Origin of the sequence: Hanstruepera flava, from assembly GCF_023634025.1 — a bacterium.
GTDB classification, from domain to species: Bacteria; Bacteroidota; Bacteroidia; order Flavobacteriales; family Flavobacteriaceae; genus Hanstruepera; species Hanstruepera flava.
In genome coordinates, this window is the sequence record NZ_JALJCW010000003.1 from 57,672 (window position 1) to 115,342 (window position 57,671).

At 33.7% G+C, this 57,671-nt stretch carries 54 protein-coding genes and 2 tRNA genes (2 of these 56 cut by a window edge); 24 read left to right on the plus strand and 32 right to left on the minus strand.

Annotated features, from left to right (window positions below; translation table 11 throughout):
* The 4 genes from MTX13_RS10360 to MTX13_RS10375 all read left to right on the plus strand — a co-directional run.
* Positions 1-308: the 3' portion of a MerR family transcriptional regulator gene (locus MTX13_RS10360; protein ID WP_223033670.1), read on the plus strand. The gene continues 22 nt to the left of window position 1, outside the view; the window shows 308 of its 330 coding nt (coding positions 23-330); its start codon lies off the left edge, out of view; it ends in the stop codon at positions 306-308.
* Positions 309-380: 72 nt separating this feature from the next.
* Positions 381-980 (plus strand): LemA family protein, encoded by a 600-nt coding sequence (locus MTX13_RS10365; protein ID WP_250434660.1) that lies wholly within the window; start codon positions 381-383, stop codon positions 978-980.
* 5 nt (positions 981-985) lie between these two features.
* A complete protein-coding gene (locus tag MTX13_RS10370) occupies positions 986-1,423 on the plus strand; it encodes a TPM domain-containing protein (RefSeq protein ID WP_250434668.1) in 438 nt (145 codons plus the stop codon).
* The gene (locus MTX13_RS10375) at positions 1,423-2,253 is read left to right on the plus strand and encodes a TPM domain-containing protein (RefSeq protein ID WP_250434669.1); all 831 of its coding nucleotides are present in this window, start codon (positions 1,423-1,425) and stop codon (positions 2,251-2,253) included. The genes MTX13_RS10370 and MTX13_RS10375 overlap by 1 nt, the downstream gene beginning before the upstream one ends.
* 4 nt (positions 2,254-2,257) lie before the next feature.
* Here the strand turns inward: MTX13_RS10375 and MTX13_RS10380 are convergent, their stop codons facing one another.
* Together MTX13_RS10380 and der are read right to left on the minus strand one after the other, a co-directional pair.
* Entirely contained in the window at positions 2,258-5,068 is a 2,811-nt protein-coding gene (locus MTX13_RS10380) for a TonB-dependent receptor (RefSeq protein WP_250434671.1), read from the minus strand.
* A 94-nt stretch (positions 5,069-5,162) separates the two neighbouring features.
* A complete protein-coding gene (der, locus tag MTX13_RS10385; RefSeq protein WP_250434672.1) occupies positions 5,163-6,467 on the minus strand; it encodes a ribosome biogenesis GTPase Der in 1,305 nt (434 codons plus the stop codon).
* A gap of 174 nt (positions 6,468-6,641) precedes the next feature.
* Between der and MTX13_RS10390 the strand changes: the two genes are divergently transcribed.
* Positions 6,642-7,073, plus strand: coding sequence for a GTP-binding protein (locus tag MTX13_RS10390; RefSeq protein ID WP_317238878.1), 432 nt, complete (start codon positions 6,642-6,644; stop codon positions 7,071-7,073).
* Here MTX13_RS10390 and era read toward each other — a convergent pair.
* On the minus strand, positions 7,067-7,945 hold the full coding sequence (era, locus tag MTX13_RS10395; protein WP_250434676.1) for a GTPase Era: 879 nt from the start codon (positions 7,943-7,945) through the stop codon (positions 7,067-7,069). The genes MTX13_RS10390 and era overlap by 7 nt on opposite strands.
* A gap of 212 nt (positions 7,946-8,157) precedes the next feature.
* Between era and MTX13_RS10400 the strand changes: the two genes are divergently transcribed.
* Together MTX13_RS10400 and MTX13_RS10405 are read left to right on the plus strand one after the other, a co-directional pair.
* Positions 8,158-8,805 (plus strand): hypothetical protein, encoded by a 648-nt coding sequence (locus tag MTX13_RS10400; protein WP_250434678.1) that lies wholly within the window; start codon positions 8,158-8,160, stop codon positions 8,803-8,805.
* Complete coding sequence (locus MTX13_RS10405; protein ID WP_250434680.1) at positions 8,802-9,917, plus strand: BamA/TamA family outer membrane protein; 1,116 nt, start codon at positions 8,802-8,804, stop codon at positions 9,915-9,917. The genes MTX13_RS10400 and MTX13_RS10405 overlap by 4 nt, the downstream gene beginning before the upstream one ends.
* Before the next feature lie 321 nt (positions 9,918-10,238).
* Here the strand turns inward: MTX13_RS10405 and MTX13_RS10410 are convergent, their stop codons facing one another.
* Genes MTX13_RS10410 through MTX13_RS10425 form a run of 4 tightly spaced genes read right to left on the minus strand, consistent with a single transcriptional unit; the run spans position 10,239 to position 16,630 of the window.
* A complete protein-coding gene (locus tag MTX13_RS10410; protein ID WP_250434682.1) occupies positions 10,239-11,141 on the minus strand; it encodes a hypothetical protein in 903 nt (300 codons plus the stop codon).
* A 13-nt stretch (positions 11,142-11,154) separates the two neighbouring features.
* Entirely contained in the window at positions 11,155-12,003 is an 849-nt protein-coding gene (locus tag MTX13_RS10415; protein WP_250434684.1) for a hypothetical protein, read from the minus strand.
* 26 nt (positions 12,004-12,029) lie between these two features.
* Positions 12,030-13,523 (minus strand): SusD/RagB family nutrient-binding outer membrane lipoprotein, encoded by a 1,494-nt coding sequence (locus tag MTX13_RS10420; RefSeq protein WP_250434685.1) that lies wholly within the window; start codon positions 13,521-13,523, stop codon positions 12,030-12,032.
* Between the two features lie 11 nt (positions 13,524-13,534).
* On the minus strand, positions 13,535-16,630 hold the full coding sequence (locus tag MTX13_RS10425; protein WP_250434695.1) for a SusC/RagA family TonB-linked outer membrane protein: 3,096 nt from the start codon (positions 16,628-16,630) through the stop codon (positions 13,535-13,537).
* Positions 16,631-16,995: 365 nt separating this feature from the next.
* On the opposite strand from MTX13_RS10425, the gene MTX13_RS10430 reads away from it, so the two are divergent.
* Both MTX13_RS10430 and MTX13_RS10435 read left to right on the plus strand, forming a co-directional pair.
* A complete protein-coding gene (locus tag MTX13_RS10430; protein WP_250434697.1) occupies positions 16,996-17,772 on the plus strand; it encodes a LytR/AlgR family response regulator transcription factor in 777 nt (258 codons plus the stop codon).
* On the plus strand, positions 17,769-18,854 hold the full coding sequence (locus MTX13_RS10435; RefSeq protein ID WP_250434698.1) for a sensor histidine kinase: 1,086 nt from the start codon (positions 17,769-17,771) through the stop codon (positions 18,852-18,854). The genes MTX13_RS10430 and MTX13_RS10435 overlap by 4 nt, the downstream gene beginning before the upstream one ends.
* 66 nt (positions 18,855-18,920) lie before the next feature.
* Here MTX13_RS10435 and MTX13_RS10440 read toward each other — a convergent pair.
* Positions 18,921-18,980, minus strand: a tRNA-Ser gene (locus MTX13_RS10440).
* 132 nt (positions 18,981-19,112) lie between these two features.
* Between MTX13_RS10440 and MTX13_RS10445 the strand changes: the two genes are divergently transcribed.
* Together MTX13_RS10445 and MTX13_RS10450 are read left to right on the plus strand one after the other, a co-directional pair.
* Positions 19,113-19,691 carry a hypothetical protein gene (locus MTX13_RS10445; RefSeq protein ID WP_250434700.1) on the plus strand — a complete coding sequence of 193 codons (579 nt, stop codon included), beginning with the start codon at positions 19,113-19,115 and terminating at the stop codon, positions 19,689-19,691.
* Positions 19,692-19,725: 34 nt separating this feature from the next.
* Positions 19,726-20,097, plus strand: a complete 372-nt coding sequence (locus tag MTX13_RS10450; RefSeq protein WP_250434702.1) for a hypothetical protein — start codon at positions 19,726-19,728, stop codon at positions 20,095-20,097.
* A gap of 253 nt (positions 20,098-20,350) precedes the next feature.
* Here the strand turns inward: MTX13_RS10450 and MTX13_RS10455 are convergent, their stop codons facing one another.
* From MTX13_RS10455 to MTX13_RS10470, 4 genes are all read right to left on the minus strand, one after another.
* Positions 20,351-20,953 (minus strand): short chain dehydrogenase, encoded by a 603-nt coding sequence (locus MTX13_RS10455; protein ID WP_250434704.1) that lies wholly within the window; start codon positions 20,951-20,953, stop codon positions 20,351-20,353.
* Positions 20,954-20,963: 10 nt separating this feature from the next.
* Positions 20,964-21,395: a GNAT family N-acetyltransferase gene (locus MTX13_RS10460; protein ID WP_250434706.1), complete on the minus strand. Its 432-nt coding sequence runs from the start codon at positions 21,393-21,395 to the stop codon at positions 20,964-20,966.
* A gap of 119 nt (positions 21,396-21,514) precedes the next feature.
* Positions 21,515-22,567 (minus strand): WD40 repeat domain-containing protein, encoded by a 1,053-nt coding sequence (locus MTX13_RS10465; protein WP_250434708.1) that lies wholly within the window; start codon positions 22,565-22,567, stop codon positions 21,515-21,517.
* Between the two features lies 1 nt (position 22,568).
* Complete coding sequence (locus MTX13_RS10470; protein ID WP_250434711.1) at positions 22,569-23,825, minus strand: S41 family peptidase; 1,257 nt, start codon at positions 23,823-23,825, stop codon at positions 22,569-22,571.
* A 212-nt stretch (positions 23,826-24,037) separates the two neighbouring features.
* Between MTX13_RS10470 and MTX13_RS10475 the strand changes: the two genes are divergently transcribed.
* Positions 24,038-25,162, plus strand: coding sequence for a sensor histidine kinase (locus tag MTX13_RS10475; protein WP_250434712.1), 1,125 nt, complete (start codon positions 24,038-24,040; stop codon positions 25,160-25,162).
* On the plus strand, positions 25,159-25,857 hold the full coding sequence (locus MTX13_RS10480; RefSeq protein WP_250434715.1) for a LytR/AlgR family response regulator transcription factor: 699 nt from the start codon (positions 25,159-25,161) through the stop codon (positions 25,855-25,857). The genes MTX13_RS10475 and MTX13_RS10480 overlap by 4 nt, the downstream gene beginning before the upstream one ends.
* 502 nt (positions 25,858-26,359) lie before the next feature.
* Here MTX13_RS10480 and MTX13_RS10485 read toward each other — a convergent pair.
* The gene (locus MTX13_RS10485) at positions 26,360-26,749 is read right to left on the minus strand and encodes a hypothetical protein (protein ID WP_250434716.1); all 390 of its coding nucleotides are present in this window, start codon (positions 26,747-26,749) and stop codon (positions 26,360-26,362) included.
* Positions 26,750-26,837: 88 nt separating this feature from the next.
* On the opposite strand from MTX13_RS10485, the gene xerA reads away from it, so the two are divergent.
* Complete coding sequence (gene xerA, locus MTX13_RS10490; protein WP_250434717.1) at positions 26,838-27,965, plus strand: site-specific tyrosine recombinase/integron integrase; 1,128 nt, start codon at positions 26,838-26,840, stop codon at positions 27,963-27,965.
* Positions 27,966-28,004: 39 nt separating this feature from the next.
* Here the strand turns inward: xerA and MTX13_RS10495 are convergent, their stop codons facing one another.
* Positions 28,005-28,388 carry a hypothetical protein gene (locus MTX13_RS10495; RefSeq protein ID WP_250434718.1) on the minus strand — a complete coding sequence of 128 codons (384 nt, stop codon included), beginning with the start codon at positions 28,386-28,388 and terminating at the stop codon, positions 28,005-28,007.
* 91 nt (positions 28,389-28,479) lie between these two features.
* Between MTX13_RS10495 and MTX13_RS10500 the strand changes: the two genes are divergently transcribed.
* A complete protein-coding gene (locus tag MTX13_RS10500) occupies positions 28,480-28,914 on the plus strand; it encodes a hypothetical protein (RefSeq protein WP_250434719.1) in 435 nt (144 codons plus the stop codon).
* A gap of 218 nt (positions 28,915-29,132) precedes the next feature.
* Here the strand turns inward: MTX13_RS10500 and MTX13_RS10505 are convergent, their stop codons facing one another.
* From MTX13_RS10505 to dinB, 3 genes are read right to left on the minus strand one after another with little or no spacing between them, the layout of a single operon-like run.
* The gene (locus tag MTX13_RS10505; RefSeq protein WP_250434720.1) at positions 29,133-29,870 is read right to left on the minus strand and encodes an SOS response-associated peptidase; all 738 of its coding nucleotides are present in this window, start codon (positions 29,868-29,870) and stop codon (positions 29,133-29,135) included.
* Between the two features lie 34 nt (positions 29,871-29,904).
* A complete protein-coding gene (locus tag MTX13_RS10510; protein WP_250434721.1) occupies positions 29,905-32,862 on the minus strand; it encodes a DNA polymerase III subunit alpha in 2,958 nt (985 codons plus the stop codon).
* Positions 32,862-34,076 carry a DNA polymerase IV gene (dinB, locus tag MTX13_RS10515; RefSeq protein ID WP_250434727.1) on the minus strand — a complete coding sequence of 405 codons (1,215 nt, stop codon included), beginning with the start codon at positions 34,074-34,076 and terminating at the stop codon, positions 32,862-32,864. Before dinB ends, MTX13_RS10510 begins: the two co-directional genes overlap by 1 nt.
* A 52-nt stretch (positions 34,077-34,128) precedes the next feature.
* Between dinB and MTX13_RS10520 the strand changes: the two genes are divergently transcribed.
* Positions 34,129-34,899, plus strand: coding sequence for an XRE family transcriptional regulator (locus MTX13_RS10520; RefSeq protein WP_250434729.1), 771 nt, complete (start codon positions 34,129-34,131; stop codon positions 34,897-34,899).
* 31 nt (positions 34,900-34,930) lie between these two features.
* Here the strand turns inward: MTX13_RS10520 and MTX13_RS10525 are convergent, their stop codons facing one another.
* The 7 genes from MTX13_RS10525 to MTX13_RS10555 form a co-directional block, all read right to left on the minus strand.
* Positions 34,931-35,401 (minus strand): hypothetical protein, encoded by a 471-nt coding sequence (locus MTX13_RS10525; protein ID WP_250434738.1) that lies wholly within the window; start codon positions 35,399-35,401, stop codon positions 34,931-34,933.
* Between the two features lie 36 nt (positions 35,402-35,437).
* Positions 35,438-36,118, minus strand: a complete 681-nt coding sequence (locus tag MTX13_RS10530) for a hypothetical protein (protein WP_250434739.1) — start codon at positions 36,116-36,118, stop codon at positions 35,438-35,440.
* Positions 36,115-37,470 carry a tyrosine-type recombinase/integrase gene (locus tag MTX13_RS10535; protein WP_250434740.1) on the minus strand — a complete coding sequence of 452 codons (1,356 nt, stop codon included), beginning with the start codon at positions 37,468-37,470 and terminating at the stop codon, positions 36,115-36,117. The genes MTX13_RS10530 and MTX13_RS10535 overlap by 4 nt, the downstream gene beginning before the upstream one ends.
* 53 nt (positions 37,471-37,523) lie before the next feature.
* Positions 37,524-37,596, minus strand: a tRNA-Met gene (locus MTX13_RS10540).
* Between the two features lie 56 nt (positions 37,597-37,652).
* The gene (locus MTX13_RS10545) at positions 37,653-37,787 is read right to left on the minus strand and encodes a CPXCG motif-containing cysteine-rich protein (protein WP_394801247.1); all 135 of its coding nucleotides are present in this window, start codon (positions 37,785-37,787) and stop codon (positions 37,653-37,655) included.
* Between the two features lie 119 nt (positions 37,788-37,906).
* Positions 37,907-38,728, minus strand: a complete 822-nt coding sequence (locus MTX13_RS10550; protein ID WP_250434742.1) for a Two component regulator three Y domain protein — start codon at positions 38,726-38,728, stop codon at positions 37,907-37,909.
* A gap of 113 nt (positions 38,729-38,841) precedes the next feature.
* Complete coding sequence (locus MTX13_RS10555) at positions 38,842-40,749, minus strand: ABC-F family ATP-binding cassette domain-containing protein (RefSeq protein ID WP_250434745.1); 1,908 nt, start codon at positions 40,747-40,749, stop codon at positions 38,842-38,844.
* A gap of 80 nt (positions 40,750-40,829) precedes the next feature.
* Here MTX13_RS10555 and MTX13_RS10560 point away from each other — a divergent pair, with 80 nt between their 5' ends.
* Positions 40,830-41,213, plus strand: a complete 384-nt coding sequence (locus MTX13_RS10560; protein ID WP_250434746.1) for a DUF983 domain-containing protein — start codon at positions 40,830-40,832, stop codon at positions 41,211-41,213.
* On the opposite strand, the gene MTX13_RS10565 is transcribed toward MTX13_RS10560, so the two are convergent.
* From MTX13_RS10565 to MTX13_RS10600, 8 genes are all read right to left on the minus strand, one after another.
* Positions 41,203-42,246 carry an NAD(P)/FAD-dependent oxidoreductase gene (locus MTX13_RS10565; RefSeq protein ID WP_250434748.1) on the minus strand — a complete coding sequence of 348 codons (1,044 nt, stop codon included), beginning with the start codon at positions 42,244-42,246 and terminating at the stop codon, positions 41,203-41,205. The genes MTX13_RS10560 and MTX13_RS10565 overlap by 11 nt on opposite strands.
* An 89-nt stretch (positions 42,247-42,335) precedes the next feature.
* Positions 42,336-43,235: a type IX secretion system ring subunit PorN/GldN gene (gene porN / locus MTX13_RS10570; RefSeq protein ID WP_250434750.1), complete on the minus strand. Its 900-nt coding sequence runs from the start codon at positions 43,233-43,235 to the stop codon at positions 42,336-42,338.
* Between the two features lie 49 nt (positions 43,236-43,284).
* Complete coding sequence (gene porM, locus MTX13_RS10575; protein ID WP_250434752.1) at positions 43,285-44,835, minus strand: type IX secretion system motor protein PorM/GldM; 1,551 nt, start codon at positions 44,833-44,835, stop codon at positions 43,285-43,287.
* Between the two features lie 52 nt (positions 44,836-44,887).
* On the minus strand, positions 44,888-45,535 hold the full coding sequence (porL, locus tag MTX13_RS10580) for a type IX secretion system motor protein PorL/GldL (protein ID WP_250434754.1): 648 nt from the start codon (positions 45,533-45,535) through the stop codon (positions 44,888-44,890).
* Positions 45,536-45,598: 63 nt separating this feature from the next.
* The gene (gene porK / locus MTX13_RS10585) at positions 45,599-46,969 is read right to left on the minus strand and encodes a T9SS ring complex lipoprotein PorK/GldK (RefSeq protein ID WP_250435713.1); all 1,371 of its coding nucleotides are present in this window, start codon (positions 46,967-46,969) and stop codon (positions 45,599-45,601) included.
* A gap of 164 nt (positions 46,970-47,133) precedes the next feature.
* Positions 47,134-48,300, minus strand: coding sequence for a formimidoylglutamase (locus MTX13_RS10590; protein WP_250434755.1), 1,167 nt, complete (start codon positions 48,298-48,300; stop codon positions 47,134-47,136).
* Between the two features lie 9 nt (positions 48,301-48,309).
* The gene (gene topA, locus MTX13_RS10595) at positions 48,310-50,796 is read right to left on the minus strand and encodes a type I DNA topoisomerase (protein WP_250434757.1); all 2,487 of its coding nucleotides are present in this window, start codon (positions 50,794-50,796) and stop codon (positions 48,310-48,312) included.
* A 158-nt stretch (positions 50,797-50,954) separates the two neighbouring features.
* Positions 50,955-51,728: a hypothetical protein gene (locus tag MTX13_RS10600; RefSeq protein WP_250434759.1), complete on the minus strand. Its 774-nt coding sequence runs from the start codon at positions 51,726-51,728 to the stop codon at positions 50,955-50,957.
* 195 nt (positions 51,729-51,923) lie between these two features.
* On the opposite strand from MTX13_RS10600, the gene miaB reads away from it, so the two are divergent.
* From miaB to groL, 7 genes are all read left to right on the plus strand, one after another.
* Positions 51,924-53,369: a tRNA (N6-isopentenyl adenosine(37)-C2)-methylthiotransferase MiaB gene (gene miaB, locus MTX13_RS10605; RefSeq protein ID WP_250434761.1), complete on the plus strand. Its 1,446-nt coding sequence runs from the start codon at positions 51,924-51,926 to the stop codon at positions 53,367-53,369.
* A 3-nt stretch (positions 53,370-53,372) separates the two neighbouring features.
* Positions 53,373-54,641 carry a sigma-54 interaction domain-containing protein gene (locus MTX13_RS10610; protein WP_250434763.1) on the plus strand — a complete coding sequence of 423 codons (1,269 nt, stop codon included), beginning with the start codon at positions 53,373-53,375 and terminating at the stop codon, positions 54,639-54,641.
* A 7-nt stretch (positions 54,642-54,648) separates the two neighbouring features.
* A complete protein-coding gene (locus tag MTX13_RS10615; RefSeq protein WP_250434765.1) occupies positions 54,649-55,158 on the plus strand; it encodes an LptE family protein in 510 nt (169 codons plus the stop codon).
* A gap of 4 nt (positions 55,159-55,162) precedes the next feature.
* A complete protein-coding gene (locus MTX13_RS10620) occupies positions 55,163-56,119 on the plus strand; it encodes a hypothetical protein (RefSeq protein ID WP_250434767.1) in 957 nt (318 codons plus the stop codon).
* Positions 56,119-56,472 carry a preprotein translocase subunit SecG gene (secG, locus tag MTX13_RS10625; protein ID WP_250434771.1) on the plus strand — a complete coding sequence of 118 codons (354 nt, stop codon included), beginning with the start codon at positions 56,119-56,121 and terminating at the stop codon, positions 56,470-56,472. The genes MTX13_RS10620 and secG overlap by 1 nt, the downstream gene beginning before the upstream one ends.
* Before the next feature lie 157 nt (positions 56,473-56,629).
* Complete coding sequence (groES, locus tag MTX13_RS10630) at positions 56,630-56,905, plus strand: co-chaperone GroES (RefSeq protein WP_250434772.1); 276 nt, start codon at positions 56,630-56,632, stop codon at positions 56,903-56,905.
* Positions 56,906-56,928: 23 nt separating this feature from the next.
* Positions 56,929-57,671 carry the start of a chaperonin GroEL gene (groL, locus tag MTX13_RS10635; RefSeq protein ID WP_250434774.1) on the plus strand. Its footprint extends 889 nt past the window's final position, so only the first 743 of its 1,632 coding nucleotides appear in the window; its start codon is at positions 56,929-56,931; its stop codon lies off the right edge, out of view.

Sequence of the window (57,671 nt, forward strand, 5' to 3'; positions counted from 1 at the left end):
AACGATATTACGGCATTGGCGAAGTCGCTAAAGCATTTCATGTTAACACATCACTCATTCGGTTTTGGGAAAAGGAATTTGATGTCTTAAAACCCAAAAAAAATGCAAAGGGCAATCGTAAATTCACGCCCGATGACATTAAAAACCTAAAGCTAATTTATCACTTAGTAAAGGAGCGTGGTTTTACACTAGAAGGTGCAAAAATTCATTTAAAAGAGGAAAAACAAAAGACTTTAAATAATTTTGAGATTATTACCAAACTAGAAGACGTTAAGGCGCAACTTATTAAAATTAAAGAACAGTTGTAACAAAAATCTATTTTGTTCAACATATCTATAACGCAATAGTTAAAAACACTAACACATTTAAAATTAGAAATTATGAAAAAATGGTTAATTCCTGTTATTGTAATTGCAGTAATAGTTTTTGGATTATATTCATGGGCAGTTGGCTTTAACAACACTGCCGTAGAATATGAAGCAGATGCCAAAACAGCTTGGGCAGATGTTGAAAGCTCATACCAACGTAGAAACGATTTAATTGGAAATTTAGTTAAAACTGTACAAGGTGCTGCCGATTTTGAACGAACTACTTTACGAGAAGTTATTGAGGCGCGAGCAAAAGCCACCTCAACAACCATTGATGCTGGAAATTTAACCGCAGAAAACATGGCTCAATTTCAACAAGCACAAACCGGATTAAGTGGAGCACTTTCCAAACTATTGGTTTCGGTTGAACGTTATCCAGAATTAAAAGCCAATCAGAACTTTTTGGAGCTTCAGGCTCAATTAGAAGGTATAGAAAATCGTATTAACGTAGCTAGGGATCGTTATAATGAAAAAGTAAATATTTACGATAAGCATACTACTAAATTCCCAGGCAAACTATTAGCTGGACTGTTTGGTTTTGAAGAAATGCCTAGATACAAATCAGATCCTGGAAGTGAGAATGCTCCTGATGTAGATTTTGACTTTGATTAATTACTATGTCTAAAATTGAAGATTTCCTAACGGCTGAAGCCGAACAAGAAATAGTTGGCGCTATTCGCGAAGCCGAAAAAAACACCTCTGGTGAAATACGCGTACATATTGAAGACTCTACGAAACTAGATGTTTTTGAGCGTGCAAAAGCCGTTTTTCATATGTTAAAAATGGATAATACCAAAGAACAAAATGGTGTGCTTATTTATGTAGCTGTTTCAGATAGAACATTTGTTATTTATGGTGACGAGGGCATTAATAATGTTGTAGAAAGTGATTTTTGGGACACAACTCGCGATGCCATACTAGCGGAATTTAAAAAAGGTGATTTTAAACAAGGCTTAATTAATGGTATCCTAAAAGCTGGAAAAGCTTTAGAAGTCCACTTTCCTTGGCAACATGGTGATATTAACGAATTACCAAACAATATTTCTAAAGGGTAATGCAGTATTTAAAAAAAATAGCACTTAACATTATAGTCTTGGCATGCTTATTTACAATGCAAAGCCTATATGCTCAATATGAAATTCCTCCAATTCCTGAAAAGCAAACTAGCGTTTATGACTATATTAATTTATTATCCCCAAATGATAAAATAAGTTTAGAAGAAAAACTGGTTAGATATTCAGACACAACCTCGACCCAAATTGTTATTGCTATAATAGCGTCTACCAATGGTGAAAATATTAATTATTTAGGTGCACAATGGGGAGAAAAATGGGGTATTGGACAAGCCGAAGAAGATAACGGTGTTTTAATTCTGTTAGCCAAAGAGGATCGCAAAATTACTATCCAAGTAGGATATGGCATGGAGCATTTATTGACAGATGCCATGTCTAAACGTATTATCGAACGTGATATAATCCCTTATTTTAAGCGTAATGATTATGCTGGCGGTTTAAACCGAGGCGCAGATGCCATTTTTGAGGTTATGACTGGCGAATACAAAGGCACTAGGCAGAATAACAATTCAGGTGGTTTTCCAATTGGTTTCTTTTTTCTCTTGTTTATTATTTTTATAATCATCTTGATTGCTATTTCCAAAAACCGAAGAGGTGGTGGCAATAGTGGGTCAGGAGGAAACAAAAGGCAAGGCATGAGTATCCTTGATGCCATTATTTTAAGCAATATGGGACGTGGCAGTTATGGAGGAAGTTCTGGAGGCGGACTCTTTGGTGGAGGCAGTAGCTCTGGAGGTGGTTTTGGCGGTGGCTTTGGAGGTGGCTTCGGTGGAGGCAGCTTTGGAGGCGGAGGAGCTTCTGGTGGTTGGTAATTGTTTAGTTAAACCAAAACGGACCATTATCTTCTACTTCACCCTTTTTTCCTAGACTGTTAAATTTCCAACTAAAGCTTAACATAAAATACTGTTCCAAAACGGTACTTTGCGAATCCTGAATATAGTTTTGTGTTGCTGTTCGTCTAGCATTGGTATTCTGATTTAGTAAATCGTAAACCTTTAGTGTTACAGTACCTTGATCTTTTAAAACAGAATATGCTAATGTACTGTTCCAAAACCAAGCACTTTTTTGAAAACCTTCACCTATGTTGGGATTATAATTAAAATTTATATCATTTCGCCATTCAAATTTTTTTGGTAAAAACAATGCCGTAGAGATATTTAAATCATGGAACGAAAAGGTTTGATCTTCAAAAGTATCTATATCATACGTGTTTTTTGTAAACGTAATGCGGTATCTAGGTGTTATTTCTAAAATGTCTTTCCAAGTTAACGTAACACTAGCAGTTGGTGTTATTGAGCGTACATCACTTGCATATTGTACATCGTTATTGAAGTTTATATTTCTATTTAAATTACCATAAGCACCAACACTATAACGTACTTTTCGTAAACTATCTAATTTCACTTCTTTACTGTAACTCAAATTTCCGTTAATTCTATAATTACCATCAACGTTAGCAAAGGTTGTTGTTCTTACAAAATTCTCATCTACAATAGATTTAGAAACTACTTGATCTTGAATAAAACTAGCACTAAAGTAGCTGTAAAATCCTGTTCGCTTTTGCCAATCGTAAGCGTTATACCCTAAACTAATTCTATGATTATTTGAAGGTGATAAATTAGGATTACCAACAACTGTATTCAAAGGGTCTGACACATCAGCAAACGGCTGTAATTGCGTGAGTTGTGGTGGCGTATTACTTAATCTGTAATTAGTCCAAACTGATGCTTTTTGACTAAACTGAAATCTAAAAAAACTATTTAATTCCACAGCATCAAAACGCCTTTTTATGGATAATTCAGGACGAAGCATATCTTCGTTTTCTAATGTTCTAAAAATATAATCCATACCCATACGTGCAGACCATTTTTCACCACGATAACTCAAACTAATACCAGGAACCATCTGTTCATTTAAATAGTTAAAATTTGTACTTTGTTGTAAGTTAAAATCTTCATATTCTCCAGACGAAGGGTTTCTATCAAAAGTGCTTTTTACATCTGTATTTTGATCTCTTAAATAGTCATAATCAAAATTTACAAAGAATTTTTTGGCTACTATTGGCATACGATAACGTACACTAGAACTAATATTGTTTACTTCTGCCTCTCCATCTGTATATTGATCTCTAATGGTTTGATCAATTAAAACAAAATCTGGATTAGTTGGGTCGTTAACATCCTCACCATAAACATTGGTTAGAGAAGTTAAATAATCATCAGAATGTCTTTTAGTAATATCTGTAGTAAGATTTACACGAATAAAAGCACCTTTATCTCCAAAGCGTTTTGTAGCGTTTATTCTGTTTCTAAAATTATTGGCGTGACCTTCAACTAACGATGACGTTTCAGATTCATTGGTAAGAACTCTATCTTCATTAAAAGATTCCTCTCCTCTATTAAAAGTTGTTCTATTTTCAGAATATCGAAATGATGGATCTATATTTATAAGAAACGTTGAATCTATCTCTACATCAAATCCCATATTTGCACTATGCGTATCATTATCACTTAAGGAGTTAGAAACGGAATTTGTGAAAAATCGCGAATCGGGCAATATGTTCTCTCGCTGGGTTGCTGTTCTATTTTCAGAACTACTAGCTGAATAAAAATAATCGGCAGAAACATCTGTTTTTTCACCTATAACATCAGCATAATTTACACCTGCATTATGCGATTTTGTTATACCCTGTCCACCTCCAAACGATCGACCATCTATTGTAAATGACCCGTTACTTGACATCGATATGCTATTTCCACCACCAAACATTTTTCGAATTTCTCCAAAGCTAAATCCTGGTGAATTAATGTTATTACCACCAGCTAAAACACTTATACGTCTATCGTTATCAAAATAATTCAACATTCCTGCAAACTCCCACCGATCATCTGTACCGCCTCCAGCTGCCACACGACCAAAAACACCTTTATTATTCTCTTCTTTTATGGTAAGGTTTATCGTTTTATTTTCACCATCAACTACTTCTCCTGTAAATGCTTGTGATTTCGTTTTTGTATCTACAACCTGTATTTTTTCAATAATTTCTTTAGTCAAGTTCTTTGTTGTAATTGATGGGTCGTCTCCAAAAAATGGTTTTCCATTTACTAATATTTTGTTGACTTCTTTACCATTTACTTTTATAGTTCCATCGTCTTCTACTTCAACTCCAGGTAATTGTTTTAATAAATCTTCAACTGTAGCATCCTTTTTTGTTTTAAAGGATTTTACATTAAATTCTAAAGTGTCTTTTTTAATGGTAATTGGTGCGGCAGTTTTAATAACTACTTCATCTAACGAATTAGAAACTTCCAGCTCAATATTTCCCAAGTTAATAATAGGTTTGTTTAAATCTATTTTCCTAAAATAGGTTTTATAGCCTACATATGAAATGTATAAATTAACCGATGCGTCAGAAGTCTTATTCTCTAATCTAAACTTACCATCTTTATCTGTAATGGTGTAAGTAATTACTGTGCTATCCTTTATTCGCTCTAAATGAACAGTAGCAGATTCTAAAGGATTTTTTTCATCTGTAGAACTAATAGTTCCAGATATTTCGAATTCTTTTGATTGTGCAAAACTTAATGAAAAACAAAAAAAAGTTAGTATCAGAAATGAATATTTCATGAAATTGATTGATGATGGTTGGATTATTACTTTTCAGAAAACGAAAGTAATACGATAATCGTATGAATTTTCTTAAAAAAAAGATAAAGTTATGTTATTTTTTCCTCATGTAAACACTTACAGGAACACCATGAAAATTAAAATGTTCGCGTAATTTATTCTCTAAAAATCGTTTATAAGGATCTCTAACATACTGTGGCAAATTACAAAAGAAAGCGAACTGCGGTTGGGGTGTTGGCAGCTGCATGATGTACTTAATTTTCACAAACTTCCCTTTATAAGCTGGTGGCGGGTAGCTTTCTATAATTGGTAGCAATACCTCATTAAGCTTACTGGTTTTTATTTTTTTAGAACGGTTTTTATAAACCTCAACGGCTGTTTCAATAGCCTTAAAAATTCGTTGTTTATTCAATACTGAAATAAAAACTATTGGCACATCGGTAAACGGTTCAATTTGAGATTTAATATACTTCTCAAATTCTTTTATGGTTTTATTATCCTTTTCAACCAAATCCCATTTGTTGACCAAAATTACTATGCCTTTTCGGTTGCGTTCGGCCAACCAGAATATATTTTGCACTTGTCCATCAAAACCTCTAGTAGCATCTAACACCAATAAACAAACATCACAATGTTCTATAGCACGAACGCTTCGCATAACGGAATAGAATTCTAAATCTTCTTTTACTTTAGACTTTTTTCTAATCCCTGCCGTATCTACTAAATTAAATTCGAAACCAAAACGGTTGTATTTAGTATCAATAGCATCTCGGGTTGTTCCAGCAATATCAGTTACTATATAACGGTCTTCACCAATTAAGGCGTTAATAAATGACGATTTTCCAGCATTTGGTCTTCCAACAACTGCAAAACGCGGTAGGTCTTCCTCTACTACTTCTTCTTTTTCTGGTAAAGCCTCTACCAAAGCATCTAATAGGTCGCCTGTTCCACTACCATTAATACTTGCGATAGTATAATAATCTCCCAACCCTAGTGAATAAAACTCAACTGCGTCTTCAGCACGTTTGGCATTATCTACCTTGTTTACTGCCAAAAAAACAGGTTTCGTTACTTTTCGCAACAACCTGGCCACATCTTCGTCCATACCTGTTACACCTGTTTCTACATCTACCATAAAAATTATGGCATCGGCTTCGTCAATAGCAATTTCAACTTGTTTATCAATTTCAGCTTCAAAAACATCATCGCTTCCAATTACGTAGCCACCAGTATCAATTAAAGAAAACTCTCTACCATTCCAATCGCTCTTACCATAATGGCGATCTCTGGTTACACCACTCACGGCATCAACTATGGCTTCACGTCGTTGAATTAAACGGTTGAAGAACGTTGATTTCCCAACATTAGGTCTTCCTACTATGGCTACAATATTGCTCATTACTTATAAAATTTGGTGCAAATATAATGATAAGCTTATGATTTCGTTATATTTTAGTGCTAACAAAAAAGTTAACCGTTATACATTTTCATTAATTTAATGTCCATTAACAAACAAGATATTGTATTACGCCCGCGATTTAAAAAACTGCTGAATAAAAAAAACACTTATTATTTGGAACAGTTCAAAATCGCTAAAACCAGTCAAAAGGATTTTATAGTTTCAATAATTGATGATCATGTATTTCTTAAACTACCTAAAGACAAACAGCAATTTTGGTCTCCGCAATTACATTTGGAAATAAATGAAGATGGTGAAAAGACGGCTGTCTTACATGGTGTATTTGGTCCTAACCCAACAGTTTGGACCATGTTTATGTTTTTTCATTTTATTGTCGCCGGATTATTTATAGCTTTTGCTATTTGGGCTTACTCAAACTGGACTTTAGACAATTCTTACACCATTCAGCTAGGTGTTATGTTTTTATTGGTGATCTTATGGTTTGTACTGTATTTTGCTGGACGAATTGGTAAAGATTCCAGTAAAGAGGAGATGCATGATTTGTATAATTTTATGAATGAAATTATTGAGAAAACTAATTATTGATTGTAACCAAAACGTTTCAGCTGCTGTTGGTTGCTACGCCAATTTTTGTTAACCTTTACATATAACTCTAAATGCACCTGTTTACCAAAAAACTTTTCTAAATCTTTTCTGGCTTCCATGCCTACTCGTTTTAATGCTGAACCCTTATGACCAATAATAATCCCTTTCTGGGTTTCTCGCTCGACCATAATGACCGATCGCATTCTAATAATGTTTTCTTCTTCTAAAAATTCTTCAGTATCTATCTCTACAGCATAGGGTATTTCCTTTTTGTAATGCAGTAAAATTTTCTCTCTTATAGTTTCGTTTACAAAAAACCGTTCCGGTTTGTCTGTCAATTGATCTTTAGGGTAAAATGGTGGCGATTCTGGTAAGAGTTCTATAATGCGATTAAACACTTCTTGAACTTGAAATCCCTCTAAAGCTGAAACTGGAAAAATTTCTGCGTTTGGCACTTTTTCTGACCATAAAGCAACATATTCTTCCAATTGTTCTTGGTTTGACTTGTCTATCTTGTTTAAGAGTAATAGAACGGGGGTTTTAGAATGGGTTATTTTATTAAAAAATGCTTCATCCTTTAATTCCTTTTCACCTATTTCTACCATATAAATCAGCACGTCTGCATCATCAAAAGCCGATTTCACAAAATCCATCATAGATTCCTGTAACTCATAAGCTGGTTTTATAATGCCTGGCGTATCGGACAAAATCATTTGAAAATCTTCTCCGTTTACAATACCTAGAATCCTATGACGTGTTGTTTGGGCTTTTGATGTAATGATGGACAATTTCTCTCCAACAAAAGCATTCATCAAGGTTGATTTGCCAACATTTGGATTTCCTATAATATTTACAAAACCTGCTTTATGCATTGAATTCTTTTTTTTTGCAAAGATAAGTTTTATAATACTAAACCAACAATTCTATTTAATGTAAGGCTGATATAAAAGGTTTAATATCTTTTTTAACTGTAAATTTTTTTGACGGTTTTTTTTAATAATTTAGTCCGATAATGCTGAATCTCTAAAAACGTATTCATTTGACACAGAAAATTCGTCTATTAATTTTATGTCCTGTATTAATTTTGACTTCAATTTCTATTTTTAGTCAGAACCAATCCACAGAAATAGACAGTACTCAAACAGAAGCCTCCATGCCTTTTAGAAAAGGTAGATGGTTAACTGGTTTAAGTGGTTCCATAGGGTCTGGATCTACAGTGAACAAAGCAACTGATATTAAGAGCATTAGCAACAATTATAACATTACAATTAGTTCTGGCAAGTTTTTAATAGACAGATTGAATATCGGTTTAAATGCGTCTTTAGAACGCAATAATATTGAAGAGGAAGGCGTTGAAGAAATAACTTCTGAACTGTTTTTTTTAGGCCCCAAAGCCTCCTATTACTTATCTAAAAACAAAATTGGCTCTGTATTCTTTAGCCTCTCTCCTGGTTACACACGTTACAGGGACAAGCTAGGTAATTTAATAAATAATGAATACATAGAAAGCGAGAGTACGGGAAGTGGATTTGGTTTGCTGGCTATTTTTGGGTTTTCTTATGTTATTTTGGATCGCGTTACATTCGATCTGGGTTTAAACTTTAATAATTATTGGCTAGATGTACAGCAAAAACAGTCTAATTCAGAAATTACTGATAATATTACATTTGACTTAAGCAATATTTCATTCTCATTTGGATTCAAAATATTGATAGACAGTAATCCGCTATGATAAAGAAATTACTATACATATTTGTTTTATCGCTTTGTTTTAGCCTTAAAGGATATGGACAAAACAAAGATGATGTTATTAAGTCTGACACTTTAATTAAGGCCAAAAAGTTTCAATTTGTAGCTATTCCCATTATTTTTTATACCCCTGAAACCAATTTTGGTTTTGGTGGTGGAGGCCAATTGTTTCTTTTAAAACAAAAGAACATTTATAATGACCGTGTTTCAAATATTTTTTTCGATGTCGTATTAACTTCCAACAAACAGATAATAGTTGATGTAATCCCGCAAATATATTTTGGAAAAGGCGATTACTTTTTAGATATGAATTTTAAATGGAAAATTTTTCCCAATTCATTTTGGGGAATTGGGAATAATACACCAAATAGCAATTTAGAATCTTATGATATGACCTCAACGATTCTAAAAGTTAGTTTTTTAAAGCGTTTGCCACCTGCTTTAAATTTTGGATTTGAATACATATATGAAAACTACGATGTCACCGAAGTTGAACCAGATGGTCTATTAAGTTCGGATAATATTGTTGGTAGTGATGGTGCAGTTATTAGTGGATTTGGTGTAATTTTCAATTTAGATTCCAGAGACAACATAGGGTCAGCGCTTTCAGGACACCTCGTTAAAATTAATGCCCAGTTTTCTAGTGAATTGTTTGGAGCCACGCAAACTTACAATAAGTTTATTGCTGACTTGAGAACTTACCGATCTGTTGGAGAAAAGAGCATTGTAGCCCTTCAAGTTTACTATGAAGGCAACTATGGCAACCCTCCATTTCAAGGATTGGCCTGGTATGGTGGTGGCAATAGAGCACGTGGGTATTATCAGGGCCGGTATATTGACAAAAGCCTATATCTAGTTCAAGCTGAATATCGCTATCGCTTTAAACCACGATGGGCTTTAGCCGGATTTGGTTTATTTGGCAAGGTTGCGAATGAGCAAAGAGAGCTATTTAACTTTGACCATCTAAAACCTAGTGCTGGAGGAGGAATTAGATTTAAACTATTAAAAAATCAAGACACTTGGGTTAGATTGGATGCTGGTGTTGGAGTAGATGGTAGTCATGGTGTATATTTTGGTATAAATGAGGCTTTTTAAAAAGTGGCTGTCTTATTGTATTCTTTATCAGCAATGAATTTTCACGAATTCTTTTAATAACTATCTATAAACTTAATTAAGGGTAATAAAAAAGGCTTGAATGCTATTCAAGCCTTTTGTGGAGACTAATCCAAAGTTTATTCCTTTTTTTATCAATCAAAGTTTAGTGGAATAACGCATTTCAAAGATATTAATAAGACCTACCGGTTAAGTAGGTATGATTTAAACTACCTTGTTTTTGATGTAAACCGATTAAATAAAACAAAAAAGCTATTAACCCGTGGGTTAATAGCTTTTTTAATTTTATAATTGGTTACAAAACTAATTGTTTTCTTGTGCGACTAACTGATTGTTTCTATCATAAACACTGTAACTTCCATCAGCTACTTCAACGTATCCAACCATCATAACTCCTCCCGAGCCATTATTTGAATCTTGGCTTGTAGATGTATACAATCCATTTAAATCCAGATAAGCCTCAAAAGTTCCCACTTTACCAAATGTCAATCGTAATGGCACAGCTATCTCTGGGCTAGGATCAAAACCATTAGTATCCCATAAATCAACCATTATGTTATGAACACCATCTGATAACTCACCTGTCCATAAGTTACTTGGATTAGAAGGCTCATAAAGACTTTCTGGACAATCTCCTGTAAAAGCATAAGCTTCAAACGTATCTAAATACACATCAAAATCCATATCGCATAAATGATCATCTAAATTATCATCATCCCATTCCAACAACATCGTAGCATTTTGATTGGTGTAGTTTTGAATGGTAATATTCATTTGAAATGGCTGATAAAAAGCGGCCGTAGTTCTTGAATCACCAATATTAATTACAGCATTTTCCGTATCTTCTATAGTAAAATCTCGATTTATAGTTATAGAAGCCGATGCTGTTGTTTGATATGCCGGAATGTTAATATAACCCGTTGCAGGCAATGAAATATCATTACCATCGGCCGTTCCGCTTTCCTGAAAAATGTATACACGAACCTGTTTATTGGTTGGCTTATCTAAAGTTGCTGTTAAAACAATCTCTTGATCACCTTCAACATCATTAAAAGTAAAACTACCCGTGGAGCTTGTAACCGTTAATGTAGGTTGGTTAGAATCAATATAGACATCTTCAACATCATTATTCTCACAAGATAGTATTGCCAGTGATAATAATGGCAACACCAATACCTTGCATGTATTTATAATATATTTTTTCATTATCTTATTTGTATTAAAGTTTAACGTATGTTGCTGTATAGGTAACAAAGGTTGAGTTTCCTGAAAAACCAATAGTGTATTCTAACGTAATATCTCCAGTTGTTGGATCTACTGTTCCCAAAACGTCAGTTCCTTCCAATAGGTTGCTGTAAATTCCCGCTAGATTTTGCTGTGGGATTACAATACTGCCACAAACTTCTTGAAAAATAAACCCTTCACGAACACCTCCATTTAAAACACCAACATCCCATGTTCCAGAAGTAGCTGTTAAATATTGACCCTCTTCTATTTCAACTAAAGTTTCAGCAGGATGAAAATTACTTGTTCCTGAATCTGATGTTACGGTTAGAGCATACGTTCCTCCTAAATCTGAAGAGCAAGTAGCTTGTAAATAAATGGTAACCGTTCCTGTATTACCAGAAGCCACAATGTTATTGTTCGATGCTGAAGAACCTCCTGTTATATTCAATACTACAGTAGCCGGATTTGCTGGATCTAAAGCCCCAGAATGCACAACGATGGGAAGATTCGCAAACGTATTTCCTCCTTCAATGGTAACAGATCCTGAATTATCAACAAAATCAAATTCAACACCCTCTGTAGCGGTAGATGAAGGATCGAACTCAAACATGGCACTTACATCTTGATCTAAAGGAAAACCATTACCTCCTGTAATACTTAGCGGAACTGTATAAGTGTAATCATCGGCATTGTCATTAAGAAAATAACCTGTAACTTCGGCTGAAGGAAATGCTAATACATAAGGTCCTTCATTAAACACTTGTTCGTCGTCATCCAGCACACAAGATGTTGCTGTTAATGATACTGCAAGCAATATGATAATATATTTTATTGTTTTCATGTTTCTATTTTTTTTAATGTTCGTATCTACTGCATCCAAAACGTGTGTCTATCAAAAGCTGCATTTGCACCTTGACTAGGTACATTAGCTGAATTTGAAGCTAATTCAGCAGTAGGATATAATAAGTTTGATGGAAAAACTGGAGATACTGCTCCAGCAGGAATAGGTATATTTGAAGGGAATTCGGTTCTAACCCTATCCATCCATACTTCAAAACCAGAAATAAATCCTCCAGCTATCCATTTTTGGGTTATTATGGCTTCTATTTCATTCCCTAATCCATCAGCAGAATCCCAATTAATAATAGGATTAATACTATTAGACTCATAATCATTTGCTGCACTAACTGGGTTTGGCACACCTAGCTCTTGGAACGAAGCCGCTATACCTGATCTGTACAAATTACCCGGACTACCCGTAATAAGGCCTCTTTGAGCGGCTTCAGCTTGCAAAAACAAAGCTTCTGACAATAACATTAAAGGTGCGTCTTGTTCACTAGAATTCAAGATTCCTGGACCAAGGTTAGACACTAAATTTGAGTTGTATTGATTATCGTAAACATTCTGTGGCACACCTATATAATCACCACCAACTGGTGTAAACAATCTAGCCACTCGCGGATCATTGTTATCCTTTAGAAAATTCACATAGGTATCACTCCCTCTTGTCGCACCACCATTAGGCCCTGGAGATCCTCCTCCTGCGGTAAACCCATGTACAAAATAAAATGGGTTTTGTTTACCGGCTTCATCTATATATCCTGGATTTACATTTACAGACTGTTCAATAAACCCAACTCCGTTATTCATGATTTCACTATATTCAGCTGTCAAATCTTCGCCTGTATTTACTTGACGCAATAGCATTCTTAATTTAAGAGTATTGGCAAACTTTTGCCATGCTACCATATCACCACCCAAAATAACATCTGTTGTTACAGCTCTGGTATTGGCGTCTGCATTTGCTATCATGTTAATAGCAACATTTAACTGATCGTAAATGGCATCATAAATTGCTTTATCATCATCATAGGCCGGTTGTGTATTTTCACCTCTTTGAAAAGCCTCACTGTAAATAATATCTCCATACATATCCACCAGTGCTGCAAAATGATAAGCTTTCATTATTTTGGCTATTGCCTTATAATAATCATAGCCACCCTCTTCAAAATTTTCTATGTAATGGTAACTGTATAAAGCTAGAGTATAAGTGTTATTCCAAAGTGATTGGTACGTATCATTATTTATGATATAAGATTGTTCTGTTTGGTACCAAACACGATCTCCAGAATCTGAAATAACACCTGCATAAATTCCTCCCAGTAAGTTGAATGAATTATTAGCATTATTGGCATTGTACATCATATCTGCACTGTATTTTTGTGCCGCTGGCAAAGTAAGCTCTGGTGTGGATGATGGTGGATTGGTTGAACTATCATTCACATCCAAAAAATCGTCACTACATGATACCACTAAAGTTAGCATCAAAAAAAGTAACATGTTGATTTTAATATTTCTCATTTTCATAATTTTTAAAAGTTTACATTCATTCTAAATCCGTAAGTTCCTGTTGGAGGTGCTTGACCACTAGAACCTATACCACTAATACCTGTTCCTCCTGTATTAATAGAGAACTCAGGGTCTGTATATCTGTTTTCTTTAGCACGCCACATAACCAAATTATTAGCAACCAGTCCAAATGATAAATTCTCTATTGGAGTTTTCTCTAAAAACTTTGCAGGTAGCGTATAGTTTAATGCCAATTCTCTAATCTTAATAGCAGAAGCATCAACTACATAGTTCTCCTTAATGTTATTGTATGACGTTTGCCAAAAGTTTCTATTACCACCTGAAGTTGTGATATTTTCGTTTGCCACATAAACTCCAGAACCTGGTGATGTTTCATAAGATGAATTAGGGAACACAAATGGCTGTCTATTTGTAGAAGCACTGTGTACAGTTAAACCTGCAAATTCTAACGCTTCTACTACTGTATTGTAGAAAACATGACCTGTTTTATAATCTGCAACTGCTGATAAAGACAGATTTTTATATCTAATGTTGGTTGTTGCACCAATAATTAAGTCTGGTACAGTAGATCCTAAATTTATAAACTCATTAGTTACTAAAGGGTCTCCTGTGTTTTCATCTATAACAACACGCCCTTGAGGGTCTCTAACATAACCAGGTGCGAAAATTGCCGGATAAGCCTCACCTACTTGAGCAAACAAAAATGCTGTATTTTGAAATCCTGTACCTACTTGTAGCCGCTCTGCTCCATCTGCCAATGAAATAACTTCAGATTTATTAGTTGTAACCGTTATACCTAAATCCCATTGAAAATCCTTAAACTTTAGTGGCACTAAACCTAAATCAATTTCAATTCCTTTATTCTGAATTTCCCCAACATTTGTTAAGTATGATGTGGCTCCTGAACCTGCTGAAGATTGCGAAAAGTTTATTTGATCTTCAGATTTCACAAAATAGTAGTTAGCTCCTAACTTGATTCTTCTTTTGAATAATTCAATATTAAACCCACCTTCAATAGATGTTGAGAATTCAGGACTTAAATTAGGATCTACAGCAATTGTTGTTGGTCTTAAGCCTGTAGTGCTTCCAAAAGGAAAGCCTCCGGGAACTTGAAAGTTTTCATTGATCTGCCCTATTCCAGCATCGTTACCCACCTTGGCATAACTGGCGTTAAACTTTAAATAATCTATAACACCACCTTTTAACCCATCAAAAGCATCGGTTGGAACAAAGGAAATACCCGCACTATAATAACCGTAAGAATTATTATCAACTGGTAATGTTGATGAAATATCCTGCCTATAAGAACCTGTTAAAAATAGGTAATCTCTAAACCCAAGTGTTAAATCACCAAAAAACGAGTATAGTCTTTTTTGTGTAGTTCCTTCCCCTCCGGTTAATTCACCTGTTCTTACATTAGTATTGTAAATTACATTGGTAAACAAATTATTTCCACCAATGTTTACTTGCTTACTCCTAAAGGTTTCCACATGGTTACCTAAAATTAAACGTGCACTAAAATCGTCACTAATTTGTTTATCAAAATTCACCAAGAGGTCAGAATTCAATCTAAAGTTTTCGCTCATACCATCTTGTACTGCGTTAACTTCATTGGCCGGTCTTGTGTAGGTAAGTGTTGGATCGTATTGCCAAGCTTCCTGTGTGTTTTTAAAACTACTATTAAACCATGTTCCACCTAAAGTATAGGACGCTGAAATCCAATCATTGAATTCATAATCCAATCTTGCAATACCCTGTAATCTGTTAGATCTTGAAGTGTTTCTATTTTGATCTATTACCTGATATGGGTTTTTAAAGTATGCGTTAAAATACGTGTCTGGAGTTGAAAACTTATCGGTTCTCCAGTTTCTATAATCTGAAATTGGAATATGACCTGGCGTATTTAAAAGGATTCTGTAATAGCTACCATCATTTGGACTTGCTCCTGCTACATCTGTTTTATCTTGAAAGAAAGATACAGATGTTGATGTTTCCAACTTCCCACTTTTGCGTGTTGAATTAAACCTAAAATTATCTCTAACATACTTGTCTCCAGGGGTCACGCCAGTTCTATCAACCCTTTGAGCGGAGAAAAAATATGACGAGTTATCACCTGCACCACTCAACGATATATCGTTTTGTAGAGTTACACCTGTTACAAAAAAGTCTTTTTTGTTGTCCTTAATTGGCGCATAGGGCAATACTTGATAGGTACCATCTGAAAGAATAGGACCAACCCTTCTTGGAAGACCGTCATATCGTGGCCCCCAACTTTCATTTTCAATAGGGTCATATTCAAAATTTTGAGTAGAGCCACTTCCAAAAAGTGTTTGGGTTTCTGGGAAATATTTAACGTTTTCGAATGTAGCTACCGAATTGAAGCTAATGCTTATCTTTTCGTCTTTCTCCCCTCTTTTTGTTGTAACAATTATAGCTCCATTTGCTCCTTTTGAACCATATAAAGATGCTGAAGACGCCCCTTTAAGTATATTTATGGATTCAATATCATTAGGATTTAAATTGTTTAGTGCTCCTTGTGATTGGGGCACACCATCAACAACTATTAAAGCTCCGTTATTACCTGTTAAAGAACTGTAACCCCTTAATACAATAGTAGATGATGGGTTTACACCATTATCACTAGTGTTAATATTAAGGCCCGAAGACTTACCTGAAAGCGAGGAAGCCACATCTACAGGTGCTGCCTGTACTAAAGTTTTACTCTTAAGTTCTGTTGTGGCGTAGGCTAATTGTTTGGGCTTTCGTTTAATACCTAAAGCAGTAATAACAACCTCATCTATGGCTGTTACATCTGGCTCTAGTGAAACATTTATTGTATTACTGGAACCCACAGTTTGTTCAATTGTTTTATAACCTAGAAATGAAAATGATATAACATCATTTTCGTTGACAGAAAGACTAAATTTTCCATCAAAATCTGATTGGGTGCCATTTGTTGTTCCTTTAACTAAAATATTCACCCCAGGAAGTGGTAAACCCGACTCGTCAGACACCACACCTGTTATTGACTTTTCTTGTCCGTATGAACAAATTGAAAAAAATACGAATAAGAAAAAAAGCTTGTAACCTTGATTCATTGATATTATTTTTATGTTAATAATATGCTAATCTACTTGGTAACATGCTGCCCTATTTTACTCTTGATGTATCTAACTTATATTTTGATGTGAATAACTGTTTTTCAAGGAAAAGTTCAAATTGCTTTCAAATAAGTGTTATATCCATTAATTTTTAAGCTATAATCTCATAAAATTCCTAATAGCGACTTTCTAATTTATTTTTCATATTTATTCATTGTCTTGATTTTTGAATTGTACAACTTATATTTTGCTGTTAATGACTTATAATTTGATTTAAGTTGTGTTAAAGACCCCTACGCAATAAATTTAAATATGTAATTTGCATTAAAAAGCAAAAAGTAATAACAAGAAAGTTACCACTAATGACAGTAAAAACTATTATTATAGATGATGAACCTTTGGCTAGACAGCGCATCAAAATATTATTGAATGACGTTCCTGAAATAGAGGTTATTGATGAATGTTCGACTGGAAAAAAAGCCATAAAGAGTATTGATACTCTGAACCCTGATTTAATTTTCTTGGATATTCAATTAAAGGATATGACTGGTTTTAATATTCTTGAAAAAATCAGTCCAGAAAGCAAGCCTATGGTTATTTTCATTACAGCCTATAATGATTATGCTCTTAAAGCTTTTGATGTGTTTGCTTTTGATTATTTACAAAAACCCTTTAAGGATGATAGGTTTTATAAATCGACACAAAAAGCCATTGAACAACTTAATCAACAACATAACTCATCGTTTGAAGAACGTGTTGAAGATTTACTAAAATATATAAACTCGAATGACAAAAACCCACTTAACAATTCTAAACGCATACCTATTAAATTGGGTAATCGAGTACTTTTTATTGAAAGTGACAATATTAAATATATAATAGCTTCTGGGTATTATGCCGAAATTCATACTGATGAAAAAAAACACTTATTAAGAGAATCATTAAATAACTTAATAAACGATTTACAACCTGAAAAGTTTATAAGAATTCATCGTTCAACAATTATAAATTTAGATTATGTTAAAGAGCTTATTCATTCTAACTATGGTGAAATAGACGTAAAAATGACCGATAATAAATTATTTAGGATAAGTAGAAGCTATAAAAAGGATTTTATAAAAGCAATAGGTTTAAAATGATTAGGGAAATAGATAAAAAATTAATCCGTATACTTTTAAGTTTTTATTCAGTATACTTTTTAATCAATATCCTTCAAAGAGTATATTTAAAATCTAACGGGTATGGTTATAGACATATTAGCTGGAGTCAATTGCTTGTTGAAAACACGGCTATTGAGATAATTAATACCATTCCTCTTATGCTTTTAATCATTTATTTTTCAAGATGGATGATTAAACAAAACTTCAACTTATTCAATCTTATTATAATTCATGCTTTAGTTTCAGTAGTAACAGGAATACTATTTTCATTTTTTTATGTCTTTTTGCAATTTTTAGCCGGAAACATATCTTACGAATTAACTTTAAACAGTCTTTTTACAAGTTCAGTAAGATATCTAAGCACTCATTTTCTTATATACTTCACCAGTGTATTCATTATCAATACTTATTTCTATTTAGAAAAAAGTTTAAATGTTGAAATCCAAAAAATCAATATAGAAAAGCAGCTTGCCCAAGTAAAGGTTAACATTTTAAAATACCAACTTCATCCACATTTTTTCTTTAATACGCTTAACAGCATATCTAGTTTAATTGATATTGATACAAAACTAGCCCAAAATACCTTGGCCGATTTTAGTGATTTTTTAAGAGATATATTATTTCTTAAAGATTCTAATTTATTACCTATATCAGTTGAAATGAAAGTGCTTAAACGCTATATTGGCATAATGGGGATTCGGTTTTCTGACCATTTAAATGTTTCTATAAATTTAGAGGAAGATTTAGATGATGCTTTAATACCTAGTTTAATTTTGCAGCCCATATTAGAAAACGGCATTAAACACGGTTACTCTTATGACGCCACCGATTTAAAAATTGACATTGACATTTTTAAGAAAGATTCCCAGCTTTACATAGAAGTAATTAATAACGGAGAACCATTATCTGAAAACTATAAATACGGAACTGGACTGAAAAATACCATTGAAAGGCTTAAAACTTTATATGGTGATAACTACACTTTTTCAATTGAAAACAGAAAAAACAGGGCAGGTGTAAAAACTAAAATGATAATACCTTTTTCACAAGAACAAGTTTAACAGGTAAAAAAACCGTTTTTATTAAATGCATAAAGAAAATCAAACACTTTTGTATTTGGCTTGTTGTAACGGGAACAGGACTCGAACCTGTGAATTTTTGGTTATGAGCCCAACCTTTACCCCTTTGTTAACACATAGCCAATAGCCGTTTTGATTCTATTAAAAATCCGTTAGATTTGTAATTGTAAACATAATTAAAATAAACACACTAGTGTGTTTATTCATACGTTGGCAACAAGCTGACCAAAAACATCTGAATTGAAAATTAAACAGAGTTATTTAAAAGGAAAATCCGTTTTCATAGTTTCATTGCTCGTAATCGGAATTACAATTCTGACTGTTTATCTGACAGGAATTAATTACAATCGGAGTCTGACTTCAAATCTATACTTGTCTTTAGGAATTATAGCAATATCACTATTCTTATTTATGACTTATGGACTTTATAATGGAATTGGATTGATTGACAATTTCCCGAAATTTCGAAATTTTAAACGAGGAGATATAATGGGAAATACGTCACCTACTTTCGACACGCCTTCAATTGATGTTGGAGATGGAATTGGAGGATTGATTTTATCAATTCTCTTGTGGATTGGAATGACAATTTTGCTAATTGTATTGTTAATCTTTTTAGAAGCAATTTTTTGGTTTTCCCTTTTTATAATTTTAGCAATGCTCTATTGGATTTTTTTCAGAGCATTAAAATTCGTTTTTAATAAATCAAAAGATACAAAAGGAGATATTGGAATTTCAACAATTTACTCGCTGACTTATACTCTACTCTATGTTGGTTGGATATTCGGAATAGTATATCTGACTGAATTAATTAAATAAGCATAAATTGAAAAGCAAGGTTTTAACACTTTTAATGATTGTAACTTTATCTAATGTGTTTGGACAAACATCTGACCCAAAATATTTACGACACGACCATAATTACAGCACGACTTATTTTTATGAAGTCACTGAAATAACAATCCATTCTGACTCAACTTATACCTTGAAAAGTTGGAGTATAAACAACAAAAAAGAGTGTAAAAGCTATAAGGAATATAAACCTGAAGTTAGTAATGGCAAAATCACTCGAAATGGAGAATTTCTTACTCTGACTGAATACAGAAACGGAAACAAAACGGATTTTAATTGGACTGTAAAGGTTTTTGAAAAGCGATTAAATTTTTACTATCCAAATAAAAATGGAAGGTTGATAAAAAGCGCTAAATTCAAAAGGATTTTATAAAACATAAAAAAGCCAGTTGCCAACAAAGTACTGTGGTAAAAACCATTACCAAATCGCCTAGTTCTCTAGTCGCTTTTTTGTGAATTTTAAATCAAGGAATTCCGAATAATATCACCAGGGAAATTTGAAATAGAGGGCATAAAAAAGCCTGTATGATTAATGGATTTTATTTGACCATAGATACCCTACATTTTTCGTTTCCAATATAGATTGTCCATTTTTATTAGTTATTCAGATAGGAGTTCCTATAATTTTAATTATAAATCCTTATAATTTCACCTTGTCCTCTTCCCTCTAAACTTTTAACATAACCGCTAATAGCTTGCTTCATTGAAATTGGTAAGTGACCCGGAAAATAATTTTTATATTTTTCATAAGCATCTTCAACCAGACCAAGAGAAACGGTATTTATTCGAATACCATTTTCTATTTCTAACGCTACAGCTTTTGTAAAACTATGTATGGCGCCATTTACCATAGCAGCACTAGTAGTTTTTAATACAGGATCATCTGCCAATATACCTGTTGATAATGTTATAGACCCATTGGCATTTAAATAATCTTTCCCTATTCGAACAAGATTAACCTGTCCCATAAGTTTACTTTTAAGCCCAACGTAGTAATCGTCTTCAGTAAGATTATTAAAATCGTCCCATTTGGCTTCGCCTGCGACACATACAATAGCATCTAATTTCCCCGTATTTTCAAATAGGTTTTTAATAGAGTTACTATCTGTTATATCTACAATAAAATCACCGTTTGTTCTGCCGGCAATTAACACATCATGTTGTTGTTTAAAATGTTCTGAAACTACTTTCCCTATGGTTCCATGACCACCTATTATTAATATTTTCATGTTATGTTATTTAAAATTTGTGCTCAAAATGAAATCCTAGAATACTAAAACCTTCTTTATAATAGAATTTATGAGATCTTGAATTACTTACATAAGTATTTAAACCAATACATGTATATTCATTTTTTAATGCCCATTCTTTTATTTGACTGATTAAGTAATTTCCTAATCCTTTAGATTGAATTTTAGAATCAATAATAACATTATCTAATTCCAAATGCTTACCTCTATAAATGCGAATAGTTGTCCAACCACTAGAGACTCCTAATAATTCATTATCACTAAATATAGCAAAACAAGTATAATTAGGAAGTTTAACCATTTCAATTAAGGTATCATTTAAAAAACTAATATCCTTATTTGGGTTTAATTGATGTACTAGTTGTAACAAATCGTTTTTATAATCTATTGGATTGATAAGCTTAAATTCTATATTTCTCATTGATAATATGTTTATAGAGGTTGCTAATTTATAGTCTATTTGTATATGGTTTTAATACTATTTACGGACTGCTATTTCTTGAAGATGAATAATCACTATGCAACAACTAATTAGCTATTTTAGTTTTGTACTTCCCAAATTTTTATGGTTTTATCTTTACTTGGTGAAGCTACAAATTTTCTGTTTGAACTAACATCCATGCCTAACCCTATATCATTATCATGAGCAGATAGTGTTTGTATAACTCTTTCCTTTTCAACATCCCAAAGAGTTGCCAATATGGGTGTTGTAAAACCTGTGAAACTAAAATGATACTCTAAAAATTCACCTAACGCCTTTTTGTCTGTTCCACCAGCTAATACACGATTATCATCAATAAAAACTACCGAATGAATGGCTTGATTATCTCCTTTTAAAGTATGTAAAAGTTCCCAGTTTTTTGCAGCCCAAATTTTTACAGTTTTATCGTCTCCTGCACTAGCTAAAAACTTTCCATTTGGACTGAAATCCATAGATAATGGCACTTGCGAATGCCCTAAAATTGTTTTAACTAATTTACCTGATTGCATATTATAGACTCTAATAGCATTATCGCTTCCAGAGGCTAACAACAACTCCCCTGAAGGATGAAAGATTACTTCCCAAATATTATGATTAGCATCTTTAAACTCATGCTTTAATTCACCTGTTTCTACATTCCAAACAGAAATTTTGTCGTCATTTCCGCCTGCTGCAATTAGTTTTCCATTAGGGCTGTATGTTATAGACCATAATGTACCCTCATTTCCTTCTAAAACACGAATTAAAACTCCTGTTTGTACATCCCAAATTCTAGCTTTCCCATCATAAGAGCCTGTGCAAACTGTTTTCCCGTTTGGGCTAAAATCAACTGAAGGTGTTCCATATTCGTGTGGCAAATCATGTAAAACTTCACCTGTAATTGTATTCCAAATTTTTGTATTGTTTTCAAGTCCGCCACTAACCATTAAACTATCATTTGGTCCGAACTTTACTTCCCAAACTTCGTTGGTATGATGTGTATAGGTTTTAAACAATGTAAGGTCATTACCTTCAACTAATGTAGGTTGTTTAAATAATTGGAAATATATAATAGTAAGTAATACTGCTATTATAGTGAGCAAGCTCCATTTTTTAATTTGTTTCTTTTTCATCTTAACTCCTAGTTTGTAATTTCTGAATCATACGTTTTGCCGATTCTAAATTGGGGTCTAATACTTTCGCTTTTTTATACGCTGTTAAGGCTTTTTCTAGTTGTTTGTTTATAGCGTAGGCTTCACCTAAACTATCCCAAGTATTTGCGTCTTCAGGAAAAGACATAGTATTCGCTTTAAAAATTAAAATCGCATCCTCTATTTTACTTTCTTGTAATAACGTGTAACCAACTTGGTTTAAAATTGATTTTTTATTTCTTTTTACGGTGGCATGTAGAGCTTCTAAATATGCTGTTGCAAACGCATCCTTTATAGATGTTTTTATATTGGGTTGTACGCCTACTCCTTCCCAATTAGATTTTGTGCTTGGATGGATAGCTTCGATATATGGAATTGAAATTGAAAACTGATTGTTAATAGTAACACGCTTGGTTCTATTAGCGCCGCCTTTAGTGATTTCGCCAATAACTATTGCTTTGTTGTAATGTTTTAAACTATAGGCAAATGCTTCAGCTGCAGAAAAAGTGTTCTTACTAGTTAAAATGTAAAGTGGTGTATTAACCATTTTTGATTCTTTAATCGTGTTTAATGTATAAAGTTGTGTTTCTGAATTTGTTTTACGCTCATAAAAATTGCTCAACAAAACAGGATTGTCTTTAAAAAAATAACTCGATAATAATTGAATCATACTTGGTACTCCTCCTTTATTATAGCGTAAATCTATAATAATGGCATTGGTGTTGCTTAAAAAATTCATTGCAGCAATAGCAGCTTCTTCTGCGTATTTTGTATCTGCAAATAGACGAAGATTTAAATAACCTATATTGCCATGTAGTATTTTAGTTTCCATAAAACCAAAATTAATTTCAGCCATTTTTTTAGCCATCATTTGTTCTTTTTTCAAGCGTATATCTTCTGAAAACATCTGTTCCCTATTGGCTATTGGTTTTGGTTCGTAGTTTACCTTAATATGCAAATCTTTACTACTATTTTGAAGATCTTTTGTTAAGGCTTCAGAAAATTCTGTAGGATTATTTATTGTCTTATATTTTTTTGATTTTAAATTAATATTCAAAACCTCGATCATTTTGTTGGCTTTTTCTAGATTCACATAAGTGGTTTTTAAGTGTGATTGAATTGTAGAAACAATTTTTCTCTTTTCGCTTTGGGTCAATTTACTGTTGGGTTCCTGTGCTGAATTGGTTTGAGACAACAAACAAAATGCAGCAATTACTATAAGTTTAAAATAGAGCTTCATGAAGTTTTGAGTTTTAAAATGATTTGAAGCAAACGTATCATGAAACCTGTACTTTGTAAACTATATTTCATCAATGCAAACGTTTTAATCATGAATTATTACATTGAACGCACAACCCCATTTTAAGCATAAAACGATAATGTTTATGCAGCTTTTTGATGTGCTGATGCAAATTCTAACAGTATAAATACAATTATCATTAGTTTTGACTCATGATTGCGTTTATTAAAAAATACAAAGCATTTATAATCGGGTTGCTGCTATTTAGAGTAATTGTAGTATGTCTATCTTACTTTGAAATCATTTATATAGACAGTTCAGAAGTTTTAGCAAATACTTTAAGCTTCATTTTTGGTTGGCTAATCACATCCTTACCTATTCACTATTTTTCTTTCTTAAAAAAGCATAAAACAATTAGCGTAAAACTATCACTACTAATTATCTTGTTTATTCTGGTAATGGCAAACGATAATCAATCACAAATAATTGACAACCCTTTAACTTTTGTAGGTTTAATTGTTATAGCTCTTGGTTTTTTTTCAATTATTACGCCTTCTTACTTTAAAAAATACGCCCTCATTATTGTTGGATATTATGCTTTAACTTTAAGCTATTTCTATTATGTAAGAGTTTATGTAAATGATCTTAATTATTATTTACAGCAAGAAAAAGAGCTAAAAATTATTTTAACTGTACCGCTTTTTGTGTTATTAATAGGCTGGGCTTATCAGCAATGGAAATGGATAAAATCAGTGGAATCTAAAAAAGCCAAGGCAGAATTAGCCTTATTGAAAAGTCAGATTAGTCCGCACTTCTTTTTTAATACTTTAAATAATTTGTACGGATTAACTATTGAAAAATCTGATGATGCACCAAATGTGGTTTTAAAATTATCAGATATGATGCGTTATACCATTTATATGGGACAAGAAGAAAAAGTACTCTTAAAGGACGACATTACTTATTTAAAAAACTACATTGATTTGCATAAAATTAGGTACCATAAATCTGTAGACATTAGGTTTAAAGAAGATAGCAACCCTAATATTAAAATTGCGCCTTTGCTACTGATTCTACCACTTGAAAATGCTTTTAAACATGGTGTAGAGCATTTAGCTGAAGAGGCTTACATTCATATAGATTTAAAAACCGATAACGGGATTATATATTTTACTATTGAAAATAATTTTGATTCAAGTATTACAACTAAAAAAGTTGGTATTGGGTTAGATAATTTAAAACAACGCTTAAAATTACTATACCCAAATATGCATAATCTTAAAATTGAAGTTAAAGAAAACAATTATAAACTATCACTTAAAATACACACCGTATGATTCAATATATCATTGTAGATGACGAGCCTATTGCACATCGTATTATTGAAAAATATTGCGATGCTTTTCCACACCTACAAAAAAAAGGAAATTGTTACAATGCTTTTGAAGCTATGCAGTTTTTAAACGAACATACTGTAGATTTACTTTTTTTGGATATTAACATGCCCAGATTATCAGGCTTTGAATTTTTAAAAACACTAGCTAATCCGCCAAAAATAATAGTAACTACTGCCTATAAAGAATTTGCTTTAGAAGGTTACGAACTCAATATTTCAGATTATTTACTAAAGCCTTTTAGTTTTGAGCGTTTCATAAAAGCGGTAAACAAAGCTATAACCAATACTAAAACACAATCAAACTTGCCTGAAAGCTCAACTACAAAAAATGTTAGTTTTTTTGTTAAGACCGATAAACAACAACATCAAATTCATTCTGAAAACATTATGTTTATTGAAGCTTACGGGCATTACACAAAAATACATTTAAAAGATAAGATGATTTTAAGTAATCATAAGATATCTGATTTAGAAACATTATTGCCTTCTAGTTATTTTTTTCGCGTGCATAAATCGTTTATCGTTTCCAAGGATAAAATAAACTATATTGAAGGCAACCGAATTATAATCAATACGCATAAAATTCCTATTGGACAGACGTATAAAAGTAAGGTGATTACGCTTTTAAGTTCGTAAACTATGATTAATCATTGTTAAAATTCTTATTTATTAAAAATTAGCTGCCGCAAACACTACCTATCAAAAAAAACTTCAGGACACAACGCATAGCCAAACCATATATATTCGTGACTTTGTCATTTGTAGCATGAGCAGGACTCGAACCTGTAACCTCCGGAATTTGAACCCAAAAACACAATCTATTGATATACAATTATTTAATCTTGATGATTTTCTAAAATCGTATGCACTTTTGTATTCTTGCTCAATTAGGTCGTTAAAATTACGCATAAAAAAATGGTTTTGCGTAAACAAAACCATTGATTAAAAACCGATTATCGATAGTAGCGGGAACTGGACTCGAACCAGTGACCTTCGGGTTATGAGTTTGAACCCTAAAAATCTAAAACGCTGTTTTACAGTGTTTTAATTTCACTTATTTTTCAAAATCGTATGCATTTTTGTATGCAAAACGTATGCAGTTTGGAATTGTAGTTAAACATAAAACTGATAATCAAATTTAGTGGTTTTTTTCCATATAATCTTGCCATTTAATAAGAACATATTTATCGTTACCGTTCTCCTTCATGCTCAAAAAACCATATTCGTAAGCAAATAGATAAACATCCCCTTTTTGGTTCTTCCAGTAATGGGTAAAGAACTTCGGATCAAACCCCTCAACTATCAACACCGATTGCCTCACCACCGCCTTGCCTGCTTTGTTGAACTCTTTTAAGATTCTTCGGTTCAACCGTAGTTGGTTGTCTACCTTATTGTAAAAACGTTCTGGACGTTCCCTTTCTATTTTGTACTGGTGTGCGCTCTTACACCTGGGGTCACAGTACTTTTTATCGATTCTTCCTTTTAATGGCTTTCCACAGTTAAGGCAATTTTCCTGTAATCTCTTCATTCTATTAAATTAAGTGTATTTTATCCGCAAGTTATTCGAATAAAATACGGATTATATTTTTGTTTTGGCATAATTTGACCAAAAAAAAATGGAATTACATAAAACTGTCACATTAAAACACCTTTTGATTGACCAAAAAAAATGTATCGGAATCCAGTTCAATTCCGACAAAGTATTACATGCACTTGTTGAAGGGCTTCCCAATGTTTCATGGAGTACCGAGTTTGCCATGTACTACCTTCCAAACTTGAAGTCCAATTTAGACCTGATTTTCAAAACTTTCCAAGGCGTGGCTTGGGTCAATGGCAACTATTTCTTTCAGGAAAAGGTCTTGAACAACAATAACCCGGTCATTAAACTTGACAAGTACAGAGAAAGAAAACTGGAGATTGGTTACAGGGCATGCCCAGAGTCGTACCTGCTTAAACTGGAACTGAAAAGATATTCCGCAAATACCATTAAAAATTACGTGTCAAGTTTTGAAACGTTCATCAACCACTTCAAGGATAAAGAGCTCAATGCGATCGATGAGCAAGACATAAGAAAGTATCTCCAACTTCTCATTAAGGACGGTCTTTCTAACTCTCAGGTCAACCTGGCCATCAATAGCATAAAGTTCTATTACGAAACTGTCCTTGGTATGCCCAACCGCTTCTACTCCATAGAGCGTCCTCGAAAGAAAAAGACCCTGCCCAAAGTCTTGTCTAAAAAGGAGGTCTTGAGAATGATCGACTGTGCCGGCAACATCAAGCACAGATGCATTATTGGCTTATTGTACTCTTCCGGACTGAGACGCAGTGAGCTATTAGAGTTGCTCACAACAGATATTGACAGTGAGCGAATGGTAATCAACGTCAGAGGGGCCAAAGGGAACAAGGACAGGGTTACCGTTCTTAGCCCAAAGCTTTTAACCGACTTGAGGAGCTATTACAGGGAACATAGACCTGAAAAATACCTGTTTGAAGGTCCCAAGGGAAGTAGGTATAGCGCTTCAAGTGTTTTAAAAATCGTAAAAAGAGCTGCAATCAGAGCTAATGTGAACCAAAAAGTAACACCGCACATTCTAAGGCACAGTTTTGCTACCCATCTTTTGGAAGAGGGTACCGACCTAAGGCATATACAGCTGTTATTGGGACATAACTCTACCAAGACAACTGAAATCTACACCCATGTCGCAAACAAAACCTTTGGTAAAATAAAAGATTTGCTATCTTAGGCGTATAATGTGGATATACGTAATACGTATATCCAATTGTTAGGCAACATTGAGCAAGTCCCATAAATCAGATGCAGTCTTTAACTCAAAGTTTTTGTCTTTTATTTTAACACAACCTTTATAGTATTTTAAACCAAAATCAAGTTCCCACATATAATATTCAATCCAACTATGTTTGTGATTATCATTCATTGCTATTTGTAATACTTTTACTAATTGATTTTGTAGCCAATGATTTGCATAATTTGAAATATAGTCGTTAGGTAAGATAACTCTAAAGGCTTCACTGCATTTAGAATCGTGTCTATGTTGTTTCTCGATTTCATTTATCGTTTCAATAAACAAATCTTTTGAAAAAACAACGTTGCCTAACACTGTATATACGTCAGTTGCGTTTTGTTCTGTTTTATTAGTTTCTTCCATTTTTTTAAGTTTTGTTTTAATTGATACGCTCGTGCATCTAATTGCAACCGAACGCATATACTTTACCGTTGTATGCAATTAAAACCAGACCTTGGAGCGAAATATAGTTTTAATAGGTAAGACAAAATCTTATCCGCAAGGAAAGGATGATAATGAAGTTGACGTTTTGTACGCTTATGAAAACGGAATTGATGAAATTGAAACGGCTGAACGGAATGGAAAAACGGAATATTATGTTCTGATTTTAATAAAAACTGAAAATGCAAAACATCCTGACTTAAAAAAAATAAATGCAGATTGGAACGAAATAGCAGGAACTGACCTGTATGAATTGGAATTTATTACTGAAAATCGAAATGAAATTTCAAAAAGTTTCAGATATATGTTTGACGAATGGCTTGACGAAACAATCAGATTTAAACTGCCTGTGGTTGGATTTATATCGGAATCGAAAAAAGGCGAATTAGAAGCTAAAAAATTATTGCTAAAGGTTGTTAAAAAAAGAAAATGGGAATTTTGGAAATAAATAACTGCATACAACAATGTATAACCGCAATTACGGCGGATTCGACTACGTCCGAATCCACTCGGAATTGCTAACGACAGTGCTAAACCGAAAATTATTAACTTTAATCCCGTAACTGACAGTTATACGTATTCCAAGGTAAAAAACACCTAGTTTATTGTTTCATTTTTTTTTTGAATTTTAAAGCAGTATTTTCAAAAAAACTATGTGCGCCCAATTCAAATTTTTAGCTCCAACTCATCATAAGTAAATGGCTCAACAATGTTGGAAACATCACTATTAACTTTAGGATTGAATAAGTCTTTGCTGACAGAGTAAACATCTAATCGTTCTTCAGGAAACGAATAATTAATTATATCGTTTATATCCTCTTCATTTAAATCAGCAGAAAGCCAATTGTGAGCGTGATCTATATCCAATATTAAGGGTTGACGCTTTTTTAAATTATGGACTTTTTCAAAAAGTGGTGATGCTCTTCTTGTAAGGATTGTGAATGTTATGTATGTGTCTATGTTTGTATATAGCCCTGCTAATGCCAATGGTTCATCATTACTTCCTCGAAATAAAAATGGATACTTTTTTCCTTTTTGGTCGTGTGGCTCAAAAAATCCCGAGACAGGTATTATACACCTATTATACATGATTGAATCTCGATAAATGAAATGGTTGAATACCTTTTCGGATTGTCCGTTTAATCCTCCTCCAAACCTAACAGCTTCCTTATGATAATCTTTAATTTCATCATGACGTTTGTTGTTTGGAACAATACCCCATACTGCTGGAGCAAGCACATCAGATTTCTCTTGAGGAATCACCAACATATTGGGATGCGAAAAACCATTTAGATGGTATCTTGGTTTTTTAAAATAAGGTCTCAAACGTTCATCACTTAATTTGACCCTAAACTTTTTTTCCCAATACTCTGGTTCTTTCCAAATTGCAGTATGAAAGCACATAATCTGTAGTTTAATGTGTTAAATTACAAAAATTCTAATTCAGTCTAGGGTCTGGTTTCAAGCTCAATTTAGTAGTCTGAATAATTTCAACACTACAAAATCCAAATTCCTCAATAATTTTCCCATAACAGGCATAAATTCCAATACCATGTATAGGATATTTATCTACTGTATTATGAAAATGTACCGTATCAAAATAATCCCCTACACTATCAACAAACGTGCAGAATCGCATAAGCTTGTCGTTAGATGCTTTATGGAATCGGGTGTTAACTAACTTACCATATAAAAGAACACTTTTTTTTACATTTTGCATCATTTCCCTTGCCAGTATGTGCTGGTGTAATGGTTCATTTATCAAATCAAAATAATTACATAGTGGGAAACCCAATAATTCCATTTGGTCATAGGAATCTTCAACCCATGTCGTATTAAATTTTGGAAGGTTAAAAACCTTATGGTTTAATCGAAACAATGGTTTTTGTGTGACATTAGCATTATTACTATTAACCTTAAAAATGGCATTCCACAATAACTCTGATTTTGAAATGCCTGTAAAACCGAAAGCTCCAATTCTAATTAGAATGGTTAATTGTTCAATGCTTATTGTTACACGATCAATAAAATCATCCAAAGATTTAAAAATTCCATTCAGTTGACGCTCCGTTAAAATGCGCTTTATTGTAAAACTTTCTAAATTCTTCAGATAACCAAACCCTAAATAGATAATATTTCCCTTAATTATGTTTGGATGGTCACTATTATTAATACATGGTGCTTTTACAATACCACCGCACATTTTGGCTTCGTGAATGTAATGTTCCGTACTGTAAAACCCTCCACCATTGTTCAAAACAGCCACCATAAACTCCAAAGGATAGTAACATTTCAAAAATAAACTTTGGTAACTCTCAACAGCATAGGATGCTGAATGCCCCTTTGCGAATGCATACCCTGCAAAACTTTTAATTTGGTTCCAAACTTCTAAAGTCAATTTATCATCATAGCCTTTATCCTTACAATTAGCAATAAATTTATCCTCAACTACTTTAAATTCTGCTCTTGATCGAAATTTACCACTCATCCCTCTACGCAATACATCAGCCTCACCCAAATCCAAACCTGCAAACTGATTGGCCACCTTCAGTACATCCTCTTGATAAACCATGATACCATAGGTCTCTGGCATTATTTCCAAAAGTATCTTATTTGCATTTTTTCTTTTTTCTGGATGTCTCTGTCTGATTATAAACTCATTTTTCATGCCTGAACTGGATACTCCTGGTCTAATGATTGAACTTGCAGCTACCAATCCCAAATAATCCTGTGTTTGAAGTTTACACATTAAGCCCCTCATGGCTGGAGATTCAACATAGTATGCCCCTGTTGCCTTGCCTTCTTTTAGCATAGCATTTACCTTTGGGTCTTTCTTGAACTTTTCAACCTGTGTTATGTCAATTGCTGGTAATTCAGGTCTGTTGTACTTGACAATATCTAAAGTATCTTTAATCTTTGCTAATCCCCTTTGACCTAAAATGTCAAATTTGAAGATCCCAACATCTTCAGCAATTATCATATCAAATTGAACGGTCGGAAATCCTTTGGGTGGCAAATCAGTTGCGGAATAGTAATGTATTGGCTTATCTAAAATTAAAATACCACAGGAGTGAACACTTACATAATTTGGGAATCCCTTGATTAATTTCCCATACTTAACAACCAACTCTCCCAATTCATCCAATTGTGGTGTTTCATATCGCCCAGTACTTAACTTATCTATCTCCTCTTTTGGTAATCCAAAGACCTTTCCCAATTCCCTGACTACTGAACGATATTTAAACGTGTTATAGACCGCCAATAACGCCACGTGTTCAAACCTATTAAAAATATACTCTGTTATTTCCTCTCGCTCCTTCCATGAAAAATCAATATCAAAATCTGGTGGAGAGCTTCTATATGGATTGATGAACCGCTCAAAGTATAAATCCAATTCAATGGGATCAACATCCGTAATTCCTATTATATAAGCTACAATACTATTGGCTCCACTTCCCCTACCTACATGAACAAAACCTTTACTCTTGGCATGGTTTACTATATCATAATTAATTAGAAAATATGACACAAAATTCATGTCTCTAATGGTATTTAGTTCTCTTTCTAGGCGATGTTTAACTTTGTTTGTAGGATTTGTGTAACGCAATGGTAACTTTTCAAAACAGAGGTTTTTTAACAGATCAAAATCTGCTTCTTTAGAGTCTAAATACAAACCTTGGTTTTGTGAAATTCTATCGACACCAAAATCAAATTCAATGTTACATTGTGACATCAAATCTTCAGTGTTTTTTAATACGAATGGGAAAAGTTCAAAGTACTTCATCAAATCGTCTTTGGAGTACATTTTATCATTCTCTGAACATTCTTCCGATTTCGACAATTTGCTCAACAACGTGTTTTTATCAATTGCCCGTAATAACCTATGTGCATTAAAGTCTTTTTTGTTTCTGATGGTTACCTGCTGTTGCAAGACCAATCTGCCCACAAAATCCTTATAGATTGTAAACGGAAGTTTTTTGAGGTCGTTGATACTTATTCCTATATATTCATGGGACTGAAAACTCCTTTTTTCAATCTGCATGACCTGTTCCAGTGGATAGACTACAATTGCATTTTTAAAACTAGGAGCTATATCATCAAACGGTTTTTTACTATGTGAGTGGTTTGACAAAAAACGGTTTAACTCATAAAAACCATTATTGTTTTTTGCTATCCCTACAAACTGTTGTTTTGCACCATTCCTAAAATCAATTCCAACAATCGGTTTGATACCAAGATCTTTCGACTTACGAATAAAGTTTAAGCATGCAGAAGTATTGTTAATATCCGTAAGTGCTATGCTCTTTAAATTGTTAGCTGTTGCAAGTTCCAAAAGTTCAACTTCTGAAAATGTGCCAAATCTTAAAGAGTAATATGTGTGACAATTAAGATACATTATTGTTTACGATGAGCTAATACAATTGGTGGTTCGCCGCTAAATGGATTGTTAAATCGGCCAATGGTTTTAGCTCCCATTGATGCAGCTCTTTGGATGCTTAATTCTCCATATTTGCTCCTGATAGTATCCATTGCATGGTATAGGTTCAACATCTCTTCGGTATCATCAAATAGGTTAATTTGATAATTACCACTGACTATATTACTGAGCTTAACGCCTACCAATCTGATCAACAACCTGCGCTCATATAATTTGTCAAAAAGCTCCAAAACTGCGGGAACAATTATATGGTCAGCACTGGTGTAAGGAATCTTAAGTTGTTTGGTATAGGTATTAAAATCTGAATACCTAATCTTTACTGCAATACAAGCTGTTAATTTATTGGCTCTCCGTAATTGAAAAGCCAAGTTTTCAGCCATAGCAAATATGGTTGTCCTCAATTTAACAATGTCAATGGTATCTTTGGTAAATGTGCGTTCTGTAGAAATTGATTTTCGCTCATGGAATGGAATCAAAGGCGGATTGTCCAAACCGTTTGCTCTTTTCCAAATTGTCTTGCCATTTAAACCCAAAACACTTATCATCAATTCCAATGGCATCTGTTGAACAACACTTACCTTATCAACTCCAAGATTTCTCAAGACTTGATAGGTTTTATCACCAACAGAGGGGATTTTACGAATGGATAGAGGTGCTAAAAATGATTTTTCATATCCCATATCAATCCGCAATTGATTATTGGGTTTTGCTTCACCAGTTGCAACCTTGGAAACAATCTTATTTGTAGAAAGTCCGAAAGAAATTGGCAGACCTGTTTCACTTATTATTTTTTGCCGTAATTCCGATGCATACTTATAGCTACCAAAAAACTTATCCATCCCACTTAAATCAGCATAAAACTCATCTATACTAGCCTTTTCAAAAACAGGTACACGCTCTTTGATTATTTCGGTAACCATATGGGAATATTTGGTATAAATTGAAGAATTACCTCTAATGACTACCGCTTCAGGACACAACCGCCTTGCTACCTTCATAGACATACCAGAATGCACTCCAAATTTTCTAGTTTCATAACTACAGGCAGCAACAACACCCCTATCGCCTGTTCCACCAACCATAAGTGGACGTTTTTTAAGCCGACTGTCAATTAATCGTTCACAAGACACAAAAAATGTATCTAAATCAAGGTGTAAGACTTGTTTGTTCATACAACAAAATTAGCTACATTTATAAGCATTTATTGCTTATATTTGTAGCATTATGGAAAATATCCAAAAAAATATCCGACACTTAAGAAATCTGAAGTCCTTAACCCAAGAGGAACTTGCAGAGGATTTAAAAGTTCCCCGTTCAAGGATAAGTTCCTATGAAGAGGGACGATCGGCTCCCAATATTAAAATGCTGGTTTTGTTGTCGAATTACTTTAAAATACCTGTTGACATCCTTATCAAAAATGATTTGACCAAATCAAAGGATACATCCTTTATTGAAGTAGGGAACAAACGAGTATTGTTTCCAATTACTGTTGATGAAAGTAATGAAAACCTTATCGAAGTGGTTCCTGTCAAGGCATCTGCTGGCTATCTTTCTGGCTATGATGATCCTGAATACATTGAACAATTACAAAAGATTAAATTACCTTTCTTACCTACAGGAAAACATCGTGCTTTCCCTATTAAAGGTGATTCCATGTTACCGTTAAAGGAAGGGTCTTATGTGGTTGGGAAATTTATTGAGGACCGAAAGGATATAACAGATAATAAAACTTATGTTCTCTTGACATTAAATGATGGTATGGTTTACAAGCGGATTAATAATAGCATAAAAGAACGCAACACATTATTATTAATTTCGGATAATCCTCTTTATCAACCTTATGAAATATCAATTGATGAAGTTTTGGAAATTTGGGAATATACCTGTAGTATAAATACCCAAGAATATGACAAGGATGAACTTAAAATAAGTAGTATCATAACTATGTTTAATAGTTTAGGTGTTGAATTAGAAGCATTAAAAAACATAAGTTAATAATAATAACCGTTACTAATTATTATTAGTTTTAGAAGAATCGGTAAACAACATGACATGTTTCCATATCAAAATATGGTTTACGACCATCAGGTAATGGGTCTGCATTTAAAACCAAATGGTAGCGCCCTTTAATTTCGGCTACAATTTTTCTAATATCACCCTTTGTTAAAGCTTTATCCGCTTCTTTTGTGACTAATGCCTTTAATCCATCAGCAGCTAAAGACCCTAAAGTAGCATTTCCAACTCCCGCAGCACTTAACTTCTCAACCTTGATCTTGGTTGGTTTAGTTGAAACTGCTGTATCTGTTGTATCAAACTTTAGTTCATTTGAAACATTTTGAAGGAGACCGTTTTCTTGTTTTGTTTGATCTTGATTCTTCTTTCGGTGATGATACGCTTTGGAACGACAACTATTACTACAATACTTTTGCACAACACGCCTAGTTGGCACAAATTGCTCAAAGCAAAACTTACAGGTATAATATTTTGAATCTCTCATTATACGTCAAATATACGTTCATTTGACGTAAATTTACTAATTTTTGATAATATTTACACCAAAAACAGTTTCCAAAAGATAGTTTTCAGCTTTTGCTCTTGTATCTGTTTTTAACTTTTTAATATGTTCTCTCCTATCCAAACCTTTACTTATTGGTTTCTGAACAAACTGCTTATTTAGTTTTGGAACAATAGGCTTTAGATTACTCAAGATGGTTTTGGTATTTAACTTGCTATTCGCAAAAACTTGAGACATTTTACAGAACTTTTTTTCAAACTCATGTTTATGACTTAAAAAAAATTGGTGCTGTAATTTTAAAGCCGTTTTCTGGTCAGTTGATATATTAAGTATGTCATCCTGTACGTGGTTATTTAACCAATCACTTAAATACAATAATGAATTAACCATCTCACCATATTTTTCTAAAACATACTCAAACCCTCCTTTGCTATTGTTTTCCTTAAAATCATACAACAGAATGATATTTTCATCAAGGAACCGTTTTTTTGACAGAATGAACATGCCTGCCTTCGTATCTTCAAGATCTAATGTAAAGCCATCCTTATCAATCAAAACCAATTTGTTTATATCCTTTACCACGTCCTTTGTCTTTTGAATATTCATTAACTCAAGTAACGATTCTGGAATATAGAAAATACTAACCTTAAACAGGTTTACTGTAGTTTCATGCAAAATCTGTTCTAACTTTCCTTTCATTTAGGCTCAATGAATTTTGAATAATCCTCAGGTAACTCTGCATCTATATCTCTTAGGTACTGTTCAAGAGCCAACATCGTTGAATGTCCTGTTATTTGCATAAGATAACTTTTAGTCTCAAATGGAGTCAAGGTCTTTCTTAATTCTCGATATAGTTTTGTAATATAGGTATGTCTAAAACTATATAGGCCATATTCTTCTCCTAATCCAAACTTATCCTTCACCACTCTTTTAAAACGTTTGGAGAAGTAGTTGCGCTTATTGTCGGCTGTTGTTTCCCACTCTCCACCAATACCTTCAGGTGTAAATAGAAAATTTTCTGGTTTATGTTCATCCAGATTTGGTAGATCTCCCCACAACACTTCAGGAATGATTTTAGTTTTTAACGGACTGTTCTTTGCCTTAAAACTCAACGTTCGGTTTTCAGCATTAATATCTCCTATTTTCAACCTACAAACTTCTATTGGGCGTAAAAAATTATAGGAAACAAACTTTATAAATAATAACAGTGTAGGATCCTCATTTTCTAAATGGTCAAATATTTCCTGCTGCTGAATTTTTGTATAGGTTTTATTTCGTGTTGTCTTGGTCTTAAGATTCTTGATTATTTTAATAAAGTTCTCTCGAACCATTTCATGCTCTTCCAATGTTGAAAAAAAACTGCTCAAACTAGCTCTATAATTATTCCTGTTCCTAGCGGATGTTTTGGTCATAATTTCAAGTAGAAATGCTGAAACCATTGCCTTATTTACCTGTTTTATATATTTAACGTCCTTCTTGTTATTGTTAAGCCATTCCTTAAATATTTTGATGTGGCTTCCATAAGAACGTAAACTACTGGCCTGTAAGGTCTTCTTTTTAATCACAAAATCAAAATCAAAAGCTTCCTGTAAAGTAGCTCCTAATTCCTCAATTGGCGTTTCTTTAACCTCTACTTTATTTGCTATGTCATTATTGTCTTGCCTAATGGAATCTTTTGTATATTCTAGATTTTTGTTTACTACTGTTGTTGGGTCTTTTTCTTGGCTTTCACGATAAAGGGTCTCATTGTCCTGGTATGGGTTGTAACCTTGGCGTAAAAGCTTTTGTAATACTTGTCGTAAAATAGTCAAAACAGCTAACCGCTCTTCTTTGGTCTTGTATTTGTTTGCTTCACCATAAATTGGTGTCTGACGTTTTAACTTTCCTGTTTCAGGATTTCTAAAGGAAAAATACACATACCAACGTTTGGATAAATCGTTGTTCGCCGTGTAGATTTTGGGTGTGGAAAATTCTTTTTTCAATGACAAATCGTATGCACTTTCGTATGCACTTTTGTATTCTTGCTCAATTAGGTCGTTAAAATTACGCATAAAAAAACGGTTTGGCAACACCAAACCGTTTATATACGTGACTTTGTCATTTGTAGCGGGAACTGGACTCGAACCAGTGACCTTCGGGTTATGAGCCCGACGAGCTACCTACTGCTCTATCCCGCGATGTGGACTGCAAATATACAACCGTTTTTAAATATAACAAGTATTATTTGCATAAATTATTGCTCAATACTTTTAACCTCAAATAAAGTCACCAATGCTTTATCGATAACAAATTGAATTTGAATAGGGTTACAGCATACTTCACAGTCTTCAATATATTCTTGTTTAGTAATGGATTCGTCCAAAAACATTGATATGGTTTGCCAACAATATGGACATTGAAAAAAGTGTTGAATCATAACTTAAAAATACAAAAAAAGGAGACCTTTTATTTGATCTCCTCTTTTTTAATGATATTAAAACTTAATAATTAATCATTGTCTGTAATTGTTGTTGCTTCATTACTAGCATTGAAATCCAGAAAATTTGGATTGTTACCATTAATCATACTAATGTAGTCTTGATTTAATTTGTTATCACTTACCATAAACGTTTCTAATTTAGGGAAATGAGAAATCTCGAACGGTAAATCACCTGTTAATTCATTGCTAGCTAAAATCAATTGTTCCAATTGTAATAATCCTGCAATTTCAACTGGTACTTCACCAGAAATCTCATTATCGATTAAACTTAATTTTTGTAGGTTAATTAGGGTTGCTATTTGAGTTGGAATAGTTCCTGTTAAATTGTTGCTTCCTAATAATAATTCTTTCAAGTTAGTTAAGCTACCAATAGTTGTTGGTATTTCGCCTATTAAATTATTACTGTATAATCTTAATATTTCTAAATTGGAAAGTTGACCAATTTCGTTAGGAATTTCACCTTCAAAACTATTCATAAATAACTCTAAAGAAACCAATTCTGTTAAGTTTCCTATAGAACTTGGTATTTCTCCTGAAATTTTATTAAAACCTAAATTTAGTTTTTGCAAATAAGAAAGTTCACCTATTTCTTGAGGTAAATGTCCTTGAAGATTATTAAATTCTAAACTTAATTCAACAACATGATTATTTTTAACGGTTACTCCGTACCATGTTTCTACTGGCGTACTAAAATCCCAAGTGTTTTTCCACTGTTCGCCCTGTGTTGAATTATATAAAGCTATTAGTACTTCCTTTTCGTTAGTAGAGACATTTGCAAACGTAATTGCAGAAACAAAAAGGCACATAAGTGTTTGTGTAAAAGTTCTCATATTTCAATAGATTTGGGTTTAATCTATATCAATATTAGACTTAATTAGGTTTAAAACCAAATTTATTCGATGAACTGCACGTTTCGTTAAGAATTTATAAGGCTAATTATCAATTAATTACTAGAATCAATAGCTTCTTGAACCGTTTCCCATTCAGACATTAATTTTTCCAATTTCTCCTTTTTGGCATTATACTTATCAAAAAAACTGGGGTTAGATACTACTTCGTCATAATTGGTTGCAAGCTCAACATCAATACCTTTTATTTCCTTTTCCAACTCATGAATTTTAGACTCTAAATTGCTTAACTTATTATTTAAGGATTTTAGTTTCTTTTGAGCTTCATAAGAGTCTTTATTACTTGTTTTTGGCTTTTCTTTTTCTACATTACGTTTTTCAACCTCTCTCAAGTTCTCCACATTGCGTTGCTCTAAATAATAGTCTATATTACCTAAATACTCCTTTATTTTATGATCTTTAAATTCATAAACTGTTTCTGTAAGACCTTGAAGAAAATCACGGTCGTGTGAAACTAAAATTAAAGTGCCTTCAAAGTTTTTTAAAGCCTCTTTTAGTACATTTTTCGATTTGATATCTAAATGGTTAGTAGGCTCATCCATTACCAAAACATTAAAGGGTTGAAGCAATAATTTAGCCAAGGCCAATCTATTCCTTTCGCCTCCTGAAAGCACGCGAACGTATTTTTCTACTTCGTCGCCCCGAAACAAAAACGAACCCAGTATATCTCTAACTTTACTTCTATTGGATTCATTTGCCGCATCAATCATAGTGTCTAATACGGTTTTATTACCATCAAGATATTCAGCCTGATTTTGGGCAAAATAGGCTATCTGTACATTGTGTCCCAATTTTAATTCGCCTTGGTGCTTTATTTCTCCCACGATTATTTTAGCCAAAGTAGATTTTCCTTGACCATTTTGTCCAACAAAGGCTGTTTTAGCATCTCGTGGTATAGATAGGCTAATGTTGTTTAATACTTGTAAGTCACCATAACTTTTAGAAACATTTTGCGCTTCAATAACCACCTTTCCTGGGGTTACAGAAACAGGAAATCTTAAAGTCATGACACTATTATCGTCTTCATCTACCTCAACACGGTCCATGCGGTCCAATTTCTTTATTAAAGATTGGGCCATAGTAGCCTTTGATGCTTTGGCTCGAAACTTTTCAATCAACTTTTCCGTTTGTTGTATATGCTTCTCTTGATTTTTTTGCGTGGCTAGCTGCTGCTCTTTTATTTCTTTACGAAGTTCCAGAAATTTAGTATAAGGCTTATTGTAATCATATATACGTCCTAGAGAAATTTCAATGGTACGATTGGTTACATTATCTAAAAACATCTTGTCATGCGATACAATAACAACAGCACCAGGATAATTTTTTAAGAATCCTTCTAGCCAAATTATGGATTCAATATCCAAATGGTTTGTAGGCTCATCTAACAACAGTAAGTCGTTATTTTGAAGCAGAAGCTTGGCGAGTTCAATGCGCATACGCCAACCACCAGAAAACGTATCGGTTAGTTTATCAAAGTCTTCACGCTTAAATCCTAACCCTTGTAATATCTTTTCGGTTTCACCTTGGTAATTGTAACCACCATGAATCTCATACTGGTGTTGTAGCTCATTTAAGTCAATCATTAATTGATTATAGCCATCGCTCTCATAATCGGTTCTTTCAGCTAATTGCTTATTAACGCCTTCAATCTCACGTTCTATTTTTTTTATCTCATGAAAAGCTTCATAAGATTCCTCTAAAACCGTTTTGCCAAACTCAAAATCTAAATCTTGTTTTAAAAAACCTATTTTCAAGCTTTTGTCTGCAGCTATTTGCCCCGAATCTGGGTCTAATTCTTTTGCAAGAATTTTAAGCATGGTTGACTTACCCGCTCCATTTTTTCCAATTAAACCTATACGGTCTCCCGCAGATAATTTAAATGCAATCTCCTCGAACAAGTATTCGCCTTGAAATGAAATAGAAAGATTATGAATATTAAGCATTATGTTACAATTGTTACCGGAGGTTACTAAATAAAAGTATAATTTTGTATTCCTTAAAACGCAAAAATAAACTTTTAAATATGATAACAAAAGGAACCAAGCTATATAGTATACTTACAGGTGCTTGTCCAAAATGCCATCAGGAGTCTATGTATGAAAACAAGAATCCTTATGTTTTATCGGATGTTTTAAAAATTAAGGAAACCTGTTCAAAATGCCATACTAAATACCGTATTGAACCGTCGTTTTTTTATGGCTCTATGTATGTTAGTTATGCTGTTGGAATTGCCTTTGCGGTAGCAGCATTTGTAATTAGTTATTTATTTATAGGCACCGATTTATTAACGGCTTTTATTGCAATTGTTGGTACATTAATCGTGTGCGGTCCCATTATTATGCGTTTATCGCGTAACATATGGATTAATATTTTTATGCATTACGATAAAACACTTGTTAAGAAATAAAGCGCGAAATATCTATTTCAGGATTTAGGGATACACCTTCTTCTATATTATTATAAAGTTGCTTGGCAACATAAGGCCCTATCATAACGCCTCGCGTACCTAATCCGTTTAAAACGTGAATATTTTTATACTTTTTATGTGTACCTACCAACGGTCTTCTATCCTTTACTGTTGGACGAATACCTGCCTTCTGACCGACCACTTCAAAATTACATTTTAAAAACGTTTTTACTTTCGTAACTAATTCTTCCCTGGCCTTATGGGTTGGTGTATTTGTTTTATCTTCCCAATTATAGGTTGCTCCAACAGAATATATATCTTCTTCCTCTGGAATTAGGAAAACCGAAGCCTTTAACGAAAAATCAATCTTTAAATCTGGAGCTTGTATTGTTATTAGTTCGCCTTTTGTTCCATTCAAAGGCAAGTCATTAAAATATGGATTGGCTTTAAGGCCAAACCCTTCGCAAAAAACAATATGTTTTGCTGTTATTCCCTTGTATGAAATAATACCGTTATCAGAATTTAATTCGGCATAACTAAATGTTTCCTCAAAAAACAAGTTTTGCTTTTTTAAGTAGTCTACATATTGTTTCAACAAAACATCTGTATCTATTCTGCCTGCATTTAAAACCTTTCCAAAACCGTATGGAGCATCTATGCACAGATTATTGTTTTGAACCAGTAAATCGCTTAAAAAAGGCTCTAAAACAGGATTATCTGTAGCATGAAACCACATGTTTTGTTCTTCAATTGAAGCAAAGCGCCTTAAAACCGATAATTTATAATCAATTTTTTTATTTAAAAGAACTTCCAATTCCTTATAAAAAGGTAAAGCTATCTGTAACTGCTCTTGCGCTTTCCAAACTTCAGAAAATCGTTTTAAGATTACTGGATTGTACATACCTGCTGCGACTAACGACGAACGTTGCGATGCATTGTCTATTACAACAAACGACCTATTGGCTTTACGCAAAGTTTCAGCGAAGGAAATACCTGCTAAACCACAACCAACAATTATATAGTCAACATTCATAATGGCAAAAATAGTGTTCTTTAAGCAAGGTGTAAAAAAAACGCCCACTTAAAAAGTGAGCGTTCTATAATATTGTATGATGTGCATAATTAGTATGCCCACATATCTAATTCGAAGTTTCTAATCTTCTCCTTAATTCTATCTGATTCTAATAACTGCATTAATGCATTTTCAGAAATATACTCGGTTACCTTACGGTCGCCATATACATTTTCTTCTTTGTAAATGTAACCATTAAAACGCCTTGAATTTAATAGATGATCAAATGAGTATGGCATAGCGCTATTCTCATTATTAAAGGCTTTCGCCTCATGCAAAATATCTCTTACATCTGGATAGAATACCCAAAATAATGCAATTGGTTCTTTATTTGCTTCGTCATCTGAATCTAAAAAGTTAACGTCTGGAGCAGCAGGTGCTATTCCAATTAAACGAAACTTCATTTCAGCTTGACGTTTATCAAAATACCATAAGCCTTTAATTAAATAGGCACTAATGTGGTACGATGTAATATCAGTCTTTACAACATACTCTGGATCAACATATCCATCAGCGTTATATTGTTCGTAACCAATATCCAAAGTATCTACTTTAGACATACTTGCTTTAAGATCATTCATTGTACGCTTTGCCGTAAAATAAGAGTCATCGTACATGTTTTCTAAATCACCGTTTCTAACGCTTTTCCATAAAACATCAAATAACGATCTTCTATTTTTACCAATATTATTGGTGTCTATTGGGTAGTACAACGGAAAGTTAACACGCTCGTCAAGAACTACCTTTTCCCATGTCATTTTAGAATACATAATATCTCTATCATCTACATAACCATATTCTAATGGTTTATCGTCATCTAAAGCTTTTTGCGCTTCTGTTTTAACACCAATTTCTTCTGGAGATTTAGCATTTAACAGATTTGCTTGAGCCATAGAGGAAGCAGCAAATGACATGCATAAAACGGTTAATAAAAAACTTTTAAATTTCATCTGTTTTAATTTTAGTTATTAGGGCTTATCATCAGATGGTAAAACCTTATTAATTTGTAATTTCAACAATTACAGCAGAAACTCCTTTTAACTTGTAAGAAGAATTTCCTCTAATTTGAGCTTTAATGTCAAAAATTTGAACATTATCACCACGTCTTGCTTTACGCAACGCATTTTTCGCTTGAGAGTTTAATTTCGTACCATTTACATTCACTGAAGGCTGACCTGGCACTTTAAATTTAAACGATGTTACTTGAATTGGTAAGTCAAAATCAAAATCATCTAATTTTGCTCCTACTGTTCCAATTTCCACACTATTACGCGGTAATTTAACTAAACCATCTTGACCACTAATGGTACCTGTTGGTTTAGGGATATCTTTAATTCTGAATTTAGCATTATCGCTAACTTTAGTTCCATCAGGTAATGTACCCGTAACGTTAATAGATACTTCTCTACCTTTTCCTGGGTTCATAACATATTTACCAACTCCAGATACTTTACTTAAACCTGGCGCACTTGCTGATACATTATTATCTGAAACACCAGCAAAAGAAATTGTCATTGGGTTAGATACACCACGATATACCACATTCATTTTATCAGCTGAAATTGTAGCTGAATTTGGTTTAGGTACTACGGCATATGTAGACTTAACTGGAATAGTAATAATAGAATCACCTTCTTTAAATTGGAATTCACCTTCTATTTCACGCTCTCCTACAGCACCTGCTGGGAACTTCAATAAAGTTTGTCCAGCTTGCATAGATGTATCAGGTAATTCAGTTCCATTAATAACAACTTTATCTGCTTTTAATGTTTTATCGTTTTTACCTAAAATAATACGTCCTGTAAAATCTTCGCCTGAAAAGAACGCTGTTTTATCTGGCACTACAATAGCATCAAAGTTAGTTAAAGATGCTTCAACTTTTAATTTACCGGCTAACATAGATGATAACACTTCAGATTCTGTAGTCTTAACATCTGCTTGCAACTGTGTCATTTTTGTTAACGACGCTACTAATGGGAAACCCTTATAGTGGTAATCTAACCAGTCTATTTTGTTTCCATCTCTATTAACAACTGGCTCTGTTGCAAATTTCTTTTCAACGTCGTCAGCTATATCGGCTAAATCAGGGTTTTGCTGAAGTACAGCAACAACACCTTCTCTAAATTTAGCAATCTCATCAAGGAATTCTTGACCTTCTGGCTTTAACTTATCACCTTTAAAAAAGTTTTCATCTAGGTAATCGCCTTTGTCCATAATCTCATAATCAGTAGGATCATCAACAGTTGCGGTCATCTTCCCTTTTAATTCCGTTAAATACGCATTAAAATCGTCAGCCAATTTACTTATTTGATCAGCTTGTTGCTTTAATGGTTGGTATTTAGCTGGTTGTTCTGAAACTTTTTCAGCTAAACCTTGCATAAAGGCTTCGTTACGTTCTTCAGCTATCTCGTTAGATTCGGTTAATTTTTCATTCATTAAACCAAATGCAGATAGCACTTCTTTTGACATATTTAAGGCAAGCATCGCAATGAATACCAAATACATCAAATTAATCATTTTCTGCCTTGCAGATAATTTTCCTCCTGCCATTTCTAATTAGTTTTTTTAGTTGTTGTTAAATAAAATTTAGCTTTTAAACTAATTAGCTTTTGTTCATTGCAGATAACATACCACCATATACACCATTTAATGATGATAAGTTAGACGCTAATGATTGCATTTGTTCTTTTAATTTCGTTGCGTTTTCAACAGCTTCTTCATTGATAGCAGCTTGTCTGTTTGCAGCGTCCATTTGAACTTTATATAAACTGTTTAATGATTCCATTTGTGCAGCAGCTAATGACATTTCTTCGCCATACTTTTTTGTTGCAGCAATAGAGTCTACAGTTGGGCTAATTCCTTTTGCAGCACCTTCAAAGTTTTTAATGCTCTCACCTAAACTAGACATTAATTCAGCATCAATTTTAGCTTCTTTTAGTAAGTTGTCTAACTTTTTAGATAATAGACCTTCTGCATCTTTAGGCTCTTCTTTCTTTTTACCCATAGACTTACCGCCTGCTAATTCAGGATATACTAATGACCAATCTAGTTCGTCATCAACTGGTTCGAATGCTGAAATAGCAAATACAATTGCTTCTGTTACCAGACCTAATGTTAACATTACGTTACCAGTAAGTGGTCCTATTTCAAAGTGAATAATTTTAAATAATGCTCCAATAATTACAATTGATGCTCCAAATCCATAAGACATAGTCATGAATTTCTTAAATGCTCTTGATTGTCCTGCCATAATTTTAGGTTTTAGTTAAGTAAATATTACTTAGGTAGTTTAATAGTTATTTAGATTAATTGTTTAGTTTTTCTTGTTTAATACAACATCAGTTCCCATGTATTGCTGTACAGTTCTGAAGCCGATATAACTTCTGGCTGAATCAGCATACTCGTAATCTCTAGAACTTACTTGCATATAGTATGCAACGTCTTTCCAAGATCCGCCACGAACCACTTTACGTTGGTTGTCTACATCATTAACACTTGGATTTACAGATGAAACAAATTCATAAGAAGATGGATCGTAAGACGCATGCACCCATTCTGAAACATTACCTGCCATATTATATAAATTATAATCGTTTGGCTCGAATGATTTTGCCTCTACTGTGTATAATGCTTGGTCTGCTGCATAATCTCCACGAAGTGGTTTAAAGTTTGCCATAAAGCAACCTCTATCGTTTTTAGTATAAGGTCCACCCCAAGGATAAGTTGCAGCTTGCAGTCCGCCACGAGCAGCATATTCCCATTCTGCTTCAGATGGTAATCTATATTTATTTACAAAATGCTGTTTTTTCTCTTTTCTATATTCATTATGATATAATGTTCTCCACTCACAAAATGCTTTTGCTTGTTTCCAAGAAACACCTACCACTGGATACTCATCGTAAGCAGCATGCCAGAAATAATCGTTATGCATTGGCTCGTTATACGAGTAAGCAAAATCGCGAATCCAAGCCGTAGTATCTGGATATACTTCTACTTCTTCAGTAATGATAAACTCAGAACGCTTTTTCCCTTTATTTTTAGCTTTGGCTGCTTTTTCAATATCCATATACTTATATTGGAACTTGAATTTGGTTACATCCCAAGTACGTTGACCGTTATAAGATTCTTCCATTGGTAGGTACATGGTATCCATAACTTCAGCATAGTACTCGTCTATATAATTAGCTGTATCAAATTCAATATCGATATCTTTGTTAAGCTTTCTTCCCTCATAACCTGTAGGCCCTAATCCTGCATAGTTATCATACATGTATTTTTCATATACAGACATGTTGTCTGGATCAGCATCAACAAAGGCATAATCTCCAATCGTACCAGCATCGGTTTGTGTTAAACCAACCTCATCGGCCAAAATAGCCAAACGGGTTCTGATAGTAGAATCGCGTACCCACTCTACAAACTGTCTGTATTCAGCATTAGTGATTTCAGTCGCATCCATATAAAAAGATGTTACTGTAACAGTTTTAGCAGGTGCATCATGAATACCAGCAAGATCATCGTCTGCTTTACCCATAATAAATGCGCCACCTGGAACCAATTCCATACCGAATGGTTTTTCAGGGTGCCATTTCTTTCCTTTAGCTCCAACAAGCTGTCCTCTGTCACCAGATCCACAGCTAGAAAGTATAGCTAAAATTGCGGTTAATAAAAATAATTTCTTCATATCCATAGAAAACTCGAGGTTAATAATTGTCTTAAAAAAAATTTAAGAGCGTAAACATATTTATATAATTTGTAAAAAACAACTTTTTTTATCAAAAAAATTACATTTCATCGTTAAAAAAGTGCGTTTTACCGATGAAAAATAGCACTTAATACACTAAAAATTTACACACAATTCTTCTGAAACGCCTTGTACCAGCGCTCCGGAACACTATTAGCACAGGCATCAAGATAATCTTGATGTGTGCAAGGTAATAACGTATGTCTTTTTAATTTATTATTTATTTCCTCTAAAAAAGGTATTTCAATCCACCATCTTTCCGTTTTTACACTTTTATAAAAGATTAATTCTTGGTCATCTACCAAAGTGATAAATTTCTTAAAGTTATTGTCATTTAAAAAATCGTCATCTTTAACTCGGTAATTAACACCTTCAATAAAATACCAAATCATTTGGGCTATTAAACCTGATGTAATTTCATCGTCATTTGATGGTTTGTATTCATAAATACCAAAACTCGACACCTTGTTACTTATACCAGCATAACGCGAAATGGCACAAATTTCTTTTCCATCCAATCCATTTGGTGAGAATTTCTGCCTTAAGTTAACTTCAGAAGCTTTTAAGGCATTTAAATCTACACTAACAATATTGGCATCTCTTAAAACGGGTTCAACTATAGTAATATCGTTAGATACTTGGCCCAACCTATACGATTCAAAATACAACTTATCCATAAGGTCTATTTCTTCTTGCGAATTAAAATAAGTTTGATACCCAATAGTTGCATAATTAAACAAATTGTAGGGTTGGTCTAAAATAACTTTCCCAACAAAACTATTATTCTTCATCGGTTTTGATGAATCGCCCAAATCAAATCTAGAATCCACATTAACAATGTTAACCATGGGCATTAATGTATCGTAAGCACGATAGTTGGCATAAGTTAAATCTTGACTTCCACCTATTATAATAGGTATGATGTTCTTTTGAACTAAAATTGAAATGGTTGTCTTTAGAGCAAAATACGTGTCTTCAACCGATTCTCCTTTATTAATATCGCCTAAATCGGCTATTGCTGTGTGCCAGTTTCCAGGAAACAATGCATATAGGGATTTTCTAATTTCATTTAAATTAAACTCCTCACCTATATAATTAATATCGTTCCTATTTTCAAGAACACCCAAAACAGCAATCTTAACATCGTCTATTTCTGGAATGCCATTTTGTTGTGAATGAATTTTTATTTTTTTACCCATTGTTTGTTGCGCCAATAATTCATTATGGGCAAGTACACTGTCTGGAACAGGTGACAAAAAATTAAAATTCATTTGGTATTATTACTTTTTCTTGGTTGTTTTTTTCTTGGTCGCTTTCTTTTTTGGTGCGTTTTTTTCAATTATGGCTTTTACCTCTTCCAATGTCATATCAGACACATCTACAGTTTTCGGCAACTCAACCTTTGTTTTCCCCTTAATAACATTATGCCTTCCCCAACGTGCCTTTTCTACACGAATGCCTTCATCTTCCCAACTGTGAATGAGTTTGTCTTTTTCTTTTTGAATCTTATCTTCTATTAATGTTACAATATCGTCCTCACTTAAGTTATCCCAATCATACTTTTTGTTGACATTAATAAACATATTGTTCCACTTAATAAATGGACCGAAACGACCTTTACCTTTTTGTACAGGTAAATCTTGATACATATATATAGGTGCATCGGCTTTTTTCTTGGCTTCAATTAATTGAATAGCATCCTCAAGTTCAACACTCAAAGCATCCATACCTGCCGGTAATGAGACAAATTGTTTTCCAAATTTTACATACGGACCAAATCTACCGTTATTGACCTGCACTTCTTCTCCTTCATAAGTTCCTAAATCTTTAGGCAACTTAAACAAATCCATAGCCTCTTCGTATGTAATGGTGTTTAATTGTTGATCTGGAGACAAACTTGCAAACAATGGTTTCTCTTCTTCTTCGGCTGTTCCAATTTGAACCATTGGCCCAAACTTACCTAAACGCACACTAACCTGACGGCCTGTTTTAGGATCTGTGCCCAAAACACGCTCTCCAGACTCCCTATCGGCATTTTCTTGAACATCTTCAACTACTGGATGAAAATTTTTATAAAAGTCTTTCATCATTTTAGACCAATCTACTTTGCCTTCAGCAATATCATCAAAATCTTCTTCAACTTTTGCTGTAAAGTTATAATCTAAAATCTGTTGAAAATGATTGACCAAGAAATCTGTAACAATCATACCGATATCAGTTGGCACTAACTTCCCTTTGTCAGACCCAACTCTTTCGGTCAATTGTTTATCCTTAACAATTCCTTTTTTAAGTGTTAATTGCGAGTAGTTTCTTTCTACACCTTCAACAGTTCCCTTCTCAACATAATTTCTATTTTGAATGGTTGAAATAGTTGGCGCATAAGTTGATGGCCTACCAATACCCAGCTCTTCTAACTTCTTAACCAACGAAGCCTCTGTATATCTAGCTGGAGGTCTCGTATATCGCTCGGTTGCTGTAATATATGTATTAAGAAGCGTTTCATTAACCTTCATAGCAGGCAGCATACCATCCTGTTCCGTATCTTCGTCATCTGTACCCTCAAGATATACTTTTAAAAATCCTTCAAACTTAATAACCTCTCCATTTGCAGTAAAGGTTTCATTATGTGTCGAAGCTCCTATCTTAACATTTGTACGCTCTAATTGTGCGTCACTCATTTGAGATGCGATAGCTCGTTTCCAAATTAAATCGTATAACCTGGCCTGGTCTCTGTCTGCACTCACCGATTGAGCCGAAAAATTTGTGGGTCTAATAGCCTCATGCGCTTCTTGAGCGCCTTTAGCTTTACCTTTATAATTTCGTGGCTTACTAAATTCAGAACCGTAGGTGTTTTTTATTTCTTCTTCGGCACCTTTTCTAGCCTCATCAGACAGATTCACACTATCTGTTCTCATATAAGTTATTAAACCAGCTTCGTACAAACGTTGCGCATTAGACATGGTTCTACTTACTGAAAACCCTAACTTCCTAGCTGCTTCCTGTTGTAGCGTTGACGTAGTAAATGGTGCAGCTGGCGATTTTTTGGCAGGCTTTTTCTGTAAGTCGTCTACTTTAAAAGTCGCATTAACATTAGCCTCTAAAAACTTATAAGCCTCTTCTTTTGTCGTTATGTTTTTTGGCAACTTAGCCTTAAATGACTGTCCTTCTTCATTTGAAAATTCGGCATCAATTCTATACGACGCTTCTGGAGTAAAATCTTGAATTTCACGTTCGCGTTCTACTATTAGTCTTACGGAAACCGATTGCACACGACCAGCCGAAAGGCCTCCTTTAACTTTTCGCCATAAAACAGGAGATAATTCATAACCTACTATCCTATCTAATACACGACGTGCCTGTTGTGCATCCACCAAATCATAATCAATTCCTCTTGGGTTTTCAATCGCCTTTTGAATGGCCGATTTTGTAATCTCATGAAAAACAATACGCTTGGTCTTATTTTTATCTAAATCCAACGATTCTGCTAAATGCCAAGCAATAGCCTCTCCCTCACGATCCTCATCACTGGCCAACCAAACCATTTCGGCTTTTTTCGCCAAATCTTTTAGTTTTTTTACAACAGCTTTCTTGTCTTTTGAAACCTCGTATTTTGGTTTAAAATCGCCGTCAACATCTACGCCCAATTCTTTAGAAGGCAAGTCGGCTATATGTCCAAAACTGGATTCAACTTTAAAATCCTTTCCTAAAAATTTTTCTATTGTTTTGGCCTTGGCAGGCGACTCAACAATTACTAAATTCTTTGCCATGTATCATTTTTTAAGGCTACAAATGTATGTGAAAAAAACGGTATGTTCCTAATTTTAAAATTTTCAGCGTTTTAAATTGACCTTTTACCAAACAAAAAAACCTGTGAATTTTAAATTGTAAAAACACAGGTTTTAGTCTAAAAAGTTCTATCTGAAAATTATTCCACTATATGATTTACTGTTTCCTCATCTTTAAAACCCACAACATTTTTATACACTAAATATGTTGGGTGGTAAACAAAAGCAGCAGTAAAAAATACACCTATACCACAAAGTAATGTGCCTACTATTTGGGCTAATAATGACGAAACTATAAGCAAGCCAAAAACCAACCACCACTTTTTGTTTCCTAAAGCAAAGCTTCCTTTTACAATGTCCCCAACTGTTAAATCTGGATTATAAGCAAAAAACATTGTAAAGAAAGACATAGGCACCATAACATAAATTAAAGGTAAGAAGCACAATAATGTAGCAAGAGTTGAAATAAAAACAGAAGCCAACATCAATACAAATAATTTACCTAAATACTTCCCTTTTATAAAATGAAAAAAGTCAGAGGTTAAAACATCTTCATCATGGTCCAATCGCTTCATAATTCTAAAAAAACCAGCTTGCAATGCAATGGTTACAACACTTAATACTAAAGCACCTACTACTATTAAAATGATAAATAAAACTGAAAAGCCAGCAAATACTGCATTGTAGGCATCAGGATTATACTCTCCACTTTCAGCCTGGGCTATCATAATACCAATTAACGGAACATAAATAATAAGTATAAGAGGTAGCATAATTATCATTGAAAATATTTGCAATAAAAACCCTTGTATCCAAGTTTTTTTAAACAGATCAATAGAATCGCTAAAAATATTTCCAAAGTCTAAACTAGGAGCAGTTTGTATGCGTTCTAAAATTCGATTTAGTGAAGTCATTTTATATGATTTTTGTTAGTGTTATTACTCAAAGTAAATACATATTAACAGTATAAACAAAAATATTTTTACTATATGACACTTTGTCATTATGTTGAAAATAATCGTAACTTTGCATGCGCTTGAAATAACAGGCATGAATATTGACCATTTATTATTTTGAAATTTAAGATTCCCTAATTCGGGAAATTGATTATGGAGAAGATTATAGACGAATCTATACAAGGCCAAAGCCTCAATTTAGAAGCAAAAAAGAATAATGACCGAAAGCTTTTTATAGAAAGTTACGGCTGCCAAATGAATTTTAGTGATAGCGAAATTGTCGCTTCAATTCTTTCCAATGAAGGTTTTAATACGACTCAAAATCTCGAAGATGCCGATTTGGTATTAGTAAATACCTGCTCTATTCGTGACAAAGCCGAACAAACCGTTCGAAAGCGTTTAGAGAAATACAATGCCGTAAAAAAAATAAATCCTAAAATGAAAGTTGGTGTTTTAGGCTGTATGGCAGAGCGCCTAAAAAGCAAGTTTTTAGAGGAAGAGAAAATAGTTGATTTGGTTGTTGGACCTGACGCCTACAAAGATTTACCCAATTTATTGTCGGAAGTTGAAGATGGTCGCGATGCCATTAATGTTATCCTTTCAAAAGAAGAAACTTATGGCGACATATCTCCTGTACGTTTAAACACCAATGGTGTAACAGCTTTTGTATCTATTACACGTGGTTGTGATAACATGTGTACGTTTTGTGTTGTACCCTTTACTCGTGGCCGCGAACGTAGTCGCGATCCGCAAAGTATTATAGAGGAAGTAAACGATTTATGGAACAACGGTTACAAGGAAGTTACACTTTTAGGTCAGAATGTGGATAGCTACCTCTGGTATGGTGGTGGGCTGAAAAAAGATTTCGAAAAAGCTAGTGACCTTCAAAAAGCCACTGCGGTTAACTTTGCCAAACTATTGGATATGTGTGCACAAGCGCAACCAAAAATGCGTTTTCGTTTTTCAACATCCAACCCACAGGACATGACATTGGATGTAATTGAAACCATGGCAAGACACCAAAATATTTGTAATTACATACACCTACCTGTTCAAAGCGGTAGTAACCGGATTTTAAAAGCCATGAATCGTCAGCACACACGTGAAGAATATTTTAAACTTATTGACGATATAAGAACCATTATTCCAGATATTGCCTTAAGCCAAGATATGATTGCTGGTTTTCCAACAGAAACCGAAGAAGATCATCAAGACACCTTAAGCCTTATGGAATATGTAAAATATGATTTTGGATTTATGTTTGCGTATTCTGAACGCCCAGGAACATTAGCCGAACGTAAATTAGATGATGATATTCCTGAACCCGTTAAAAAAAGACGCTTGCAGGAAATTATAGATTTGCAACGTAAACACGGACACTTTAGAACGCAACAGCATGTAGGCAAAGTAGAAGAAGTTCTTATTGAAAAAGAATCTAAACGTTCTAATGCACATTGGTCAGGTAGAAATACACAAAACACGGTTGTAGTTTTTCCAAAGGAAAATTATAACGTAGGTGATTTTGTAAATGTAAAAATTACTGATTGTACCACTGCTACACTTATTGGTGAAGCTGTTGGGCTTTCTGAAAATAATTAAACTATGGAATCCGTTCAAGCTATAAAACAACGATTTGGTATTATTGGTAACGACCCTAGTTTAAATCGTGCCATTGAAAAAGCCATTCAAGTGGCTCCAACTGATATTTCGGTACTAGTCACTGGAGAATCTGGTGTTGGTAAAGAAAGCATCCCTAAAATAATACATCAATTATCGCACAGAAAACATGGTAAATATATTGCCGTTAACTGTGGTGCAATTCCAGAAGGGACTATTGACAGTGAATTATTTGGACATGAAAAAGGCGCTTTTACTGGAGCTACCCAAACCCGATCGGGTTATTTTGAGGTGGCTGATGGCGGTACTATCTTTCTTGATGAAGTAGGCGAATTACCATTAACGACACAAGTTCGTTTGTTACGTGTACTTGAAAATGGTGAGTTTATAAAAGTAGGTTCCAGTAAGGTTCAAAAAACCAATGTACGTATTGTGGCAGCAACAAACGTCAACATGTTTGAAGCCATTAAGAAAGAAAAATTTCGTGAGGATTTATATTACAGGTTGAGCACTGTAGAAATACACTTACCTGCACTTCGTGAGCGTAAAGATGATATTCATTTATTGTTCAGAAAGTTTGCAAGTGACTTTGCATTAAAATATAAAATGCCGACTATCAAGTTATCTGATGATGCCGTGAATTTGTTGTTAAAGTATCGTTGGAGCGGCAACATCCGTCAGTTGCGAAATGTTGCCGAACAGATTTCGGTTTTAGAGCAAAATAGAATTATTAGTGCGTCAACACTTCAAAGCTATTTACCCAATTCAGGAAGTAATTTGCCAGCAGTTATAAACAACTCTAAATCTGAAAGCGATTTTAGTAACGAACGTGAAATACTGTACAAGGTACTTTTTGATATGAAAAGCGACCTTAACGATTTAAAAAAGTTGACTATGGAACTCATGAAAAGCGGAAATGCTTCCGAAGTTCAGAAACAAAACGAAGGTCTTATTCAAAAAATATATGGTGATGACAATAGTGTAACTGAAGATGACGTTGAAGAATTGGAAGTACTTTCCATTCCTGAAAAATCATCAGAAATTCAACATTCAAGCACACCAGAAGACACGCAAGATAAATATCACTTTGCCGAAGAGATTGAAGAAGAAGAAACCCTATCTTTACACGATAAGGAATTGGAGCTTATAAAAAAATCGCTTGAAAGGCATAATGGCAAGCGTAAATTGGCAGCTCAAGAGTTGGGTATCAGCGAACGCACCTTATATAGAAAAATTAAACAATTTGACTTATAAAAAACCTATGAAGTTTTTGAAATATATCGTACTAATAGTTGTAGCTGTTTCCCTTAATGGTTGTGCGGGAGGATATTCATTTACTGGAGCCTCAATATCATCAGATGTAAAATCGTTTCAAGTTAATTTCTTCCAGAACAATGCGCTGTTGGTAGAACCTGGATTAGATCGTGATTTTACAAATTCATTAATCGACTTACTTTTAAATCAAACCAATTTAGATTTAGTAAAAAGTAATGGCCATTTAATTTACGAAGGCGAAATTACCGAATACCGCATCTCTCCCACCACTGCAACTGCCGAAATTACAGCTGCCCAAAACCGATTGACCATGACTGTTAATGTTAGATTTTTCAATATGAAAAATGAAGAAGACAATTTTGAAAGTCGGTTTTCATTTTTTTACGATTATCCAGCAAGCGCACAATTAACAGGAGCCATTAGAGCAGCCGCTTACGAAGAAATTTTTGAGCGCCTAACGCAAGACATCTTTAATGCTTCATTAGCTAAATGGTAAAAAAATGACTGCCACTCTGTTTTCTGAAATAATTCAAAACCCTCAAAAAATAACATCTGAATATACAGATGAGCTTTCAGATATTATTAGTCAGTTTCCTTATTTTCAGTCAGCTCGAGCAATTTATTTAAAAGCCTTAAAAAACAAGCAGAGTGTTAAATATAACCAAGAGTTAAAAACAACTGCTGCCCATACCACAGACCGTAGTATTTTATTCGATTTTATAACTTCAGAAGAATTCATTCAAAACGAAATTTCCCAATTCATTAAACAGAACACCGAAAATGTTCGTGATTTGGATGTAACCATTGAAGATATTTCAGTTAATAAAAGTGTTCAAATTGACGATGCCCTTAAAGAGCAGATAAAAGACACCCAAAATGTTCTCGACCCTGAATTATTTCAGCCTAAAGTAGACCGTAGAAAAATTGCCAATTTCAAATTGGACACCGAAGCTAAAATTGAGGAATCCACAGAGCCAGAACAAATTGAACCAAACGCTCCAGAAGTAGTTTTAAACTTGGGCGCTCCTTTACAATTTAGCCACGACGAAAAACATTCTTTTAATGAGTGGTTAAAGCTTACCAGCTTTAAACCTATTAACAGGGAAACAAAAAAGGAATCCGAAGAAAAGGCTCAAGTTGACATTACTGAAGAGAACCCAGCTTCCGATTCGCGTGATAAAAAATTTGAATTAATTGATAGTTTTTTAAAGAAAACGCCAAAACTAAAACCTACCAAAGCTACAACAAAAAACATCAATCTGGCCGAGGAACAAATGATACAGCCAGAAGCTTTAATGACTGAAACTTTGGCACGAATTTATGTGGAGCAAAAGAACTATAAAAAAGCTATTCAATCTTATAAAATTTTAAGTTTGAAATATCCAGAAAAAAGTGGTTTCTTTGCAGACCAAATTAAAGCAGTAGAACAATTACAAGAACAAAATAATATAGAATAATGAGTACGTTTACAATATTTTTAGCCTTAATAGTTGTTGTAGCATTTTTATTAGTTGTAGTAATCATGGTACAAAACCCAAAAGGTGGTGGATTATCGTCTTCATTTGGAGGTGGTGGCACTCAACAGTTAGGTGGTGTAAAAAAGACTACAGACTTTTTAGACAAAAGTACTTGGACATTAGCAACGCTTATGCTAGTCTTAATTTTACTTTCTAACGTTGCTATCAACAGAGGTTCTGGCAATGCTGAATCTAAAGCTATTGATGAAGTTAATACTGAACAACCTGCAGTTCCTACTACTACACCTGCCCAAACTGATAATGGTGGTGTAGCAAATGATTCTGCAAAGTAATCCCAATTAAAAAACATTTTTAAAGCCAACTCACGAGTTGGCTTTTTTTATGCCATAAAACCAGTGGTGAAAATTTGTCAGTATAAGTCTATTGGCACATTTTTGGCTAATTCCTTATTCGTTAAAACAAGTTTAATTAATCAAAAACAATATAAAAATGGCATTAAACATTAAACCATTAGCAGATAGAGTTCTTATAGAGCCTGTTGAAGCTGAAACTAAAACAGCATCTGGTATTATAATTCCTGACAACGCCAAAGAAAAACCGCAACAAGGAAACGTAATGGCTGTTGGTAAAGGAACAAAAGACGAACCAATGACCGTGAAAGTTGGTGACAAAGTTCTTTACGGAAAATACGCTGGAACCGAGTTAAAGCTAGAAGGCAAAGACTATTTAATTATGCGAGAGAGTGACATTCTTGCAATTGTTTAATCATCATTTAAAAAACTAAAAAAATGGCAAAAGACATAAAATTTGATATTGACGCACGCGACGGATTAAAACGTGGTGTAGACGCATTGGCAGATGCCGTAAAAGTAACATTAGGCCCAAAAGGCAGAAACGTGATTATTAGCAAAAGCTTTGGTGCTCCTCAGGTAACCAAAGATGGCGTTACTGTAGCTAAAGAAGTAGAGTTAGAAGACGAGCTTGAAAACATGGGTGCACAAATGGTAAAAGAAGTGGCTTCTAAAACCAACGATTTAGCTGGTGACGGTACCACTACAGCTACTGTTCTTGCCCAAGCCATCGTAAAAGAAGGTTTACGTAACGTTGCTGCTGGAGCAAATCCAATGGATCTAAAGCGTGGTATTGACAAAGCCGTTGAAGCTATTACCAAAGACCTTGAAAAACAATCAAAACAAGTTGGTAATTCATCTGAAAAAATTAAGCAAGTTGCATCTATTTCAGCCAACAACGATGATACAATTGGTGATTTAATCGCTAAAGCTTTTGGCAAAGTTGGTAAAGAAGGTGTTATAACTGTTGAAGAAGCAAAAGGAACTGATACTTATGTTGATGTTGTAGAAGGTATGCAATTTGACAGAGGGTATTTATCACCATACTTTGTTACAGATGCTGATAAAATGATTGCCGATTTAGAAAATCCATACATTTTATTATTCGACAAAAAAATATCTAACTTACAAGAAATCCTTCCAATATTAGAGCCAGTTGCTCAATCTGGTCGTCCTTTATT

Bases quoted from the DNA above. Each gene is read 5' to 3' on its own strand.
- MTX13_RS10520 (WP_250434729.1), top strand. From the start codon at position 34,129: ATGGAAAATATCCAAAAAAATATCCGACACTTAAGAAATCTGAAGTCC.
- MTX13_RS10545 (WP_394801247.1), bottom strand. From the start codon at position 37,787: ATGTTTTTGGACGAATCCATTACTAAACAAGAATATATTGAAGACTGT.
- porK (WP_250435713.1), bottom strand. From the start codon at position 46,969: ATGAAGAAATTATTTTTATTAACCGCAATTTTAGCTATACTTTCTAGC.
- MTX13_RS10505 (WP_250434720.1), bottom strand. From the start codon at position 29,870: ATGTGCTTTCATACTGCAATTTGGAAAGAACCAGAGTATTGGGAAAAA.
- MTX13_RS10410 (WP_250434682.1), bottom strand. From the start codon at position 11,141: ATGAAAAAATATATTATAAATACATGCAAGGTATTGGTGTTGCCATTA.
- MTX13_RS10590 (WP_250434755.1), bottom strand. From the start codon at position 48,300: ATGAATTTTAATTTTTTGTCACCTGTTCCAGACAGTGTACTTGCCCAT.
- dinB (WP_250434727.1), bottom strand. From the start codon at position 34,076: ATGAACAAACAAGTCTTACACCTTGATTTAGATACATTTTTTGTGTCT.
- MTX13_RS10425 (WP_250434695.1), bottom strand. From the start codon at position 16,630: ATGAATCAAGGTTACAAGCTTTTTTTCTTATTCGTATTTTTTTCAATT.
- MTX13_RS10510 (WP_250434721.1), bottom strand. From the start codon at position 32,862: ATGTATCTTAATTGTCACACATATTACTCTTTAAGATTTGGCACATTT.
- porL (WP_250434754.1), bottom strand. From the start codon at position 45,535: ATGGCAGGACAATCAAGAGCATTTAAGAAATTCATGACTATGTCTTAT.
- MTX13_RS10455 (WP_250434704.1), bottom strand. From the start codon at position 20,953: ATGAAAATATTAATAATAGGTGGTCATGGAACCATAGGGAAAGTAGTT.
- MTX13_RS10450 (WP_250434702.1), top strand. From the start codon at position 19,726: ATGATTGTAACTTTATCTAATGTGTTTGGACAAACATCTGACCCAAAA.
- porM (WP_250434752.1), bottom strand. From the start codon at position 44,835: ATGGCAGGAGGAAAATTATCTGCAAGGCAGAAAATGATTAATTTGATG.
- MTX13_RS10470 (WP_250434711.1), bottom strand. From the start codon at position 23,825: ATGAAGCTCTATTTTAAACTTATAGTAATTGCTGCATTTTGTTTGTTG.
- MTX13_RS10475 (WP_250434712.1), top strand. From the start codon at position 24,038: ATGATTGCGTTTATTAAAAAATACAAAGCATTTATAATCGGGTTGCTG.
- MTX13_RS10420 (WP_250434685.1), bottom strand. From the start codon at position 13,523: ATGAGAAATATTAAAATCAACATGTTACTTTTTTTGATGCTAACTTTA.
- xerA (WP_250434717.1), top strand. From the start codon at position 26,838: ATGGAATTACATAAAACTGTCACATTAAAACACCTTTTGATTGACCAA.
- MTX13_RS10535 (WP_250434740.1), bottom strand. From the start codon at position 37,470: ATGCGTAATTTTAACGACCTAATTGAGCAAGAATACAAAAGTGCATAC.
- MTX13_RS10560 (WP_250434746.1), top strand. From the start codon at position 40,830: ATGATAACAAAAGGAACCAAGCTATATAGTATACTTACAGGTGCTTGT.
- topA (WP_250434757.1), bottom strand. From the start codon at position 50,796: ATGGCAAAGAATTTAGTAATTGTTGAGTCGCCTGCCAAGGCCAAAACA.
- MTX13_RS10620 (WP_250434767.1), top strand. From the start codon at position 55,163: ATGACTGCCACTCTGTTTTCTGAAATAATTCAAAACCCTCAAAAAATA.
- MTX13_RS10480 (WP_250434715.1), top strand. From the start codon at position 25,159: ATGATTCAATATATCATTGTAGATGACGAGCCTATTGCACATCGTATT.
- MTX13_RS10430 (WP_250434697.1), top strand. From the start codon at position 16,996: ATGACAGTAAAAACTATTATTATAGATGATGAACCTTTGGCTAGACAG.
- MTX13_RS10465 (WP_250434708.1), bottom strand. From the start codon at position 22,567: ATGAAAAAGAAACAAATTAAAAAATGGAGCTTGCTCACTATAATAGCA.
- MTX13_RS10405 (WP_250434680.1), top strand. From the start codon at position 8,802: ATGATAAAGAAATTACTATACATATTTGTTTTATCGCTTTGTTTTAGC.
- MTX13_RS10375 (WP_250434669.1), top strand. From the start codon at position 1,423: ATGCAGTATTTAAAAAAAATAGCACTTAACATTATAGTCTTGGCATGC.
- MTX13_RS10600 (WP_250434759.1), bottom strand. From the start codon at position 51,728: ATGACTTCACTAAATCGAATTTTAGAACGCATACAAACTGCTCCTAGT.
- MTX13_RS10370 (WP_250434668.1), top strand. From the start codon at position 986: ATGTCTAAAATTGAAGATTTCCTAACGGCTGAAGCCGAACAAGAAATA.
- der (WP_250434672.1), bottom strand. From the start codon at position 6,467: ATGAGCAATATTGTAGCCATAGTAGGAAGACCTAATGTTGGGAAATCA.
- MTX13_RS10380 (WP_250434671.1), bottom strand. From the start codon at position 5,068: ATGAAATATTCATTTCTGATACTAACTTTTTTTTGTTTTTCATTAAGT.
- MTX13_RS10435 (WP_250434698.1), top strand. From the start codon at position 17,769: ATGATTAGGGAAATAGATAAAAAATTAATCCGTATACTTTTAAGTTTT.
- miaB (WP_250434761.1), top strand. From the start codon at position 51,924: ATGGAGAAGATTATAGACGAATCTATACAAGGCCAAAGCCTCAATTTA.
- MTX13_RS10615 (WP_250434765.1), top strand. From the start codon at position 54,649: ATGAAGTTTTTGAAATATATCGTACTAATAGTTGTAGCTGTTTCCCTT.
- MTX13_RS10530 (WP_250434739.1), bottom strand. From the start codon at position 36,118: ATGAAAGGAAAGTTAGAACAGATTTTGCATGAAACTACAGTAAACCTG.
- MTX13_RS10525 (WP_250434738.1), bottom strand. From the start codon at position 35,401: ATGAGAGATTCAAAATATTATACCTGTAAGTTTTGCTTTGAGCAATTT.
- MTX13_RS10550 (WP_250434742.1), bottom strand. From the start codon at position 38,728: ATGAGAACTTTTACACAAACACTTATGTGCCTTTTTGTTTCTGCAATT.
- MTX13_RS10460 (WP_250434706.1), bottom strand. From the start codon at position 21,395: ATGAGAAATATAGAATTTAAGCTTATCAATCCAATAGATTATAAAAAC.
- MTX13_RS10565 (WP_250434748.1), bottom strand. From the start codon at position 42,246: ATGAATGTTGACTATATAATTGTTGGTTGTGGTTTAGCAGGTATTTCC.
- porN (WP_250434750.1), bottom strand. From the start codon at position 43,235: ATGAAATTTAAAAGTTTTTTATTAACCGTTTTATGCATGTCATTTGCT.
- MTX13_RS10415 (WP_250434684.1), bottom strand. From the start codon at position 12,003: ATGAAAACAATAAAATATATTATCATATTGCTTGCAGTATCATTAACA.
- groES (WP_250434772.1), top strand. From the start codon at position 56,630: ATGGCATTAAACATTAAACCATTAGCAGATAGAGTTCTTATAGAGCCT.
- MTX13_RS10610 (WP_250434763.1), top strand. From the start codon at position 53,373: ATGGAATCCGTTCAAGCTATAAAACAACGATTTGGTATTATTGGTAAC.
- MTX13_RS10485 (WP_250434716.1), bottom strand. From the start codon at position 26,749: ATGAAGAGATTACAGGAAAATTGCCTTAACTGTGGAAAGCCATTAAAA.
- era (WP_250434676.1), bottom strand. From the start codon at position 7,945: ATGCATAAAGCAGGTTTTGTAAATATTATAGGAAATCCAAATGTTGGC.
- MTX13_RS10365 (WP_250434660.1), top strand. From the start codon at position 381: ATGAAAAAATGGTTAATTCCTGTTATTGTAATTGCAGTAATAGTTTTT.
- MTX13_RS10495 (WP_250434718.1), bottom strand. From the start codon at position 28,388: ATGGAAGAAACTAATAAAACAGAACAAAACGCAACTGACGTATATACA.
- secG (WP_250434771.1), top strand. From the start codon at position 56,119: ATGAGTACGTTTACAATATTTTTAGCCTTAATAGTTGTTGTAGCATTT.
- MTX13_RS10555 (WP_250434745.1), bottom strand. From the start codon at position 40,749: ATGCTTAATATTCATAATCTTTCTATTTCATTTCAAGGCGAATACTTG.